This is a genomic window from Paenibacillus piscarius (assembly GCF_022234545.1).
Classification (GTDB): domain Bacteria; phylum Bacillota; class Bacilli; order Paenibacillales; family Paenibacillaceae; genus Paenibacillus_AQ; species Paenibacillus_AQ piscarius.
The window spans coordinates 1-56900 of sequence record NZ_JAIEUI010000018.1; the positions used below are offsets into that span (position 1 = coordinate 1).

At 46.6% G+C, this 56900-nt stretch carries 61 protein-coding genes (1 of these 61 running past the window's edge); 16 read left to right on the forward strand and 45 right to left on the reverse strand.

The window, feature by feature from the left end; all coding sequences use genetic code 11:
* Positions 1 to 354: 354 nt before the first annotated feature.
* The 8 genes from K1558_RS23650 to K1558_RS23685 form a co-directional block, all read right to left on the reverse strand.
* On the reverse strand, positions 355 to 1845 hold the full coding sequence (locus tag K1558_RS23650; RefSeq protein WP_238654314.1) for an aldehyde dehydrogenase family protein: 1491 nt from the start codon (positions 1843 to 1845) through the stop codon (positions 355 to 357).
* Between the two features lie 18 nt (positions 1846 to 1863).
* Positions 1864 to 2961, reverse strand: coding sequence for a 5-methyltetrahydropteroyltriglutamate--homocysteine S-methyltransferase (locus K1558_RS23655; RefSeq protein WP_238654316.1), 1098 nt, complete (start codon positions 2959 to 2961; stop codon positions 1864 to 1866).
* A 103-nt stretch (positions 2962 to 3064) separates the two neighbouring features.
* Positions 3065 to 3601: a Type 1 glutamine amidotransferase-like domain-containing protein gene (locus K1558_RS23660; RefSeq protein ID WP_338019727.1), complete on the reverse strand. Its 537-nt coding sequence runs from the start codon at positions 3599 to 3601 to the stop codon at positions 3065 to 3067.
* A 134-nt stretch (positions 3602 to 3735) separates the two neighbouring features.
* On the reverse strand, positions 3736 to 4596 hold the full coding sequence (locus K1558_RS23665; RefSeq protein WP_238654320.1) for a DUF2785 domain-containing protein: 861 nt from the start codon (positions 4594 to 4596) through the stop codon (positions 3736 to 3738).
* Between the two features lie 74 nt (positions 4597 to 4670).
* Positions 4671 to 5591: a helix-turn-helix transcriptional regulator gene (locus K1558_RS23670; RefSeq protein ID WP_238654322.1), complete on the reverse strand. Its 921-nt coding sequence runs from the start codon at positions 5589 to 5591 to the stop codon at positions 4671 to 4673.
* Between the two features lie 14 nt (positions 5592 to 5605).
* Complete coding sequence (locus tag K1558_RS23675; protein ID WP_238654324.1) at positions 5606 to 6562, reverse strand: alpha/beta fold hydrolase; 957 nt, start codon at positions 6560 to 6562, stop codon at positions 5606 to 5608.
* Between the two features lie 99 nt (positions 6563 to 6661).
* On the reverse strand, positions 6662 to 7438 hold the full coding sequence (locus K1558_RS23680) for a TetR/AcrR family transcriptional regulator (protein ID WP_238654326.1): 777 nt from the start codon (positions 7436 to 7438) through the stop codon (positions 6662 to 6664).
* Positions 7439 to 7536: 98 nt separating this feature from the next.
* Positions 7537 to 8052 (reverse strand): endonuclease V, encoded by a 516-nt coding sequence (locus K1558_RS23685; protein WP_238654328.1) that lies wholly within the window; start codon positions 8050 to 8052, stop codon positions 7537 to 7539.
* A 278-nt stretch (positions 8053 to 8330) separates the two neighbouring features.
* On the opposite strand from K1558_RS23685, the gene K1558_RS23690 reads away from it, so the two are divergent.
* Entirely contained in the window at positions 8331 to 8549 is a 219-nt protein-coding gene (locus tag K1558_RS23690) for a hypothetical protein (protein ID WP_238654330.1), read from the forward strand.
* 341 nt (positions 8550 to 8890) lie between these two features.
* Here K1558_RS23690 and K1558_RS23695 read toward each other — a convergent pair whose 3' ends face one another.
* Positions 8891 to 10555 carry an RNA-binding domain-containing protein gene (locus K1558_RS23695; RefSeq protein WP_238654332.1) on the reverse strand — a complete coding sequence of 555 codons (1665 nt, stop codon included), beginning with the start codon at positions 10553 to 10555 and terminating at the stop codon, positions 8891 to 8893.
* A gap of 259 nt (positions 10556 to 10814) precedes the next feature.
* Complete coding sequence (locus K1558_RS23700; RefSeq protein ID WP_238654334.1) at positions 10815 to 11909, reverse strand: major royal jelly family protein; 1095 nt, start codon at positions 11907 to 11909, stop codon at positions 10815 to 10817.
* A gap of 131 nt (positions 11910 to 12040) precedes the next feature.
* Here K1558_RS23700 and K1558_RS23705 point away from each other — a divergent pair, with 131 nt between their 5' ends.
* From K1558_RS23705 to K1558_RS23725, 5 genes are read left to right on the forward strand one after another with little or no spacing between them, the layout of a single operon-like run.
* On the forward strand, positions 12041 to 12283 hold the full coding sequence (locus K1558_RS23705; protein ID WP_211721642.1) for a spore gernimation protein GerQ: 243 nt from the start codon (positions 12041 to 12043) through the stop codon (positions 12281 to 12283).
* A 12-nt stretch (positions 12284 to 12295) separates the two neighbouring features.
* On the forward strand, positions 12296 to 12682 hold the full coding sequence (locus tag K1558_RS23710; protein WP_238654336.1) for a spore coat protein: 387 nt from the start codon (positions 12296 to 12298) through the stop codon (positions 12680 to 12682).
* Complete coding sequence (locus K1558_RS23715) at positions 12679 to 13815, forward strand: zinc-dependent alcohol dehydrogenase (protein ID WP_238654338.1); 1137 nt, start codon at positions 12679 to 12681, stop codon at positions 13813 to 13815. The genes K1558_RS23710 and K1558_RS23715 overlap by 4 nt, the downstream gene beginning before the upstream one ends.
* Positions 13816 to 13846: 31 nt before the next feature.
* On the forward strand, positions 13847 to 14047 hold the full coding sequence (locus K1558_RS23720) for a hypothetical protein (RefSeq protein ID WP_238654340.1): 201 nt from the start codon (positions 13847 to 13849) through the stop codon (positions 14045 to 14047).
* An 11-nt stretch (positions 14048 to 14058) separates the two neighbouring features.
* Entirely contained in the window at positions 14059 to 14355 is a 297-nt protein-coding gene (locus K1558_RS23725) for a spore coat protein (protein ID WP_238654342.1), read from the forward strand.
* Between the two features lie 70 nt (positions 14356 to 14425).
* Here K1558_RS23725 and K1558_RS23730 read toward each other — a convergent pair whose 3' ends face one another.
* The 5 genes from K1558_RS23730 to K1558_RS23750 all read right to left on the reverse strand — a co-directional run bounded on the left by K1558_RS23730 (position 14426) and on the right by K1558_RS23750 (position 17726).
* Positions 14426 to 15193 carry an ABC transporter permease gene (locus tag K1558_RS23730; RefSeq protein ID WP_238654344.1) on the reverse strand — a complete coding sequence of 256 codons (768 nt, stop codon included), beginning with the start codon at positions 15191 to 15193 and terminating at the stop codon, positions 14426 to 14428.
* The gene (locus tag K1558_RS23735; RefSeq protein WP_420800466.1) at positions 15194 to 15964 is read right to left on the reverse strand and encodes an ABC transporter ATP-binding protein; all 771 of its coding nucleotides are present in this window, start codon (positions 15962 to 15964) and stop codon (positions 15194 to 15196) included. It lies immediately after the preceding gene.
* A gap of 79 nt (positions 15965 to 16043) precedes the next feature.
* A complete protein-coding gene (locus K1558_RS23740; protein ID WP_238654346.1) occupies positions 16044 to 16709 on the reverse strand; it encodes a TetR/AcrR family transcriptional regulator in 666 nt (221 codons plus the stop codon).
* A gap of 106 nt (positions 16710 to 16815) precedes the next feature.
* Positions 16816 to 17148 (reverse strand): chaperone CsaA, encoded by a 333-nt coding sequence (gene csaA / locus K1558_RS23745; protein WP_238654349.1) that lies wholly within the window; start codon positions 17146 to 17148, stop codon positions 16816 to 16818.
* 89 nt (positions 17149 to 17237) lie between these two features.
* Positions 17238 to 17726: an NUDIX hydrolase gene (locus tag K1558_RS23750; RefSeq protein WP_238654351.1), complete on the reverse strand. Its 489-nt coding sequence runs from the start codon at positions 17724 to 17726 to the stop codon at positions 17238 to 17240.
* A gap of 85 nt (positions 17727 to 17811) precedes the next feature.
* Between K1558_RS23750 and K1558_RS23755 the strand changes: the two genes are divergently transcribed.
* Both K1558_RS23755 and K1558_RS23760 read left to right on the forward strand, forming a co-directional pair.
* Entirely contained in the window at positions 17812 to 18411 is a 600-nt protein-coding gene (locus K1558_RS23755; RefSeq protein ID WP_238654353.1) for a carbon-nitrogen hydrolase family protein, read from the forward strand.
* A 12-nt stretch (positions 18412 to 18423) separates the two neighbouring features.
* Positions 18424 to 18744: a hypothetical protein gene (locus tag K1558_RS23760; RefSeq protein WP_238654355.1), complete on the forward strand. Its 321-nt coding sequence runs from the start codon at positions 18424 to 18426 to the stop codon at positions 18742 to 18744.
* Positions 18745 to 18787: 43 nt separating this feature from the next.
* On the opposite strand, the gene K1558_RS23765 is transcribed toward K1558_RS23760, so the two are convergent.
* The gene (locus K1558_RS23765; protein ID WP_238654357.1) at positions 18788 to 19150 is read right to left on the reverse strand and encodes a MerR family transcriptional regulator; all 363 of its coding nucleotides are present in this window, start codon (positions 19148 to 19150) and stop codon (positions 18788 to 18790) included.
* Positions 19151 to 19288: 138 nt separating this feature from the next.
* On the opposite strand from K1558_RS23765, the gene K1558_RS23770 reads away from it, so the two are divergent.
* A complete protein-coding gene (locus K1558_RS23770; protein WP_238654358.1) occupies positions 19289 to 19927 on the forward strand; it encodes a nitroreductase family protein in 639 nt (212 codons plus the stop codon).
* 16 nt (positions 19928 to 19943) lie between these two features.
* Here K1558_RS23770 and K1558_RS23775 read toward each other — a convergent pair whose 3' ends face one another.
* On the reverse strand, positions 19944 to 20279 hold the full coding sequence (locus K1558_RS23775; RefSeq protein WP_238654360.1) for a winged helix-turn-helix transcriptional regulator: 336 nt from the start codon (positions 20277 to 20279) through the stop codon (positions 19944 to 19946).
* 105 nt (positions 20280 to 20384) lie between these two features.
* Here K1558_RS23775 and K1558_RS23780 point away from each other — a divergent pair, with 105 nt between their 5' ends.
* Entirely contained in the window at positions 20385 to 20765 is a 381-nt protein-coding gene (locus K1558_RS23780) for a RidA family protein (RefSeq protein WP_238654362.1), read from the forward strand.
* Between the two features lie 340 nt (positions 20766 to 21105).
* Here K1558_RS23780 and K1558_RS23785 read toward each other — a convergent pair whose 3' ends face one another.
* From K1558_RS23785 to K1558_RS23800, 4 genes are read right to left on the reverse strand one after another with little or no spacing between them, the layout of a single operon-like run.
* Positions 21106 to 21669 (reverse strand): helix-turn-helix domain-containing protein, encoded by a 564-nt coding sequence (locus K1558_RS23785; protein WP_238654364.1) that lies wholly within the window; start codon positions 21667 to 21669, stop codon positions 21106 to 21108.
* Between the two features lie 50 nt (positions 21670 to 21719).
* Positions 21720 to 22424 (reverse strand): transglutaminase-like domain-containing protein, encoded by a 705-nt coding sequence (locus tag K1558_RS23790; RefSeq protein ID WP_238654365.1) that lies wholly within the window; start codon positions 22422 to 22424, stop codon positions 21720 to 21722.
* A gap of 29 nt (positions 22425 to 22453) precedes the next feature.
* On the reverse strand, positions 22454 to 23218 hold the full coding sequence (locus tag K1558_RS23795) for an AraC family transcriptional regulator (protein ID WP_238654366.1): 765 nt from the start codon (positions 23216 to 23218) through the stop codon (positions 22454 to 22456).
* 34 nt (positions 23219 to 23252) lie between these two features.
* Positions 23253 to 23882 carry a nitroreductase family protein gene (locus K1558_RS23800; RefSeq protein ID WP_238654367.1) on the reverse strand — a complete coding sequence of 210 codons (630 nt, stop codon included), beginning with the start codon at positions 23880 to 23882 and terminating at the stop codon, positions 23253 to 23255.
* 110 nt (positions 23883 to 23992) lie between these two features.
* Here K1558_RS23800 and K1558_RS23805 point away from each other — a divergent pair, with 110 nt between their 5' ends.
* Positions 23993 to 24355, forward strand: coding sequence for a winged helix-turn-helix transcriptional regulator (locus tag K1558_RS23805; RefSeq protein WP_238654368.1), 363 nt, complete (start codon positions 23993 to 23995; stop codon positions 24353 to 24355).
* Positions 24356 to 24369: 14 nt separating this feature from the next.
* On the opposite strand, the gene K1558_RS23810 is transcribed toward K1558_RS23805, so the two are convergent.
* The 4 genes from K1558_RS23810 to K1558_RS23825 form a co-directional block, all read right to left on the reverse strand.
* Complete coding sequence (locus K1558_RS23810; RefSeq protein ID WP_238654369.1) at positions 24370 to 25131, reverse strand: DUF3600 domain-containing protein; 762 nt, start codon at positions 25129 to 25131, stop codon at positions 24370 to 24372.
* Positions 25121 to 25705 (reverse strand): sigma-70 family RNA polymerase sigma factor, encoded by a 585-nt coding sequence (locus tag K1558_RS23815; RefSeq protein ID WP_238654370.1) that lies wholly within the window; start codon positions 25703 to 25705, stop codon positions 25121 to 25123. The genes K1558_RS23810 and K1558_RS23815 overlap by 11 nt, the downstream gene beginning before the upstream one ends.
* 244 nt (positions 25706 to 25949) lie before the next feature.
* Complete coding sequence (locus tag K1558_RS23820) at positions 25950 to 26390, reverse strand: hypothetical protein (protein WP_238654372.1); 441 nt, start codon at positions 26388 to 26390, stop codon at positions 25950 to 25952.
* Positions 26391 to 26496: 106 nt separating this feature from the next.
* Positions 26497 to 32055, reverse strand: coding sequence for a DUF8202 domain-containing protein (locus tag K1558_RS23825; protein WP_238654374.1), 5559 nt, complete (start codon positions 32053 to 32055; stop codon positions 26497 to 26499).
* 355 nt (positions 32056 to 32410) lie between these two features.
* Between K1558_RS23825 and K1558_RS23830 the strand changes: the two genes are divergently transcribed.
* Positions 32411 to 33325 carry an AraC family transcriptional regulator gene (locus tag K1558_RS23830; RefSeq protein ID WP_238654375.1) on the forward strand — a complete coding sequence of 305 codons (915 nt, stop codon included), beginning with the start codon at positions 32411 to 32413 and terminating at the stop codon, positions 33323 to 33325.
* A gap of 341 nt (positions 33326 to 33666) precedes the next feature.
* Here K1558_RS23830 and K1558_RS23835 read toward each other — a convergent pair whose 3' ends face one another.
* From K1558_RS23835 to K1558_RS23900, 14 genes are all read right to left on the reverse strand, one after another.
* Complete coding sequence (locus tag K1558_RS23835; RefSeq protein WP_238654377.1) at positions 33667 to 34662, reverse strand: helix-turn-helix transcriptional regulator; 996 nt, start codon at positions 34660 to 34662, stop codon at positions 33667 to 33669.
* Positions 34663 to 34706: 44 nt separating this feature from the next.
* Positions 34707 to 35204: a DinB family protein gene (locus K1558_RS23840; RefSeq protein WP_238654378.1), complete on the reverse strand. Its 498-nt coding sequence runs from the start codon at positions 35202 to 35204 to the stop codon at positions 34707 to 34709.
* A gap of 97 nt (positions 35205 to 35301) precedes the next feature.
* A complete protein-coding gene (locus tag K1558_RS23845) occupies positions 35302 to 35625 on the reverse strand; it encodes a DUF2834 domain-containing protein (protein ID WP_238654380.1) in 324 nt (107 codons plus the stop codon).
* Between the two features lie 34 nt (positions 35626 to 35659).
* Positions 35660 to 36100, reverse strand: coding sequence for a hypothetical protein (locus K1558_RS23850; RefSeq protein WP_238654382.1), 441 nt, complete (start codon positions 36098 to 36100; stop codon positions 35660 to 35662).
* A gap of 28 nt (positions 36101 to 36128) precedes the next feature.
* Positions 36129 to 38720: an ABC transporter permease gene (locus K1558_RS23855; protein ID WP_238654384.1), complete on the reverse strand. Its 2592-nt coding sequence runs from the start codon at positions 38718 to 38720 to the stop codon at positions 36129 to 36131.
* Positions 38717 to 39400, reverse strand: coding sequence for an ABC transporter ATP-binding protein (locus tag K1558_RS23860; RefSeq protein ID WP_238654386.1), 684 nt, complete (start codon positions 39398 to 39400; stop codon positions 38717 to 38719). The genes K1558_RS23855 and K1558_RS23860 overlap by 4 nt, the downstream gene beginning before the upstream one ends.
* A gap of 24 nt (positions 39401 to 39424) precedes the next feature.
* Positions 39425 to 40363 carry a VanZ family protein gene (locus K1558_RS23865; RefSeq protein WP_238654388.1) on the reverse strand — a complete coding sequence of 313 codons (939 nt, stop codon included), beginning with the start codon at positions 40361 to 40363 and terminating at the stop codon, positions 39425 to 39427.
* A 101-nt stretch (positions 40364 to 40464) separates the two neighbouring features.
* Positions 40465 to 41466, reverse strand: a complete 1002-nt coding sequence (locus K1558_RS23870; RefSeq protein WP_238654390.1) for a sensor histidine kinase — start codon at positions 41464 to 41466, stop codon at positions 40465 to 40467.
* Positions 41467 to 42150: a response regulator transcription factor gene (locus K1558_RS23875; protein WP_238654392.1), complete on the reverse strand. Its 684-nt coding sequence runs from the start codon at positions 42148 to 42150 to the stop codon at positions 41467 to 41469.
* A gap of 273 nt (positions 42151 to 42423) precedes the next feature.
* Positions 42424 to 43173 (reverse strand): class I SAM-dependent methyltransferase, encoded by a 750-nt coding sequence (locus K1558_RS23880; RefSeq protein WP_238654394.1) that lies wholly within the window; start codon positions 43171 to 43173, stop codon positions 42424 to 42426.
* Between the two features lie 58 nt (positions 43174 to 43231).
* Positions 43232 to 45475 carry a U32 family peptidase gene (locus K1558_RS23885; protein ID WP_238654396.1) on the reverse strand — a complete coding sequence of 748 codons (2244 nt, stop codon included), beginning with the start codon at positions 45473 to 45475 and terminating at the stop codon, positions 43232 to 43234.
* 130 nt (positions 45476 to 45605) lie between these two features.
* Entirely contained in the window at positions 45606 to 46238 is a 633-nt protein-coding gene (locus tag K1558_RS23890; RefSeq protein ID WP_238654398.1) for a DsbA family oxidoreductase, read from the reverse strand.
* Positions 46239 to 46260: 22 nt separating this feature from the next.
* Positions 46261 to 46905: an NAD(P)-dependent oxidoreductase gene (locus tag K1558_RS23895; protein ID WP_238654400.1), complete on the reverse strand. Its 645-nt coding sequence runs from the start codon at positions 46903 to 46905 to the stop codon at positions 46261 to 46263.
* Entirely contained in the window at positions 46902 to 47567 is a 666-nt protein-coding gene (locus K1558_RS23900; RefSeq protein WP_238654402.1) for an SDR family NAD(P)-dependent oxidoreductase, read from the reverse strand. Before K1558_RS23900 ends, K1558_RS23895 begins: the two co-directional genes overlap by 4 nt.
* Positions 47568 to 47763: 196 nt before the next feature.
* Between K1558_RS23900 and K1558_RS23905 the strand changes: the two genes are divergently transcribed.
* Positions 47764 to 48357, forward strand: coding sequence for a TetR/AcrR family transcriptional regulator (locus tag K1558_RS23905; RefSeq protein WP_238654404.1), 594 nt, complete (start codon positions 47764 to 47766; stop codon positions 48355 to 48357).
* 2 nt (positions 48358 to 48359) lie between these two features.
* Here K1558_RS23905 and K1558_RS23910 read toward each other — a convergent pair whose 3' ends face one another.
* The 3 genes from K1558_RS23910 to K1558_RS23920 all read right to left on the reverse strand — a co-directional run bounded on the left by K1558_RS23910 (position 48360) and on the right by K1558_RS23920 (position 49981).
* A complete protein-coding gene (locus tag K1558_RS23910) occupies positions 48360 to 48929 on the reverse strand; it encodes a YdeI/OmpD-associated family protein (protein ID WP_238654406.1) in 570 nt (189 codons plus the stop codon).
* A 28-nt stretch (positions 48930 to 48957) separates the two neighbouring features.
* Complete coding sequence (locus K1558_RS23915; protein ID WP_238654408.1) at positions 48958 to 49422, reverse strand: VOC family protein; 465 nt, start codon at positions 49420 to 49422, stop codon at positions 48958 to 48960.
* A gap of 76 nt (positions 49423 to 49498) precedes the next feature.
* On the reverse strand, positions 49499 to 49981 hold the full coding sequence (locus K1558_RS23920) for an EVE domain-containing protein (RefSeq protein WP_238654410.1): 483 nt from the start codon (positions 49979 to 49981) through the stop codon (positions 49499 to 49501).
* 190 nt (positions 49982 to 50171) lie between these two features.
* On the opposite strand from K1558_RS23920, the gene K1558_RS23925 reads away from it, so the two are divergent.
* Positions 50172 to 51014, forward strand: a complete 843-nt coding sequence (locus tag K1558_RS23925; RefSeq protein ID WP_238654411.1) for a sialate O-acetylesterase — start codon at positions 50172 to 50174, stop codon at positions 51012 to 51014.
* Positions 51015 to 51326: 312 nt separating this feature from the next.
* Here K1558_RS23925 and K1558_RS23930 read toward each other — a convergent pair whose 3' ends face one another.
* Positions 51327 to 52670 (reverse strand): AAA family ATPase, encoded by a 1344-nt coding sequence (locus tag K1558_RS23930; RefSeq protein ID WP_238654413.1) that lies wholly within the window; start codon positions 52668 to 52670, stop codon positions 51327 to 51329.
* A gap of 455 nt (positions 52671 to 53125) precedes the next feature.
* Between K1558_RS23930 and K1558_RS23935 the strand changes: the two genes are divergently transcribed.
* Both K1558_RS23935 and K1558_RS23940 read left to right on the forward strand, forming a co-directional pair.
* On the forward strand, positions 53126 to 54901 hold the full coding sequence (locus K1558_RS23935; protein WP_238654415.1) for an RNA polymerase sigma factor: 1776 nt from the start codon (positions 53126 to 53128) through the stop codon (positions 54899 to 54901).
* Positions 54898 to 56031, forward strand: a complete 1134-nt coding sequence (locus K1558_RS23940) for an extracellular solute-binding protein (RefSeq protein WP_238654416.1) — start codon at positions 54898 to 54900, stop codon at positions 56029 to 56031. Before K1558_RS23935 ends, K1558_RS23940 begins: the two co-directional genes overlap by 4 nt.
* Positions 56032 to 56072: 41 nt before the next feature.
* On the opposite strand, the gene K1558_RS23945 is transcribed toward K1558_RS23940, so the two are convergent.
* On the reverse strand, positions 56073 to 56759 hold the full coding sequence (locus tag K1558_RS23945) for a CD3324 family protein (RefSeq protein WP_238654418.1): 687 nt from the start codon (positions 56757 to 56759) through the stop codon (positions 56073 to 56075).
* A gap of 11 nt (positions 56760 to 56770) precedes the next feature.
* Positions 56771 to 56900 carry the final stretch of a hypothetical protein gene (locus K1558_RS23950; protein ID WP_238654419.1) on the reverse strand. It continues 575 nt past the right edge of the window, so the window shows 130 of its 705 coding nt (coding positions 576–705); its start codon lies beyond the right edge, outside the window — the gene reads right to left on this strand; it ends in the stop codon at positions 56771 to 56773.

The following is a 56900-nucleotide window of genomic DNA, read 5'->3' on the forward strand; positions in this document are numbered from 1 at the left end:
AAGAGCAAGGTTACGGCAAGTACCGATTGTATACGGAGGACTCCGGGATAAGGGGGTCGCACCGATGCCTTATCTCACCGGCCACTTGTATAGAGAATTGTTGCATTATTTGCAGGATTCCTCCATACCTATTACTGTCTGAAGTACATTGTTGCATTATTTGCATAAATTTCGGTGGTTAGAGCAAGTTTTCGCTGGATTTGTTGCATTTCGTGCAGGATTTCAGCATAAACCACTTATATTGGGCAGCATTGTTGCACTTTCTGCAGGATTTTATCCACATCAGATGGAAACTATAATTTCCTAAACAATAAAAAACCGTCAAGGGAACAACCCCTGACGGTTTTTCTAATTTCACTCCGGAATATAAGGAAGATCCAGCGTCGCCGGAACATTGATCACATGCGTTTCTGTATACGTACGGATGCCCTCCGCGCCGTATTCACGGCCGATCCCGGACTGCTTGAAGCCGCCGAACGGGAAGCGGACATCAAGCCCCTGTACAGCAGCAGTGTTGATCATGGTTGTTCCTGCTTCGAGCTGGCGTGCGACGGAGATGGCATCCTCTTCCCGCCCCCAGACCGAGCTGGTCAATCCATAGATGCTCTCATTGTGCAGACGAATCACCTGCTCTACATCGTCGAATGGCAGAATCGGAACCGTAGGACCGAACTGCTCCTCCACCACAATCGGATCATGATAATCACAATTCAGAACAAGCGTCGGCTGCAGGTAGTATCCTTGGTCAAACCGCTGCTCATCGAGAATCTGGCCGAGTGGAATGACCTTAGCCCCGCGCTTGCGTGCATCCTCAATCAGACTCTGCACGTAATTCTTCTGCTTCAGGTTATTCACCGGACCTACTGTCGTATTGGCATCAAAAGGATCACCAATGCGAATCCAGCGGTTGGCCGCCTCGATATATTTTTCAACAAAAGCATCATAAATAGAACGGTGTACATATACACGCTTGGCGATCATACAGATCTGGCCCGTGGTCAGGAAGTTGGAAATGACAATCCGGCGCATGGCCCGCTCATCCTGAACATCGAAGCTATCCAGGAAGATCGCCGCATCATTGCCGCCGAGCTCCAGTGTCATATCCTTGACCGTATCCGCAGCCGCTTTGATAATATGCTTGGCCGTAGCGGTTCCGCCTGTAAAAGCGATTTTGGCAACAAGCGGATTACTGGTCAGCTCAACGCCCACATCGGCATCCCCATGAACGACATTGATGACACCCGCCGGGAACTCACCTGCGATCAGCTTTGCCACCTTCGCTGCTGCCAGCGGCGCAAATGGACTCGGTTTGAGCACGATCGTATTGCCCGCAAGCAAGGCAGGCGCGATTTTAATCGTAGACAGAGCAATTGGATAGTTCCATGGACTGATCGCTGCCACCACACCCATTGGATCGTAGGACAGGATAGTTTTACCGTAGTCATGCTCCTGCACCTCTTCCTGTAAGACCGATGCAGCTTCATTACAAGCGTACTCCATCCACATTAACGAGACATAAATCTCACCATGGGCATCATACAGGGGCTTGCCATGCTCTCTGGACAGCAGATGGACAATTTCGTTCTCAGCGGCTCTAATCTTCTCAATCGCTTTGCGCATCCGAAGGATACGTTCGTCAATCGGGGTCTTCTTCCATAGTTTAAAAGCCTCCGCCGCCGATTCAATCGCTTCCACCGCTTGCTCCTTCGTAGTGACCGGGAAATAGCCTACGATTTCAGCCGGACTCGCCGGATTCTCTTTGGGTGACTGCGAAAGGGATGGTACATGATGGCCATTAATAAATGCCTCCACGATAACGGTCTCTTGGTCTGCTTGAATTGTCATGATTTATCCCCTCCTCGATCAGATGGATTCCTTCCACACTTCGTCCGCAATCTCCTTCACATAACGAAGCTTACGCCATTGCTGTTCTTCCGTAAGGATATTACCTTCCTCTGTGGAGGAGAAGCCGCATTGCGGGCTCAAGCAGAGCTGCTCAAGGGGCACATAGGTTGCCGCTTCGGCAATCCGGGCTTTAATCTGTTCTTTATCTTCCAATTCTCCTGTTTTGGATGTAAGTAAGCCAAGCACGATTTTCAAATCCGGCCGGTTCACATATTTCAAGGGCTCGAAGCTGCCTGAACGCTCATCGTCAAATTCCAGGAATAAGCCGTCCACATCCAAGCCGCCAAAAATGACCTCAGAAGCGTAATCATAACCGCCGGTTGAGAAATAGTTAGATTTATAGTTCCCCCGGCAAATGTGCATCGTTACCACTAGGTCTGCCGGTTTATGGGCCAAGGTTTCGTTAATCATGCGCTGCATCGTTTTCAGCTCTTCCGCCGGTTCCATACCTTTCGCGCGCAGCTTATCATGCCCCGCTTCGGAGAACAGGTCTGCCCAAGCTGTATCATCGAGTTGGAGGTACCGGCATCCGGCATTGTAGAACGCTTGAATGGCTTTTTGATAGGCCGCAATCGTATCTTGCAGGAACTGTTCCCGGTCGTTATAACTATTAGCACCCGGCTCCAGCCGGTAGATCAGCATATTGGGACTTGGGATGGTCTGCTTCGCTACAGCGTCACCTGCGTGCTTCTTCACAAATTCAAAATGCTCCACAAAGGGGTGGCTGGAGAAATCCACCTTACCCGTCACACGGATGCCGCCCTTGCGGGTCTGCATATTATGGAACTTGGGCCCGTCAATCTCCTCATACAGTTCAACGCCGTCCAGGCCGCCCAGAAAGTCAAAATGCCACCAGCTTCTGCGGAATTCACCATCCGTTACAGCAAGCACGCCGTTCTCCTTTTGCTTCTCAATGACCCGGATAATCTCCTGATCTTCCACCGCTCTTAATGCATCATATGTGATGGTGCCTGCTCTATATTGTTCACGGGCCTGGCTTAGGTTTGCCGGACGCAGGAAGCTGCCTACATGATCATTCCGAAAAGGTATCGTCATCGCTATTTCTCCTTACAATTCTATAGTGTACTGAGTATAGCATGATCGCAAGGAATGCAGGTTATATGTAAAAGGCATGGTTAGTCATAGCTTTTAGTGATAGCTAAGGCATGAGCGTCTCAACCCGTTTCTGAATCTTGGAGCGCGAGATTAAATAGACAGGACCTAATGTTTCTATGATGCCGCCCTTAACACGTATAGCGCTCTCTTGTTCTGCTGCATACACATCCATCTGCTCGGACAAGGGGAACAGGTAACCCTGAACAAACGAAGCATAGTCACGTTTCGAATGAGATTCATAGGCAAAAGGATCAAAGCCCAGACCCTCATATACAGAGTCTATTTCAACGTGATGGCCTACTTCTTGTGAAGTAACCCACTTAGCAGACATGTTCAATGACCCGGCACTAGCCCCCAGGATAACGGCTTTGCTATTCTTAATGACATCTGCCAATTCATATTCCGCCATCAGGTCGCTCTGCTGAACAGGATCTCCGCCACACATGAACAGGACAGAAGCGTTCTGAATGAGCCGCTGCGCCTCCTCCTTTTGCATCCGGTAGTCAATGAAGTGACATTCATCAAAAAGAAAGTTAGCCTGATTCAGCCATGTCCATTCTGTGACCTCCTCAAAGTTCATCCGCTCTCCTTCATAGTCAGACGGTTGAGCGCTAATCATCACAAGCGATTGCCTGTCCTGTATATCCTCCTGCAGCCACCCGACCAGTCTGTCCGGTAGGCAATGATTAAACCAGCTGAGGTAGTAGTGAGTGTTCAACAGTTATAACCTCCAGTATTAAAGCTGTTTAATCTAGCTTCAGCCGTCATCATAGCGCTGATAAGAATAAGATTATTCCCTTCATTGCCGGCCTTTGTTCTAAAATACAGGCAGCGTACGAAATTTTTCCCGTTCACTCTGGCGACTCTCTGCGCGCGCGTATCCGGCCATTCCGTACACTGTGACAAGCTGATTAGCCAGTCGGCAATTTCCTGCTGCGGGAGCAGTGATTCGCTAATCATCGTGGCCACAATGCTGGCCATACGCTCATCTTCCTCCTCGCCGAAAATCTGGACACCGTTATGCAGCATCCCTGTCACTGCCTTAAGCACTTCACGCTGCACCGCAAGATCGCTCCCGGGACAGCGGACCAGCTCCTCCAGGGCATCTGCCCCGTGGGCCGCAGCATGAGCCCAGCCCTCGCCTGTCAGGTAACCGCGCAGGTCCTTCTCCTCCCGGTAATAGTGGAGCAGCGCCTGCTTCAGATGCTGGAACTCATCCGGGTTCAAGAAAGGATGGGTCCTGTGCCGCTGCAGAATAAGAGCGATCGGCAGAACCGCAAACGCTCTGGTGAGTACGCTAAGGTCCCCGTCCGCTCCAATCCGGTAGAACAGATGCTGATCATCCGTCAGGATAGTTACAAGCTGCCGCATGTCCTCATCTGAGAACCGGTTATCGCGCTTCAGCCATATGTAAAAGGTTGCATAGATCTGCTCACGAAGCTCCGGCTCCGGGTCGCCAATATGCCGCAGCATCAGCCCGGTGAAATCCTGCATACGTTCCCCTTCACGCAGAAGGTAGGCTTCTTCCTCCAACCGCTTGAGCTTCTGTATCAGTTCTGTTCGCGTATCTTTCATCTAGTCATTTCACTCCTAACCAAGTTATAGCGGCGTTACCCCCACTATAAAACACAATGACTGACACCAGGGCGTCAGTCATTGTAGGATAGAAGCATATTGCGCATATATTGCTGCAGCTCCAGGCGTAATTCACGAGGCTCCAGCAGCTCGCACTCCTTGCCGAAGCCTAGAATGAATTTCAGCAGGCCCTCCTCATACGGAAACAGATCGGAAACGAGATAGAAGCCATCTTCCCCCCGGCTAATCTTCTCTTGGTGGAAATATTCCGTAAGCTGAGCGCCAATCCGCGGAGTAAATCTTAACACAACCGGTATTTCCCGCTGCGAATAGCTGTGGTCAATGGCCTCGGCGATAAGGTCATCCGGCAGCTCTCTTTTTACATAAGAAGGCCCCTGCCTCAATTGCTTGATCCGCACCAGCTTGAATCTGCGGTAGCCGTTCCTGACCCGGCAGAAGCCGATCACATACCAGTGGCCGTGGCGATAATCAATCCAGCTTGGCTCTACCATCCGCTCCAGATATTCCATATCCCGGTTAATATAATCGAACACCAGCAGTCTGCTCTCTGTAATCGCCTGGCTGATGATCCCCATGTACTCCTTCACTTCCTCATCCATGCTGAAATGGGATAAGTCCAGTGTCAGCTTGTCCTGATCCGGCTCCCGCTTATACGTATGTTCAACCTTTAACAGGATGTCATTAAAAGCCTCATTCTTGCCAAACCAGCCGCGCAAATTCTTCATCACAGCTACAAATGTATGAGCCTCATCCCGGTTTAGAAAAAGGCTGCTTAAGTTATAGCTGTCCATAATATAATACCCTCCGCCCTTGCCGCTGGACGCTGCGACCGGTATGCCGGCTTCGCTGATTTTCTCAATATCCCGGTAGATGGTCCGCAAGGATACCTCGAAATGCTCGGCAAGCTCCTTGCCCGTCACCGTGCCTTTCCCGGAGATGATCAGCAGCATGGAGAGTAATCGGTCAACTCGCATGATTGTATGTGACGCTAGGGAACGTCTTCTCCTTCTTTGGATGTTTTCATGAGTGTATCTACGGCCTTGATTACCTCTTCCGGCTGATGATGCGGAATCATATGCGCCGCTGCGGGCAGCACCTTAAGCTCAGCATGAGGTAATATTCGGTTAAGCTTAAAGCTATGCTCCTTCGTCGGGAACGGATCCCGTTCACCAACCAGTATAACCGTCGGGAGCTGCAAAAGGGAGTACCGATGCTCCATATATTCTGCCCCCGGGACAAATTGCAGCACATCCTCCCGGTTCGCTCTGAATTGCGCCGGTCTCAGCCATAAGGCGTACACCTCTTCTTCATAATTCTCCGGAACGGGCTCCGGCCCAAAAGTGGCCTTCATTATGCTCCTTACCATGATTTTGCCCACTAGGGGGAACAAAATGTTCATTACCAGATGACCGACAACAGGCATCATCACCAACCTTGAGAGGGGATCTCCCTTTTCTGCCGGATATCCTTCCTTATACATCCCCCCCGCCACCGTGACCACCCCTGCCACTTGACCGGGATATAAGGACGCATACGTCAGCACCAAGAGCGCACTCCAGGAATGTCCGACCAGGACCGGCTTCTCTACACCTATTTCCTTAAAGGCCATATGGAGCCATTGTGCCTGATCTATAAGGGTAAATTGAGCTTTCCCCTTCTGCGGGCGCTGGCTATAACCGTATCCGGGGCGATCCAAAGCCAGCGTGCGGTATCCGTTGGATGCCCCAAGCTTCATTACCTTGCAAAAGTCGTTGCCGCGAAGAACACCCCCATGCAAGAAAACAATCGGCCTCCCTTCGCCCTCTTCCAGGTAATGCACTGGAAGTCCATTGACCGTGACAAACTTTCCCGCCGGGGGGAACCGGCTCTCCCTTTTCTTGTAGCTATAGCGGTTGTATAGATATACAACAACTAGCAGTACCAATGCAATAATAACGATCAGCACAACAATCAGCCTCCTACTAATTGTGATGTTAGCGAACTCATGAGTACGTATCGGCTATAACATAGGGCTTCAATCTTCTCACAGATGAAGCCCCAATCCTTACGCTATAGTCAAGCTGCTCCAGAGCAATTTTGCGATATCCTGCGCTATTTCCTCTATCTCTCTCTCTTTAGGCTCCATAAGCAAAGGAAGCACAAGGCCGCTAAGAACGGTTTGCACGTATACAGCCAATGAATGCGGCGGCAAATCTTTTCGGATCATCCCCTGCTCTTGGAGACTTTGGAACAAACGGATGACGGTCTTGTTAAATTCCTCAAATAACCGGCTGATCTTCTCCCGGGTCTCAGGTTCGCGGCTCAAGGTATACACATCAAAGAACAATAAGGACCGCCGCGGCAGCAAAATAGACTCCTCCATATGCCCCCGCAGCCATGCGGATAAGGCTTGTACCCTGTCCTCTGACTGGACAATCTCTTGAATCAGCATTGGAAGGGCCACCGCTTGCTGTTTCAGATTCCGCTCACATACAGCCAGGTATAAATCATCTTTGTTGGTGAAATGCCAGTAGACCACGCTCTTCGTCTGCCCCGCTTCAAGGGCGACCTGGTCCAGGGTTGCGCCGGAATATCCATGCATAGCAAACACCCTAATCGCTGCGTCCATCACCCGGGTTCGCGTATCGGAATGCAGCTTCCCCTGTTGCTCCTGCCAGCGGGACAGCAGCTCCTGCAGTTCTTCTTTGCTGCCCAACTGTCTTCGCACAGTTGTCCAATGGACATCTGCTCTTTTGGCGATACTGGAGTAGCTGATCTGATCCAGGGGATACTGGGCAGCAAGCTCCTCAACAGCCCGCATAATTTTGTCATAACTGCTCATGGCGCACCTGTCCCTTTAGCTACAGATATAATAACTACATACCGTTAAGTATGTTTTTATTATATTTACTGCAGGCCTTTATGTCAATTTAGGGTTGGTTAACGCCGGGTTTCCTTCGTATGCTTATCCAGCAATTTCAGCAGATAGGGGAACCGGTATTCTCCGTGCATACTCTGGATGTGCCGGGCAGCGGTGTCTAACTCCATACCAATAGAGGTGATATAGAGAGGCTTAGCGCTTGTGCCCCTGTAAATCTTTTTAACCAACGCCTCATTGTCGTTGTCGTGAAAGGTATTCTTGGCAACACCGATCACTGGGATTCTCCCTGAAAAATTGGTGTACACATAATGTCCGAGCCCCGGCTTCCTCTCCTGGTCTAAGTACACGTATCCGTCAACCACAATGGTGTGTATTTGGCTCATATCCGCAAGCTTCAGCAGCTCCCGTATGCAGGGGAGCTCCCGTTTGTAGAAAGAACCAGGTTCGTATGCCTGAGGGTTGTCTGTATAAGACACGATGATATCCAGCGGTGTAGCGTCTTCCCAGTCTTGAAAGATCACCCCCACCGATTTTGCCTGATTTTCTTCGTAATACACATCGACTGCAATAATCATGAGTAGTAATCACAGCCCTTTCCTTTAAGACTGATCCAATATAGTATAAATAATAGAAAATTATTGAAAACAGTACAAGATGATCGGCAAATTTAGAAAAAGCTTCAGGAGGATGGAAATGAAAGTCATCAAGGAAACTGCAATTACCTGCCAAATTCAAGGAAATTGATCAATATACTAATCAAGGAGGATTTCGCGGGGAAGACGCACGCTATACTATTTTTAAAACGAATGAAAAACAATTGTCTTCAATATTACAGCCAACCAGCGGAAGAAGGTTGATTGAACAATATTCCGGTGATGCTCTTCAGGATGATGAAAGAAATATTAAAGAATATGTGGAGGACACATTGCTGCGTTTAGATGTTCCTGAAGATAAAGCGCCGGATTTTAATGGAGTTTACCAGTGGCAAGAATTTAATTATGAATCTGACCGATTAATTGTCTTATATTTTCCCAATAAGAAAATCTGTTATTTTGTGGAGGATTTAAGATAAAGATATGGGCGAAGCAAAGTGCACCCGATAGGGGTGCACTGGGTCTGCGACAACCCACAGGGGTTCTAAAATCCATCTGCAGGATCAATAATTCAATAATCAAGAGGCGATCGATGCCTGGATAAGTAATTAAATTATCTGAAAAATATCTATAAACTGAAGCATTTATATATTCCGTCTTAAGCTTATTTTTACAACTTAATTTGCTACTTAAGTTGGCACCATTTATTATATCGCCGATTGATCAAACCCGCGTTGAGCAAGGGTATTACTTCTTTTTTTCGTGATTCATATTCGCTTTACAACTTATTTTACAACTTATTTGGTACTTAAAAATCTGCTTAAGTTAGAATCCATTTGGGTCGTTTCGAAGATCCTGCATTCACAATGGATTCATCTTTCTTCGACATCTCAAATAACAAATTGTTGATTTTCTTTCTCTTTTGAGTCTCATCCAGAGTATCCGAGAGCTTATCCATTAACAAATTATCGATTTCTTGCCTACTAGCCGATTTGTATTGTTCGAGAAATTTGATAATTAAGCTTTTATAAAACTCTTTATCAAATGCTCGATTCTTGATGTACGCGGACTTATTACCTGTTAGAGCAGCAATCTGAGCAGCAACGTACAATGTAGGATATTTTCCTTCAATTAGTCTTTGTGATCTCAATTTCTTAGCTTCTTCAGGCTTTATTCTTTCCCTTTTCTGAACCTTATCAAGCAACATTACTGTAATTAGATCCAACTCAGTGTAATTTATCAACATTCGAGTATAATTCTCATCTAATATTTTACCGATAATGCGTACATACACTTTGCTAGGATCGCTTAAGTCGTAGTCAGGCATCGGAAAATAACGATTTTTTTGGGTAACAAACATTCGTTTTATCCCTGACCCAATCGTATCAATCATGTTTAAATTAACCATTGCATCAGCAAGAAAGCGATTGCGATAATACTCAGGCGGAGAGTCATTTTCTATAACTGCTTCTATGCTATGAGGAATAAAGCTTCCTAAGTTTGTAAATATAAGTTCATCAGTTTTTTCAACGATATTTATTCTACCTTGTTTTTCATAATCCTGATGGGCTATGCAGTTATGAAGGGCTTCCCTAATCACATAAGCATCATATTGATTTACTTCAATTGGAAATAGGCTATTATCAGGCATATATCGATATTTCAGATTACGGACTTTAGCAAACAGTAATTCTGTGTTAAGAATAAAGGGAGGACCAAAGTGTTCGTAATCTTGTTCAATGTTGTCTTTATCTTTCAGTACCCAGGTCATCTTTACTACAGAAGGCTGGATTAAGTGTTCCGACTCAGGTTTTCCTAAAAGGATTATAGCAGCATTGGTTATTTTACCTTGTATAGTAACCCTGGCTTTATTCAAAAAGGTGAGATCATCCCAAGCATCTACTTCCTCAGCAAGCCGAGAATATTTCTTTTTATACTCCACTCTTGCTTTTTGTATTGCTTCTGTATCAAGGTCAGTGACCGTCGCATGTTGGCAAATCTCAGCAGACCAATCTTTCCCAACGCCTTGATTCCGAATTTGTTCAATCTCCTGCAGGTTTAATGCGACAAGAGAACTTCCATTGCGACCATAATAATGTCCATCCCATGCTGTTGGAATACCCATAGGGGCAGCAGGAATTTGAAACATTATAACCCTTCCACTCTCTAACAAAACTTCATGTATCTCAATAAATGTCAGACCACCAGATGTTTTTATAGCTACCTCATGCTTTAGATTATCTAACTCTGCTTGATCATTCCTATAATTCGTGCCAACGATTCTCCGATCATCATCCTTAACCCCAAAGATTAACCATCCATAGAGCCTACCCTTGAGATTTGATTCATTGCTGATAGCAGAAAAATATTTACCAAGTTTACTGAAATCATAACCCGTTTTGGCTTCCTTAAATTCTAGCCACTCTGTTTCAGAAGGTAAACTACGAAGCTCTTCGAGCAGTTGTGCTAGTTCACGTCTTTCCATTTAATACCCTCCTCTCCTTACTAGTATCTTCCAAGAAACTTTTATTATTCAGTGATTACTACTAGCTATATTCTATATCGTAGTCAAGATCATCGCCAGTATTATGTAAGTTTCAACGGTGCATCGTGCAGTCTACAATGGCAACTGCTCAACTTCGCTAACCGTTATCGCTCCAAGCACTCTCGTTGATCCCAATCCAAAATAAAGAGCAGCCCCTAACAGCCTTTCCACGGCTTCAGGGGCTGCTCTCTTTTTTTATTCAAAAGGCAGGAGCAGGCAGCTCAGCTATATTCATCCGCAGCAAGCTATAAGGCTTCTGCCGCAGATCCTTGCCGTAATGAAATCTGGGCTGCCGGTTTAACTGGTTCACGATGAAATATAAGCACTGATCCGGACCGATAGAGAACGTATCCGGCCATAAAATTGTCGGGTCATGTGCGATCGTTTCCATGATTCCGTTCGGCAATATTTTGCGGATACTATTGTTTTCATAGTCTCCCGCGTACACATTTCCTTTGGCGTCGGTGATCATTCCGTCTGAAGCGCCTTTTTCTCCCCAGTACATCACATAAGCCTGTAAATTCATATCCGGTATGGTGAGGTCTCTTAGGGCTTCCGTTGGAATCGAGTATAGATCACGGCTGGAGAGTGGGCAGTAATACAACATCCGGCCGTCCGGGGAGATCGCTACACCATCGGAGGCCAATTGGAAGGGGGAGGTAGATCCGTCCGGGCTGCGGTTGATCAGGATTGTACCTTCAACCTTCGGTAAGAAATAGGGATCGGGTGAAGTGGACATTGCCCCGTTTAACCTTCTCCAGGCCTGACCGGTTTCCAAATCAACGACAATAATCGCTCCGGGTCCCCGGGAAGACGAATCTGTGATATACGCATAACCTGCCCTACCCGCACGGAAATCAAACCGGACATCATTCAGATAAGTCGTCGGCAGTACCACCTCTTTTGTAAATGTAATTACGCTTCTGATGGCATTTGTATTTAAATCTACAGCGACTAACTTCGCTCCTCCGATGATAGGCTCTGAGAAATTAGGAGCTCCCGTATCCAGTACCCACAGCGTTCCCCTTCCATCCGCAACAACACTTTGAACACTGATAAAGGACGTAGTGATGTCTGATTGGCTTACCACATTAGCCTCTAAGCTGGGATAAGGCTGTAATGCACCGTTAACGATCTCAGCCACCGTACATTGAACGTCATCCCCCCATTTTGGAAAGCAAATGAAAATACGCCCGGTTTCAGAAACAGTAACACCAGTAGGCATAGCCCCGTTAAATAAAAAAACTGCTTCAAACTCACCGAAAAAACGTTCACTCGGCAGCTTTACCTGCATGATATCCTCCTTAAAAGTCCGAACTGCTATCACCCATATATATGCCAGAACGTACTGTCCCAGTCTAGAATAGAAATCCAACACGCAGGAAAGTCTAACTCCGATGAAAGAAAGGAAGGGATAACTACTCAATGAATATGCCAACGCTAGCGCCACATGAATCGATGGAACTGCATGAAGCATTAAACTTCAAAACGCTCTGCCTCGCCAAGTCAAAGCTGATGCAAGGCCTGGTCTTTGACCAGGAGCTGAAAGCGTTAATGCAGAAGGACGTCCTATTATCCACGCAACAAATCGCAGAGCTCCAGGCCATCTACGCAAGAGCCCCATTCCAGGCGCCTGTTCCGAATAGCCCGACACCTATCACTCATTAAAGGGGAACGCCGATGAATACCGATTATTTAGACCCGATTAATTCGCTCAACATGCCGGAGATGGCAGATATGACCTTTGCCATGGACTTCCTTATTCGTGCCAAGGAAGGGGTGCGTAATTTGTCCATCGCCCTGACGGAGACGGCTTCTCCCGATGTAAGAGCGCTGCTGCGCAATCACCTGATGCAGGGGATTGCCCTGCACCAAGAAATCACAGAGCTGATGATCCGCAAAAAGTGGTTCCATCCTTATGAGCTCAACGAGCAGTACCAGCTCGACCAGTTATCTGCGAAGAACACGGTAATGATCGGACAAATGAATTTGTTCCCGGAGGATACGTCGCGTAAAGGGATGTTTGACCGGACCCCAGATGAACATATTGGAGGACACTACGCATGAAAGCGGTAACGTATCAAGGGATTAAGAATGTCGTGGTCAAAGAGGTGCCGGACCCCAAAATAGAGAAGCCGGACGATATGATCGTAAAAATCACCAGCTCCGCCATTTGCGGCTCGGACCTTCACCTGATTCACGGGATGATCCCTAATCTTCAGGAGAACTATGTCATCGGCCATGAACCCATGGGGATTGTTGAAGAAGTAGGCCCTGATGTGACCAAGGTTAAGAAAGGCGACAGGGTGATCATCCCTTTTAACATCGCTTGCGGCGAATGCTTCTATTGTAAGAATCATCTGGAGAGCCAATGCGACAATTCTAACGAACATGGCGATATGGGTGCCTATTTCGGCTACTCCGGAACAACCGGCGGATATCCTGGCGGACAAGCCGAGTATTTACGGGTTCCCTATGCCAACTTCACGCACTTCAAGATTCCTGAGGACTGCGAGCATCCTGACGAAAAGCTAAGCTTAATCGCCGATGCCATGACGACCGCGTTCTGGAGTGTAGATAACGCCGGCGTCAAGAATGGAGATACGGTCATCGTACTGGGCTGCGGTCCGGTCGGACTGCTGGCCCAGAAATTCTGCTGGCTGAAGGGAGCCAAGCGGGTGATCGCCGTTGACTATGTGGATTACCGCTTACAGCATGCGAAGCGCACCAACAATGTGGAGATCGTAAACTTTGAACAGGATAAGAATATTGGCAACACACTCAAGGAGATGACCAAAGGCGGGGCCGATGTCGTGATTGATGCGGTCGGAATGGACGGCAAGATGAGCGATCTTGAATTTCTGGCCAGCGGGATGAAGCTGCAAGGCGGCACCATGAGTGCTTTTGTCATTGCATCGCAGGCTGTCCGCAAAGGCGGAACCATTCAAATCACCGGGGTATACGGCGGACGCTATAACGGATTCCCTCTCGGCGACATCATGCAACGCAACGTGAATATCCGCTCGGGACAAGCCCCGGTTATTCACTACATGCCGTATATGTATGAATTGGTCACCTCCGGCAAGGTAGACCCTGGAGACATTGTTACTCACGTTATTCCGCTCAGCGAGGCCAAGCGGGGTTATGAGGTGTTCGATACCAAAACGGATGATTGCATCAAAGTCATCTTAAAGCCTTGAATATGGACAGATACACGGGAGGACAACCTGAATGAATTCTAATTATGCTTTGCATGAGCTGCTTGAGGTCCGTGAAATAGCTGCATTTAAGACGGTGTGCCTAACGAAAGCCCAGACCATGCAGGCTCTGGTAACCGACCCGGAGCTCACGCAAATTCTGCAGCAGGATGCCGCATTATCACAACAGCAGCTTCAGGAACTCCGTGGAGTTCTATCTAAAGTAACGATATAGGAGATAAAACAATGAACCCAATAGTAGAACACATGACCGGTCTGAATACGCTGACCGATGAGGTAATTGCAATGGACCTGTTGATCAACGCTAAGAGCGGCGTCAGAAACTACGCCATGGCTGTGACGGAATGTGCCACCCCCGAGGTCAGGGAAATTCTAATGAAACAACTCGGCGAGGCAATAGATTCTCATGAAAAGATCACAGACTACATGATGCAAAGGGGCCTCTATCACCCCTACCATACCCAAGAGCAGATCCAGCTTGATCTGAACAATATTCAGACCGCTACGAGCATTCCGTCCTGACCCATACTCACCCAAAAAACGCGCTAAACCATTATGGTTCAGGCGCGTTTTTTGATTTTAGCGGACCTCTTTACCCCTGCCTTCTATACGCCCTCATTGCGAAGATATAAGCTACGAGCATAATTCCAAGGCACCAGGCAAGCGCGATCCATATATCATTGCCCACCGGCTGACCCGACAGCAGTGCGCGGATGGCTTCAACGATCGAGGTAACCGGCTGGTTATCGGCAAAAGCGCGGACGACCTTCGGCATCGAATCGGTCGGTACAAAGGCGGAGCTGATAAACGGCAGGAAGATTAGCGGATAGGAGAACGCGCTTGCTCCTTCTACCGATTTGGCGGACAGGCCGGCAATCGCTGCGACCCAGGTTAGTGCAAGTGTGAACAGCACGAGTATACCGGCTACAGCTAGCCACGGCAGAACGCCTGCCGACGAGCGGAAGCCCATAATGAGCGCTACGATAATGATGACGGCAAGAGAGATAACGTTGGAGATCACCGAGGTCAGTACATGCCCCCACAGTACGGTGGAACGTGAAATTGGCATGGTGTGGAACCGCTCAATAATGCCCCGTTGCTTATCCAAGAACAACCGGTACGCTGTATATGCCACTCCGCTTGCAATCGCAATCAGCAGGATACCGGGCAGCAGATAGTTCACATAGTTATCCGTACCGGTGTTGATTGCGCCGCCAAACACATAGACGAACAGCAGCAGCATCGCAATCGGAGTGATGCAGACCGTGACGATGGTATCCATGCTGCGGAGAATATGGCGCATAGAACGTCCTAGCATAACCCCCATATCGCTGAAAAAGTGTTTCTTTACGGTTTCCATTTACATTGCCTCCTTTTTGCTGATGATGGCGAGGAATATTTCTTCTAGTGTCGGCTGTTTCTCAACATACTCCACCTTTGCGGATGGGAACAGCTTCTTGAGCTCCTGGAGCGTGCCGCTGGCGATAATCTTGCCCTCGTGCAGAATAGCAATTTGGTCGGCAAGCTGCTCAGCTTCCTCTAAATATTGCGTGGTCAGGAATACCGTTGTGCCGCCTTCTGCCAGCTCCTCAACAATTTTCCAGACTTCAATACGGGCCTCAGGGTCAAGCCCGGTAGTCGGCTCGTCAAGGAAAATGATCTGCGGTTGCCCCACCAGGCTCAAGGCGATGTCCAGTCTGCGGCGCATACCGCCCGAATACGTAGCTGCCTTCCGGTCTGCTGCATCCGTCAAGCCGAAGCGTTTAAGCATATCATCCGCAACCTGACGCGGATTTGGGAGATGACGCAGCCTGGCAAGCATGATCAGATTCTCCCGGCCGGTCAGAACCTCATCCACCGCAGCGAATTGCCCGGTCAAGCTGATCGACTGCCGCACATGCTCCGGCTTGGAGGTAACATCGAAGCCGTTAACCGTAACACTTCCGCTGTCCGGCTTGAGCAGCGTGGTGAGGATTTTGACAGTCGTTGTCTTGCCTGCTCCGTTCGAGCCCAGAAGGGCGAAGATACTGCCCTGTTCCACCTCGAAATCTACGCCCTTTAGGACATGAAGCTGCTTGTAGGTTTTTTGCAGTCCCTTTACTTGAATGGACTTGGTTTGCATGGTTTTCATTAGGTAACCTCCTGTTTTGTAGTCGTACATACCTACCGTTGGTATGAATAAGGGGAAAAATAAGCTGCCTTGCGGCAGTTTATTTTTCTATCCTGTCTTCCCTGGCTGACAAACGAAGCAGCTCCTCGAATCGTTGAATGATTTGCTCATCGAACAGGTCAAGCCCCAGCCCTTTTAACATTTCATCAAAAAGCTTTAACTTCCGCAGCAATACCTCGGGCGTAGATGGGATGACCGCCGGGTTGAGCCAAATGTTGGAGAGCACCATCAAAGCCTCGCTAAGCTCCTTTGGATAGTCGGTTTGAATCGAGCCGTCCCGCACACCCTCTTCGATAATGGGCTGGATATATACGGGCACGGCTTTTTCGATAATATTCTCGATCTGTGCCGCCAGCAGCTTCGGATTACGCAGAAGGTTGGGTGCTGCTGTTGCCAAGTCATTCTGGGCGGGATTGTCGAGAGAGACACGGGAAATCTTGCGGAGCTTCTCCAGGCCGTTCAGCCTCTGATCGTCCCGGACACCGGACAGCATCTTGTCAACATCTTTGAACAAATGGTCGGTGACCGCCTGCAGGATCTCCTCTTTCGACTTAAAGTGATGGTATATTGCCCCTTTGGTCAGCCCGCCCAGCTCGTTGATGATATCCTGAATGGAGGTCTGCTCATAGCCTTTTTGCATGAACAGGTTATGAGCCACCGTTAGTATTTGGTTGATGGTTTCTTCAGGGTATTTATTTCGTGCCATTCCCTCTCCTCTTTCATACATACGGTTGGTATGTAAAGAATATATCCGATTCCCCTGTTGTTGTCAACCACAACAGAAGGAATAGGCAGGTGCAAATCCAGCGATTTTACGCAATAGGCGTACCATTAGGGAGTTCAGTATCCGGCTTCAGCAGAACAACATCTCCTTTTTCCGGGACTCCGCCCAGGACCAGCACCTCCGATTTGAATCCCGCAATGCGCCGGGGAGGGAAATTGACGATGGCTATAATTTGCTTCCCCACAATCTCATCAGCCTTGTAACGCTTAGTGATTTGGGCACTTGAGGATTTCATCCCGATCTCCGGTCCAAAATCAATCTTAAGCTTGATCGCCGGGATCTTTGCTTCTGCAAACAACTCCGCTTCCGTAATCGTTCCGATACGAATATCCAGTGCTGCGAAATCATCAATCGTTGCCAATGTGTGGCCTCCTCCACTAAAGTCTTTGTTTTACTGTGCAGGGCGGAACGGCTGCAGGAGCCGGATACACCTGAACTGTGAGAAGGGCTTCATACCTCTCTTTGCAGCTTGACACTGCATTCGGACGTTGTTGTGGTGGCGTACTCTATGAAGTTCACAGAGCCGTTAAAGTTCAAATAAGCTTCGTAGCGTAGGCGGATGGCGGGTAGGCTAATGAAATCCAGAACGTTCTCCTTGGCCACCCATCTGCAATCACTGGTTTCATCAGAGGTTGCTAACTCTCCCCCCACAGCTTTGCACACGAAATCAAACATTACCTTCGTAGGAACATCAGTTACACCATCATACCATTTATGAACCGCTGTATTTGAAATGACATTGACTAAATGACTGACAGTGGCGTCTATTCCGCTTTCCTCTTTGATTTCACGTATCACCCCATCGATAAGGTTCTCTCCAATTTCAGTTATCCCTCCAGGATACACCCAGCCATCATCATGAGCTTTTACTAATAGGATATTTCCCTTCCCATCTTCAACAATTCCACCTGCCGACACGATATGCGTGGGAAACGCCATTTTACTACCTCCATTTTGAAGTGATTATGTGTTTCAGAAAATGATATAATTCTTGTATTATGCTGGATACGACTGGAGTGACGAAATGAAAATCCTAATTACGCAACCCCGGTTAGAGCAAACTATCAGTCAACTTGAGCATGAATTACAGAGCAACAACTCTGCGGATATAGTGATATTTCCAGAGGGGTACTTGAATGAAAATGTTGAAGCAGCATGTGCTTTGGCCAAACAATTCAATATCATCCTGATCGGTGGATATCGGAGAATGAACGATAGACCGAAGGATAGAGCCATTATTATCGATCGTTCAGGGACGGTTATACTGGATAGAATAAAGTATAGCCCAACATCCTTTGTCGAAGTTGAAGGACTAACGCTGGGTCACATTCTGTGTGATGAATTAATTGTACAAGGAATTAAGAACGAAAACGAAGTTAATATAGATTTAGTGGTACATCCGATTGGTGTAGGAATGTTTAGTGAAGAACAATTTCAGGAGTGGATCGATCAAGCCCGGAAAATTGCAATCACTTATCAAACGATGATCATTGGTACGAGTCACGCAGACGGCTCCTATGGCGATACTGGCATATCCATACCCATATCCTATTGCTTCGATAAGAATGGAGATGAGATTTTTATCGCTAAAAATGACGTTCGATCCCGGCTATTGAATATTTGAAAGGAAATGAATATGAAAATAATAACTTTATGCGGCTCTACAAAGTTCAAAGAACAATTCGAACAGGCGAATGCATTCCTTACCCTTCAAGGAAATATTGTAATCGGCCTCGCCTTTTTCGAGCAAAGTGAAGGGTTTGAAATCACTGAGCAACAAGCTGAACTGCTTGGCAATCTACATTTTAGAAAAATCGATATTTCTGATGAAATATTCGTGATAGATGTGAATGGTTACATTGGAAGCAGCACAAAAAGAGAGATTGAATACGCCAAAGAAAAAGGAAAAGCCATTCGTTACTACTCTAATGGTGAAATTCCTGCAAATGTATTCTGAACCATAAAATCATGGCGGTTTAAGTGATACAGCTGAAAAGCGACTATGAATGAGATTTACAATCGGTCTGAAACTGCGCTCTGCCTTCTAGCACATCACTCAAAAACTTCTGGGAGGCATTTAACTTAGCTTCTATTTCCTGAATTTCTTTGATTTTCACCCTCACTAATGCTTCCTTCTTCGTATACGAGCTCTCATTGATTAGTACAACTAAATCCTGAATCGTTAAACCCAGAGTGAGCAGCATTCTCACGTCCTTCAAATAGGTAACCACACCTTCATCGTATACACGGTAATTATTCTCATCCCTTGATATGAACTGCTCAGGAATCAACTGTTTGCGTTCATAGAAGCGCAAAGTGGATATGGGTAAACCCGTCAGCCTGGAGACCTCATTCGCTTTCATATTCTCCCCCCTTCTATTTCAATCCTTAATTTATACTTGCTATAAACCAAGGTTCATAGTTCAAAATAAAAATATGATAACCCGGGACAGCGCTGCTGTCAAAATAATGGGTTACCTCAGAAGGAGTGGAGTGTATTTATGCTGGAACATATTCAAAATAACGACTTTGTCAACATTCTGACTGGCCGCCGTTCCATACGGCAGTACGATGAGAACGTCAAAATACCGGAGGAAGAAATGCACGCTATAATTCAGGAGGCAAGCTTGGCGCCTTCTTCTGCGAATATGCAGCCATGGCGGGTAATCGTGGTTCAATCTCATGAAGGGAAAGACAAGCTTCGCCCTCTGGTCCAGTTCAATACCCGGCAAAATGATACCTCTGCGGCGATGCTCATCATTCTGGGAGATACACAGAGCGAATTATACGTAGAGAAAATTTATGATAATGCTGTGGAGCAAGGGAAAATGCCCAAAGACATCCGCGACAAGCAGGTTGCGCAAATTCTGGGCATGTATCCGCAGATCCCTAGAGAATTAAAGGTTGAAATTGCCAAAATTGACGCAAGCTTATTCGCAATGCAGCTGATGCTGGTCGCCCGTGCGCATGGGTATGACACCAATCCGATGGCAGGCTTTGAACGCGATCAGGTTGTAAGCGCCTTTGATTTGGACGACCAGCGGTATGTTCCGGTCATGATCCTATCCATCGGCAAAGCCAAAGATGAGGGCCATGAATCCGTGCGGCTGGGCAGCGGGGAAATTACCTTTTGGCGCTAATGTGAATGGGTGGACCTCACCGGTTCTGTGCTCCCCACTCGCACAGCTGCTCCAACACTGGCAGCAGTGTCTGCCCTTTCGGTGTCAGCGAGTACTCCACTTTGGGCGGAATCTGCGGATACTCCACGCGCTTCACCAGCCCGTCAGCCTCCAGCTCCTTAAGCTGCGCGCTGAGAACCTTGTACGTCACCGCTCCGAGTTGTCTCTGCATTTCGTTGAAGCGAATCGACGGTTTGGCGGACAGCAGATACAGAATCGCCATCTTCCACTTCCCGCCGATCACCGACAGCGTATAACCGAACGGCGTGTCTTGGACCACCGTCTCCTTGCCCTTCAGATCCGAAATGCCCATGTTCACACTATCCTTTCGGATAGTAGCCCACTTCTTTGTGCGTACTATCCCTTTGTTTTTGCTCAGTCTATAATAGCTTTACTTTGAAGTAAAGGGGCTAGAGCAATGACAACGATTCGAACGTACAACCATAATCTCTGGGATCATGGAATCTCGCAGGGGTACCTTGTGGACAACACGCTGTATATCTCGGGACAGTTCTCCCATGATACGGAGGGCAGCTTCGTCGGAGCAGGCGATATTCAGGCACAGATGACGCAGACGCTGAAGAATTTGGATACCGTGTTACAAGAGTTCGGAGCAACCAAGGATAATCTGGCTTACGTGGAGCTGTATCTGACGAATGCGCAGGAGCACGGGGAAACCGCGATCGGACTGTTCAAAAGCTATGTCGGAGAGCACCGGCCGGCAGGGAGCATGATCGGGGTGACTTACCTGGCATTTCCGGAACAGTGGGTAGAGGTGCGGGCTGTGGCGCATTTATGAATCTGTGCACCTGGATAACGAGGAATACATGTGAATTAATTTCTCATATAAAAATAGGAGAGTCAGACCTGTCACAGGTCTGACTCTCACCTCTCCGCTTTATCACTAACGATTCAGGTAAACACTGCTCCTCAAACCTTCTATGGCAGCAACCCCATATACATAAGCTCGGACGGATTCGCAGGGTTGTGGCCCAAGCCGACCCGGTCTCCAGCACGCGGAATTTGGATTTTCGATACGAGCGTTTCTAGTGTCTTCTGATACGTGCTCCCATCGCTCTCTGTCACATTCAACACGAGGACAAGGATCGGATCGAAATTAATGAGCTTTCCCGTATCCGTCACAGAGTCCCCGGTTCCACAAGCGCGATTAGGCGGTTCACATCATCCAGCACGTTGTAATAAAGGCTTTTGGAGCGGAAATACTGGATTTTATATAGCAGAAGCGCTTTTTTTAAGGGTAATGGCAGACCGACTTCGTCAGGCTTTCCGTACTTCTCCAAATAATGATTCAGGTAGGATTGATGCAAGTAGTCGTAAGCGGTCTGATCGTTGATCTGCTGATAATAAACGGCTTTCATAAGGGCCGTCGTTAACTCTACAACGAGCGCATCATCCCGATCGTCCAGAGCATCCACATAGCTTTCGGATACCGCCCCCCCGGACATGGTCTGGAAAATGTGCTCCGCCCGCTTCAGCGCCTGCTCATCCGTAGTGGCTGCGGCGGTCAAATAACTGACGGGGACGCCTAGACGGCCCGCAATATGCTCCGCCAAATCGTCGGCCAACGGATACCTGCCTGCTAATATATTGGCAAAATGAGCCTGAGTAACAAGTCCCTCCACGAGGTCTTTCCTCGATATTTGCTTTTTCTTGCACAGAAGCTCGATACGTTCCTTGAGCATAAGACTCCCCTCTGCCTTCTTAAACCTATATATCACTCCATTTTATCAAATTATCCTTCCTCCCGCCTGATGTGATCCACATTCCGGTTCATCAGATGCCGGACCACCCTGCTGTAAATTATTTTCTTGAACGCGCTGAGTCCTTGCGGATGAGCCGTGAAGAAGGCATCGGGGCTGTCGTAAATACCGAAATCCTGAACGATGCCTTCTTTTTGCACGTAGGTATCATTTTCGTTCCAATAGATATCCGGCTTTTGAAAATTATTGGTCGCAACACCATACCCGCAAAATGAACCCGTACACTGCTCAAATTTTTGCTGCAGCTTGGTCAAATAGGGGACATCCAGTATAAATCCCTCAATATTTAGCCACTTGCCTTCATATAGCACTTCTACCCAGCTATGAATGATCTCCCGGGGGGACAATTGGTAATACCACCCCTTTATGGCCCCCTTTTGCAGCTTCTTATCAATGGTAAATCCATGCATACGGCAGGGCACGCCCACAGCTCTTAGCAGCGCCATAAACAGCACACCCTTTGTATTACACTGGCCGTAGCCATCTTGCAAGACTTCCGAGGCCGGAATATCATCCGCCCGGTTATAGCCGAACCGGATTTCGTCACGGACATAGTTATAGATGCCGAGAATCTGGTCCTTCCTGGACATCGAATCCCACCGGCGGCTGTGAACAATTTGCTGGATCAGCGGGTGAGAATAGTTCAGCAAATCAGTTTCTTTCAAATATGCACTCATGGAACACACCTCCTGCACCCATTGTACGGTTAATGCAGGCTGGAAACTTTTAAAAAGACGCTATCTTTACGGATATCCTTCGCCGTCATGCCCAGCAACTGCTTGCTGGTGGCAGCTAAGTGGGACGGACTGTCAAAGCCTGCGGCCATCGCCGCATCCGTAATGCTGTGCCCGGCAAAAATGAAATAGGTCGCCTTCTGCAGCTTGTGCAGCACCATGTAGCCGCTTAGTGAAATACCTGTATTCTCTTTGAAGAGATGCGACAATCTGCTGTTGGACAAACCTAACTGCCGGGCATATTGACTTACGGAGTGTTCGGAGTCGGTGCAATCTTTGATGAGCCGAATGAACTCTCTTATTCTCGGATCAACAATAGCGGTGTTCACCTGCTGTACGCCCAATAGCCTCATGAGCTGTCCCAGAAAAGAACGATAGCTGTCCGGGTCCTGAACGCCGGCATACTCTTGTTGCACAAATTTGCGAATGCTCTTCATCATTCCTGGCGGAAACACATAATACCGCTGCCCCTCCAGAACCCGCTTAAAGCTTGCAGCCAGCTCAGAGGTGCTGTCGATCAGAAGGAGCATCAACGGGTGTCCCGCCTCTTTTAACCGGTGAACGACATTCGAGTTGATAATCATGCCTGGACAACGCAAGCTTAGCCCCTCTACCTCAATGTCAAATTCACCCGTCAATGAGAACGTCACCTGCACAAAAGAATGCCGGTGCTCTTCCGCATCAATCGAATCGGACACCACCATCAAATGATGCTCCGCTCCATATAAATTCATCATGTTCTAATCACTCCAGGCTTATTTCCTTATAAAATCACGAAGGTATCCGATCTATAAACGTTATATCCTCAACATCATGTCTTACAGTAGAGTGACCCGCTTGAATCCCTCTGCCCACACTTAATAACATAATGTCTTCATAGTGCCGGGGAATATTGAGCTCTGCAAAAAGGGCAGCTTTATCATAACCTGACATCGTGATGGTCTGGTACCCTTTTTCGTTCAAAATAAGGACTAAGCTCATTGCAGCCAAACTACCATCGCGGACCAGCTCTTTTATATAATCCTGATTAGACATGTTTCGATAATATCCAATCGCTGCATTGGTTAAATATGTTTTCGTCTCTTGAGTGAAATAGCCTTTCTCCAAAGCCTGCTCTTGAATAGCTTGGATATTCTCAGCATGAAAAGCACGGTAATCTCCCAGGATCAAAATCAAATAACTTGAGGTTACAACCTGCTCCTGGTGATATGCAATGGGTTTAACTTTAGCGCGCAGCTCCTTATCTTCGATGATTAAATAGCGTGTACTCTGAATGTTATTTCCGTTTGGTGATTTGGCTGCCAGTTCAATCGCATCAAGTATTTCCTTTCTCTCAATCGTATAGTTAGGATCATAATGTCTGACTGATTTCCTGTGTAAAATAATATCCTGTACACTCATTTTAACGCCCCCATAGCTTAGATTTGCTATAATCATCTTATCTGGAGCGTCTGGAATTGAAAATACTGCACTTTATAGTCACTAGGTTACTTCCAAGTAAGGAGGATATCATGAATAAAATAAATACAGGATTTGATGTGGTACAAAATATCATTAGCGGCAAGTGGAAAAGCATTATCCTGTATCAACTGGGATATGAGCCAAAGCGCACAAAAGACTTGCTCAAGATTTGTGAAGGCGTCTCGCATAAAGTTTTAAACGAACAATTAAAGCAACTGCAACAGGACGGATTAGTTCATCGGGCGGTCTATGCAGACGAGGTTCCCATTAGAGTAGAATACACCATAACAGACTATGGCCGGACACTGCTTCCGTTATTGCAAGAAATGTGTGATGCGGGCGATAACCATCTTAAAAGAGAGGGAACCCCCGCAGGTAATCATGCAGTCTGCGAACATTCTAAATCCCAGTGATCGAAACAGGAATGCTAAGAGCCTGATTTTATCATTAAGTCTAGCTTATCAACATAAGGGGTGAGCGCCTTCAATAACTCTTCTTGATTCTGTATCTCTTTAGTGGAAAGCCGGTCCATATGGACACTTCCATCGGAATCAGTTACCTTGGCACTATAGCCTTGAAGCTCAACTATTATTGGTTTAATCTCCCTAAACTCCTGTTTAGTAAGCCTCTGCTCAGCTTTTTCAAGCAAGCTATCCCAGAAGGCAACCCGATCTGCATCAGATGCCCTTGCCTTAGGGGCTTCCATTTCGTTCAATTTATTGAAATAGGGTTCAAGCTCCGTCTGTAATTTCTTGTATGCCTTCTGTTCTTCCGGATCAAGCTGTTCCAAGTGAAAAACGCCTGCGGCATCTGTCGCTAACAGATTGTAACTGCCCAATTCCTTCAGCAATGACATCACGCTGGTCATTTCTTTCTCGCTAAAAACGTGCTTCATACTTTGCAGTTTAGTCTCGAACTCCTCATATTTTTGCCCGGTCACCCCAATGGTAGCTGCTGCTTCTTTAGAACCATATACACCATCTGCCAAATAATGATAGCCAGCAAACGCTCCAGTTGGAATGATTAATGTAGCTGCCAGAACAACTGCCACGAGCCACTTCCTTTTCATTCGTCTTCCCACTTGTACGGTTATGGTCTGATTTAGTATTTTTTCCCTCAGCTCCGGTGGGGCCTTTATATTTCTTGCCTCTTCCTGCAGGACTATTCGTAACTTTTCATTAAAATTCATGCAGATCCTCCACCTTTCCCTTATAAAGGGATTGATTCTCTGGCTTGTGACGTAACTTGCGCAGTGCAGCATGAATCCGGGATTTCACGGTACCGAGAGGGATACCCAGGATCGCGGCGCTTTCTTCCTGTGATAATTCATTTAAGTAATGCAGAATGATCACCTGCTTCAGCTTATAGGGGAGGTTTTCTACACTGGCAAGTAAGGATTTATGAGAAATCCTATCCACAACCTCACTTGTAAATTCAGGTTCCATTCCCAAATTGACCTGCTCTGCCTTTTTGAGAATTCTGAGCTGCGTCCATCTCTTTCTTCGATAGGCATGGATTTGCCGCATTGCTACTCCCATAAGCCACGGTCTAAAGGGACGGCTGACATCAAATTGTTCAAGGGATCTGCGCATTTGAATATAAATCTCCTGAACAATATCATCCACCTCAGATTTTTGGCGAACGAGGAAATGCACGGTTTGATATACATCCTTGATCGTAGCCTCATATAGCTCATTGAATGCTTCACTACTGCCGGCTAGCGTAAGTATAATGAGCTGAGAATAATCTTTTGGATGATCCATCCTTCCCCCTCCTTCGGCCTTACACTATATATTGGTCAATAAAGAATATTTCGTTCGATTTTTTTATTAACACATACTCATGGTTATTCCTGAACATCGGCTAGTCGCGGTTAGAATGTACTTGTGTATGGTTCAGCTTAACGGATCTATTGGCGAAAAATGCACAAGGGAGCTGCCATTGGCCAGCTCCCTTGTGCTGTAATTTTGACTTATCTTATTCTCATTCAGGACAGAAACATCCTGGTTACGGAAAATCCAGCTCATCATCGACGACACGGAATATTTCCCTTGTCCGCTTCGGGTACCGTGAATCCAGCTCCTCCCATTGCCGCTTCGGTAAAATCAGAAATTCGTGCGTATCCGAAAAATACGAGGCCTCAAACAGCCGGATTTCGTATTGGTCCCGGATCAGCTCCTGAAAGCCGCGAATCGTGATATAGCGGTCTTGTCCGGTAAAGGTAAGCGGAATCGAATGCAGTTGTCCATTGTAGGTAACGTCCAGTCCTTTGTCCGTAGACGTCACCCCGACCGTTTCATCCGGCAGCCGCTTGCCGAACAACCGGACGATCTCCTCGTCCTCTTCTCTCCAATCTACAGTGACGCTGTACGTAAAAGCAAATTGCTCAAGCTGCTGCTCATCTCCCTCGGATAACAATGTCAGCTCGCTGTCGCTCGGCACTCTCATCCCAGTGTCCTCCCTGTGTTTACTCACAAAAATCCCTCTAGAGCTCATCTCTAGAGGGATAAACATAACTCTATATTATTCTTTACTACCACTCTAACCGTTTCTATTACTTATCAATCAGTTCGGTTACTTTGAGCATTCTTGCGATCAAGGCTGTGACTTCAGCACGTGCCATTTGTGCTTTTGGATCAAGGGATTTAGGTCCAGTGCCTTGGAGTATTCCCGCCTGGATCAGCTGAGCAACATCGCCTTGTGCCCAAGCCGCTACGCTTGTTCCATCCGTATAAGAGGCCAATGTAGAAGCGATCTTCTCTTGACTTGGTACATCTTCGGATTGAATTAAACGGTACGCACGGGCAATCATTGCGAATCCTTGCTCTCTCGTAATTTGCTGACTGCCTTTGAAGTTACCGTCATCATAACCACGAACGATATCAAATTCATTGGCAATCGCTACAGAGTCTTTGTACCACGCAGAAGCAGGTACATCGGAGAAATCAGCTTGCGTTACATTTTGACGCATTAAGCCTAGTCCAGTCACTACAATCTCTGCAAACTCAGAGCGGCTTACACTCCGGTTAGGCGAGAAGGTGTTATCTCCGTTGCCCTTCAGACTCAATCTTGCTGCAATGTTGTTGACATCCGCTTTGCCCCAATGGGTTCTTACATCAGCGAAATCCTGAGGATTCCAGATCACCGAGTAAGTACCACTGCTGCGCAGATCATTAATAAGCGCAAAATACCGGTTATTGATCTTCGTAACCACCGTTGGCACATGGAATACAGTGCCGTCCGGGTTGACGATAACGCCTGTTGTAATCCGATTCGGGTCAATGCCTTCCGGAAGAGCAATGCTTTTCGGCGCATAACCTTTCAATAATCCTGCTCTATCTGTTTTCCCGTCATGCATAAAGCTCAAATCGAGATCAACGGGATGTACAAGTAATTCATAGCCGGTCAGAGCTGCCTTCTCGCGGGCAAGCTTCGTCACATCGTCTGCAGAACGTTTGATCTTGATGTTCACGGCGATATTGCTAATTGGCGCGTTGCCGAACTGTCCGCTAATCGCGTTCACATCAAGCTGTCCTGCAGGAACCGGGTAAATCGCCAGCACGTCTTCAATGTCCAGGCTGGACCCGCTATCAGCAATCTTCTTCAGATCTTCCAGCGTCAGACCTTGAACTTCGACATCACCATTACCCGGTACGCGGATGCCGAGTTTATGTCCCGTACCGTCTGCAATAAAGCTGGCAAGTTTATTCGGATCGATAGTAACCGTCGCTTGGTCTCCATTTGGTGTTACCATGCCCGTGGCAAACGATTCATTCGAACCGTTGACGGTAGTTATAATGCTCGTATTGTCCGTCGTCGGAGGGGTAGGTGGAGTTGGTGGAATGTAGGTTCCCGAATTGCCTCCACTGCCGTCGCTGCCACCGCCATTATCGCCGCCGGAGTTGTCGCTACCAGGAGCTTTCTCTCGCACGATGATATAGATGTATTCATTGATCAGCTCACCGGCTGTATTATAGACACCGACTCTGATCTCATTCTCACCTTCATTAAGCGGAAGCTTATTCCACTCGTCAGAAGGATACCCTACCTTGTTCACCGTGATTTTCACCTGAGTGTCGTCTGGATATTTTGCGACTGGATTCAGGCTGATACCGTAAACATCATTGGTTACTGTGCCCTTATAGTTCTTGTTCTGATTTGGATCGAATTCAGGCGTTAATGGGATATCTTTACTGCCGTCATTCGTTAAACCAACCAGGTTTATTTCTTGCAGCTCTCCATTCGTTACAATGAGATCATCCAGTGACTTTTGTAGCTCAGCCAGCGCCTGATCTACCTGAACCTGCGTAGCTGCTGGATCGTTCAGCACATCATTGGCTGCGGTCAGCTCGAGCTCCAGCTTCGACCAGCTTTCTGCCGTGTACTCTTTCTCGTTGAGTGCGCCCGCCTCAGTTACCTTACCTTCCAGAGCCGTCTTATCGACCTTGATCTTCTCCAGTTGGCCGATCGCGTCGGTCAACTTGGTCACTGCTGCATCTACTTGTTCCTGCGTAGCATTCGGATTGTTCAGCACGGTGTTGGCTTCTGTAAGCTCAAGCTCCAGGTTCAACCAGCTTTCTGCCGTGTACTCTTTCTCGTTGAGTGCGCCCGCCTCAGTTACCTTACCTTCCAGAGCCGTCTTATCGACCTTAATCTTCTCCAGTTGGTCGATCGCGTCGGTCAACTTTGCCACCGCTACATCTACTTGTTCCTGCGTAGCATTCGGATTGTTCAGCACGACGTTGGCTTCCGCAAGCTCAAGCTCCAGGTTCGACCAGCTTTCTGCCGTGTATTCTTTCTTATCCAGCTTGCCTGCTTCGCTTACTTTACCTTCAAGAACGGTTTTGTCGACCTTAATCTTCTCCAGTTGGCCGATCGCTTCGGTCAACTTTGCCACCGCTGCATCTACTTGTTCCTGCGTAGCATTCGGATTGTTCAGCACGGTGTTGGCTTCTGTAAGCTCAAGCTCCAGGTTCAACCAGCTTTCTGCCGTGTACTCTTTCTTATCGAGCTTGCCTGCTTCGCTTACTTTACCTTCAAGAGCGGTTTTGTCGACCTTAATCGTCTCCAGTTGGTCGATCGCTTCGGTCAACTTGGTCACCGCTGCATCTACTTGTTCCTGCGTAGCATTCGGATTGTTCAGCACGGTGTTGGCTTCTGTAAGCTCAAGCTCCAGGTTCAACCAGCTTTCTGCCGTGTACTCTTTCTTATCGAGCTTGCCTGCTTCGCTTACTTTACCTTCAAGAGCGGTTTTGTCGACCTTAATCGTCTCCAGTTGGTCGATCGCTTCGGTCAACTTGGTCACCGCTGCATCTACTTGTTCCTGCGTAGCATTCGGATTGTTCAGCACGGTGTTGGCTTCTGTAAGCTCAAGCTCCAGGTTCAACCAGCTTTCTGCCGTGTACTCTTTCTCGTTGAGTGCGCCCGCCTCAGTTACCTTACCTTCCAGAGCCGTCTTATCGACCTTGATCTTCTCCAGTTGGCCGATCGCGTCGGTCAACTTGGTCACTGCTGCATCTACTTGTTCCTGCGTAGCATTCGGATTGTTCAGCACGGTGTTGGCTTCTGTAAGCTCAAGCTCCAGGTTCGACCAGCTTTCTGCCGTGTACTCTTTCTCGTTGAGTGCGCCCGCCTCAGTTACCTTACCTTCCAGAGCCGTCTTATCGACCTTGATCTTCTCCAGTTGGTCGATCGCGTCGGTCAACTTGGTCACCGCTGCATCTACTTGTTCCTGCGTAGCATTTGGATCGTTCAGCACGGTGTTGGCTTCGGCAAGCTCGGTCTCTAGATTCGCCCAGCTCTCAGCAGTGTACTCTTTCTTATCGAGCTTGCCTGCTTCCGTTAATTTACCTTCAAGAGCGGTTTTGTCGACCTTGATCTTCTCCAGTTGGCCGATCGCGTCGGTCAACTTGGTCACCGCTGCATCTACTTGTTCCTGTGTAGCATTTGGATCGTTCAGCACATCGTTGGCTTCTGTAAGCTCAAGCTCCAGGTTCGCCCAGCTTTCTGGGGTGTACTCTTTCTCGTTCAGCGTACCCGCTTCATTCACCTTGTTTCCAAGAGCGGTCTTATCGACCTTCAATACGGTATATGGTACTGAATCTGACGCTTCTGAATCCACATAAGCATCATTGTCCGATTTCGCATTTACCGTTACCTCATAGCTGCCGGGTTGCAGTCCCAATGTCGACAAATCGAGTTCTGTTCCATATACGGCTTGGGTTACACTGGTGCCGTCACTTAACTTCACCGTTACTTCATAATTGTCTGCATGATCTACTGGACCCCAGGATAGCATGTCCTTATCCAATTGAGCATTAGGCTTCGCAAGCTTTGATATATCCTTGTCAAAAGCATCTACAGGAACTCCGTTACTTCCCTTCAGGTTGCCTTTTCCGTTATAGGACACAGTTACCGTCTTGCCGGCAATGTCTGTTCCGGATGGTAATGTAACAATCAGTTTTGTGTGGTCAGCCGGATCAACCTTAATACTAACCTGCGCAATCGGTACCTCTGTACCATCGATTTCAATTGAGAAACCAGTTGAATCAGTTAACACCACATTTTGATCAAAAGTGAAGACAATTTGCTTATTATTTGCTGTAGCTTGATCAAGCATCGCACTTATCAGCTTAGGGGCTGGCGCTGCAATCGTGAAGTATGATCCATTATTCAAATCTTCACTGCTAAGCGTTGCTTTACCGTCAACTAACTCATAGAACTTGTCCTGATCATTGAATTGATCATCTGCACTGACAACTAAATATAAAGGCCATTGTTCAGCTGTTTCTACTCTATCTACTTGGAATGTAATCTGAGCAGGTAACTCTGTTGCTGAATCTTGGTCTGCCCAGTTGGTCTTCTCCACTTTGTAAATGCGTGCAGTATGCTTTAGACTTTCATTGTCTTTATCGATTGGGTTAATGAACTCGGTGCCAGCCCCATTATCGCTAAAAACAAAAAATGATTTGTCATTAGCAATCTCTTTGGTATTCTCTTCATTAGAATTAGCTACCGTAGCTCCTAATGCAATCGTTACGTTGGCGTCGGTATCTTGAGATTTCGATTGTTTCTGGTCCAATGCCCCTTTATCGTCACGCCCGATTCCGGTGATCCGGTTGCCATAGCCCTGATTATTAGCTGCAGTCCACATTGTAGAGGATTGCCCTGAATCGTTACTACTAGTGACATAATCGATCAGTTGGCCATTTGCACCTTTCAAGGATAGACCATACTTCAAAGCGAGGTAACTGTTCACCTTATGGCGCTCAGTCTCACTTAATTTTTTGTTGAATACAATAACTTCGGAGATGGAGCCGTTAAACCGGCTATAGTGACCTGCACCGATGTATACTTTATTACCAGCGGCAAAAGTAAAATCAACTTTATGTTGATCTCCGGTACCGTTAATCGGACTTAACTGTTTCCCATCCAAAGAGAAAGACCATTGATCTTTGTTGAGATTCCCAGAGTCTTTTGCACTCCATATATTCATAACCCGTGTTTTCTTCAAGTCGTAGCCTGTAACATCAATGTCTTTGTAAGAATCTGTTCCAAAATAGGTGCGAATCAGCTTCCCCGATGTACTTCCATAGATAGATTTGATATCATTTACATATTTACCGCCTAAATCCCAAGGAAATCCACCAAAATCGTTGCTTGCTTGAACCGAGAACACTTCACGTTCTGTGTCCTGTATAGTACCTACAGAAGGTTTTTTGAAATAGGTAGTAGCCGAAGTCACCTGAATAGCAGGATTATAGTTCACAGCATTAGCGCTATATGGAATAATTCGGTTGGTTTCATTTCGGTCCCATACTCCATTAGTGCCCCCTTCATTAATAGCCAAATCTTGCAGCTTGGTGACCTGTCCATTCTCAGGCTCAGCGCTCTTGCCTACATCTACCCAAGAGATCAATCCATCATTTACTCCCACCCCGCCAGGAGCAGGTGGGGTTGCCGCTGTACTGTCATCTCCATCACCTGCTACAAAATCCGAAGCATCAGCGTAGCTCACTGAAGTTCCGAAGCTTAATCCCATGCCTGTGAAAACAAGAGTAAAAATTAGAAAAATAATTCCAATTTTCCGCAAATTCATGTTGTTGCTTACCATTTAGTTCATCCCTTTCTGAAACCATTTTGGTATGTAGTAGCACTCTAAATGCAAATGCGCCGAATCTTATGACATACCTCACAATTGTAAAATAGGGACCTATACAATTTCTAAACAATTGTCGAAATTTGTGAAGGTGGTGCTCCGCACTCATTTCTACATTAAAAAGCAAAAGAAACCCAAGGTCTTTGAATGACCTGGGTTTCTTGTTTGAGCTTCCGGATACACTTGCAAATACGATGGCGCGGGGCTGAGTCGTCAGGTCCTCAGTATTGGATTGTCCAATAAGAGCAGAATCCGTCAAGTTCGCTCTTCTGTACCTGTGCTATGCTTGAAGGCAAGGAGGTGCATCCATATGCACGCATGGGAAGCCATTCAAAAAACATTGGATTATATGGAAGAACGCATCAGCGAAAACCTGGAGATCGATGATTTGGCCGCTATTGCTGCTTTATCCCCATTTTATTATCAAAGGTTATTCTCTCGTCTAGTGAAGAGACCTGTCCGGGAGTACATCCGCTACCGGCGTCTTGCAAATGCCTGTGAACCGCTGAGCTGCAAGGAAAATCGTATTCTGGACGTAGCTTTGGAGTGGGGATTCGGCAGCCATGAGGGCTTCACCCGAGCTTTCAAAGAGACCTACGGCATGACGCCGGAGCAATACCGGAACCATCCGGTAAGGCTGAACCAGCTTGTCAAACCGGATTTGAGTCTGAACAACACGATGATCGATGAAGGAGTGCCGTTGATCAGCGATGGTCTGATTCTGGAGATTAACCGGAGAACGTTGGAGCAACCTATCATGTTTATTGGTTTGAGCGACTATGTTCCCATTGATAGCCAGATACCTCCTGGAGAAGCTACCGGGGTGGACGTGCCTGGAGAGGTGTGGAGACAATTTCACGAGCGTAAGGGCAGCATAAACCGGCTTCCTGCAGGCCGAGAGCTGGGAGTAGCCTTTATGGGGGATGCTCCCAGCGGCAGTTTCACCTATTTTGCCGGAGCAGAGGCGTTACCGGATGCAGACTCCGGGGAGTTCAAGATATGGCAGTTGCCTGACCGGGAATATGTGGTTTTTGGCTTCGAGGCGGAGAATTTCGAGGAATTGGTAACTTCCGCTCTCTACAAGGCGCTCAACTATAGCGACCTGTGGCTAAAAAAGCACCGCATGGTCAACATGCTCTATGTACCTGAGCTATATTACAAAAGTACCCCGGAAGTAAGCTATATGGAATTGTGGATTCCCGCAGACAAGCAGCAAGAAGGTTAGGAGGTTAGGAATCCATCTCCGGCATGTTGATGTCCAGCAGGATAAGATCCGGTTGCTGTTCAACCTGCCGGAACACCTCTTGGCTATTTTGGCGGTCATGACCTCATAGCCTGCGCTGTCTGTAACAGCAGGTTTTGGGCTCAATTCGGGCTCTTTATACGTCTAACCCCTTGCCGCCAACGGGACGGAGCCGAACCGGTTCTGCGCCTGCGATCAAAGGACGTGCGCGTTGAATGACGGCAAGTACTTCTTCGTTCTTGAGCGAGCCGGCATGAGCTTCTGCATCGCTCCACAGCTCCGTGACCCAGATCGTATCAGGGTCATCTTTTCATATCCACTTTTCATCCCTTTTTATCCGCTGATTTTATTTGCATCGCTTCGTAGTGTTTATACATTTCGAGGCTGACCTCAGCCATTCGATCGATTAGTATTTGCGGCTCAAGTATCTTGAGAGACCTCCCGTACGAAAGAAGAAAGTACGGAACATATGTCCGCAGCGACAGTTCCCCTAGCTTAAAAAGAGCTTCGCCAGGCTGCCTGCGTTCGATCAGCGCATGACCAAACAGCCAATGCTTGCACAGATCGTTAAGCGCGTGTTCATGTCCCTGAAGCCTTACGATGACTAGCGTCTCGGCTTCGAGCGAACCTGGAAGTAAAGAATGCAAGAGGAAATCCCTCGCAGAAAAGGCAGCCGGACGTTCGAAGCAGGTATCCGCCGCCTCCAAACGGACGATGCGGTCCACCCGGAAGCTTCGGATCTCTTGCCGCAGCCGGCAAAACCCTATAGCGTACCATATCCCTTTCCAATGCACGATACCGTAGGGGTCGAGGACCCGATGGCTTGGAGTAAGCTCCGCTCCTTTGGCATAGTCCATGTTCAGCGACTCTCCCCGGGCTGCGGCCTCCTCTAACCTCTTCAGCAATTCGAGCTCTCTCGCGTCCGTGGGTGTCTGGATGACGGTAAGCCCGCTGCTATGTCTATTCATCCGCTCAAGCTGCTCTTCATTCGTGTATCGCTTCAGCTTATCGACCGCCCGGGAGAGCGCATCCGTGAACGGATAACCCGCTTCCCGTGCGAAGACCGATGCATGTACGAGCGCCTTCTGCTCTTCGGAATCGAAGAGCAGCGGAGAGTCGACGAATTCACCGAGAAGCCGGTAACCGCCGTTCGGGCCAGCATCGGCAATAATCGGGGCACCGCTCGCGCACAGTGAATCAATGCACCGGTATACGGTGCGGACATGAATCTCCAAATCGTCCGCAAGCTGTTGCGCCGTCACCCGCTTTTCTGAACGAAGCAACCATAGGATGGACAGCATATTATCCGCTTTTGACAAACCGTTATTCACTCCCTAGACCATTTGTTTCATTGTAAAGCAACTTAGATTAAAGGTGCTATCCCTTTCTCGACCCAAGTATCGTAAGTCGGACCGTAAACATCAGGTGTTCGAAGTCCGGCCTGGCGCATGAGCACGGTCATCTGTCCGCGATGATGCGCTTGGTGCATGATCGTATAACGAAGGGAACCTCCGCTCTGCCAAGCTTCTTCTTGAATCATGACCGACTCGCGCAAAGATTCGTCACTCCACTGCGTTCGAACCGCGTTCAGCAGATTCTTGCTGATCCGCCGATACTCCGAAGCTATAAATGCAGCAGAATCCGGAGCTTCTTCGCCTCCCGAGGGACCTTCGAACGTGAGCCCCAAAGCCGCCATGTAGTGCAGCGATTGAACCAGATGCCAAGCAATTTGTCCAAGCGTTCGCCGGCCTTCGATAACCTCCTGTCCAAGAGAATTATCCGTAAGTGCATCCAGCACAGTAGCGGTTAATTCCGCCTCGCTAGTCCATTCCGCAGCAAAGTCTTCAATTTTTGCGAACATTTTTGTTCCTCCAGTCCATTATTGGCTAACACACGACAAGCATACAAAAAAAACACTGACAGTTACGGTCAGTGTTTTTGAATCAATCTGAAAAAATTTATTGGGAGGCATGTTTCTCCAAGTGTAATTGCCGAGGAAACAAAAACAAGGGAAGACCCAGTGAAGGACCTACCAGTAACGTACCTGCAACCGGCAGCCATAAATATTTCATTCTCTTTCGGGTACCCTCTACCACAATGAATCCTATAAGCACGATCGCGGTCACTAAAACATCCATCCATGCAAAAGCCCCGATACGATTAGTGGTTATGGCTTCAAAGAGGAGAGGCACATCGAGGCCGTTGCGCACGACCCAGGGAATGAATTGCGAATAGGGCAGAACGAGTCCAAGCAAAGATAATACTCCGTAAAAGTACTTCAATTATGACCCTCCACTATTTTATGATTTGGGAAAGTTACGGAAAATCCAGCTCCTCATCGATGACACGGAATATTTCCCTGCTCCGCACCGGATACCGGGCATCCAGTTTTTCCCACTGCCGCTTCGGTAAAATCAAAAATTCGTGCGTGTCTGAAAAATAGGAGGCCTCAAACAGCCGGATTTCGTATTTGTCCCGGATCAGCTCCTGAAAGCCGCGAATCGTGATGTAGCGGTCTTTGCCAGTAAAGGTAAGAGCAATTGAATGCAGTTGTCCATTGTAGGTAACATCCAGCCCTTTGTCCGTTGAGGTCACCTCAACCGTTTCATCTGGAAGCCGTTTACCGAACAACCGGACGATCTCCTCGTCCTCTTCTCTCCAATCTACAATGACGCTGTACGCAAAAGTAAATTGCTCAAGCTGTTGCTCATCTCCCTCAAATAGCACTGTCAGTTCGCTGTCGCTTGGCATCTTCATCCCGGTATCCTCCTTTTATGTTAGGTAATCATATATTCTCTTGCTTTAATGCATCAATAATATCCTCCTTTTTTATTTTCGCTCCGGAATACACAACCGCAGAGCTGACAATGACAAATACACACACAATGACAGACAGAATGCTCATCCAGGGCAGGGTGAACCCGTAGCTGAATTTGTTCGCAAATGCTTTATAGATCAGAACCATCACGGCGAAACTGACAGGAAGCCCATATAAGAGCGACTTGACCCCATAATATACACTCTCATAGTTCAGCATTTTTGCAAACCCCTTTGGCGTCACGCCTACGGATTTCAGCATCGCAAATTCCCGTTTGCGAAGAGCCAGCCCTGTTGAGATCGTATTAAAGATGTTCGCAACGGAAATCACAGAGATTAATACGATAAAACCGTAAGAAAAGACGTTCATCAGCAGAATCTTTTGTTCTTCTCTTATTCTGAATTGATATACATTGTAGACATTCAGATGGGTCTCATTCATCGCTTCAATTTCTTGCTGCGTTTTCACCGGTTCCGTGCTTTTCAAATGGAGGTACATCGAAGCGTTAGCCAGCTCCCCGCTGTCTGCCAGCCGCTTCATGACGTGTTCCGACACGATCATATTTAACCCGCCTAAGCCTACCGGGCTCATCCCCATCGGTGCCTTATCCGTCAATGCAGCAATGATCACTTGATTTGTCTTCGCTTCTTCCCCGCCCGCTTTAAAAAAACTCGTTAGCTCAATAGGTTGTCCGATATTCGCATATATGGACTTCGTCTGAATATATTTCCCCGTATCTATATCTTTGTAATGAATCGTATCCATCACGATTGCGGCGGGATGATCCATATCCGTAAGCTGCTCGTAATCTGCGTGAACCTCGCTGGCATAGGCTTGCAGGCTCGAATCATTCAGTGCATAGAGCTTAATTTCGTAAGGGTATTTCCCGTCTTGCAGCATACTCCTATCCTGCTTAACCTTCTCCTGCAATTCGTCGGCGATGCTTGCTGCATCGACCCAAGCGCTCCTGACGAACTCATGACTCACGTTGTATTCCGTGACGCCATCCAGAGATACAAGCGATTGTACCAACCGGTCATCTAGTCTTTCGCCATTACTGGACGACAATTCAATATCGTAATTGACGCCTTCCAGCGACAATGCCAGAGATTGTGTCAGGCCAGCCGTGAAAAACGATATCGTCAAAAACAAAACGATGCTGATGACAAGCGAAAAAAGAATAACATGATGTCTTCGTTTGTTCCTTTTTAAGTTTTTCAGCCCGATTTCTGCTTCAATTCCGAAGAGCTTACGAATGATCTTCGGCGTCTTCACTGCTTTGACCGTAAGCTTTACGTCCGTGGTTTGGCGAATCGCGTCCATGGGAGATACCCTGGAGGCTTTAACCGCCGGGAGATACGCCGAAACGAAAATCGTCAGCATCGAAACAAGACAAGTCATCAAGAGCATTAAAGGCGTGACGATAAGCCTCAGCTTTTCACTGGTCCATAATGCCCCTTCAATCATTGTGTACAGGAACGAAAAGGTGATTCCGATTCCGGCAAGACCGCATAAGATGCCAATGGGAATGCTGATCAAACCAATGACGATCCCTTCAAAGAATACGGAATTTCGCTTCTGCCTCTTCGTCGCCCCCACGCTCGCGAGCATCCCTAAATAGCGGGAACGTTCCGAGACGGATATCGCAAAGGCGTTATAGATGAGTCCAACCGAGCCAATGATAATGATCCCCAGAATGATTGCCGATAATGAGAACATCATGCCGGATGAGGCTCCGCTGCTGGACAAGCCATAATAATGAAGCAAATCATTATTATATTGGATAGTCTTAATTTGGTTCTTCTCAGCCAGCTTCTCCGCATGTGCGAACAAGAACGGATTGACCTGCTGCAAGACCACCGACGCATCGACCCGATCGTCCCCCCCGATGATTTGATCATCGACATAGCTAATGATCGTATAAGCCGGGGCCCAAGCCTTTTCCGACAACGGAGGTTTAATGAAACCTACCACCGTATAATCCCTAATTACGCTATGCTGTAATGTCTCCGTCAATGTGCCGTCTTTCCTGCGCAGCGGTGCCGTCTGATCCAGGGGATGATCGCCCCCTTGTTCAAACCGGTCGCCGACGCGAAGCGTCAGACGGTCGCCGATTTCGTACTTCACCTTGCCACTTGCTGCAACAGACTCAGAGATCACAACCTCCTTGTCCGTGTGCGGAAGACGTCCCTTGCTTAATTCAATCTGAAATTGTGTGAACCCATGCTTATCATATTCCTGGATGAACAAGTACGGCTTATTGGAATTTTGTCCCCCTTCTAATGGGGCATATCCAAGGTCTCTTGTGACGGCAACCGTCTTGGTTGCATCATCGCCCTGTATCGCTGCAAGCTGTTTCTTGGTTATATCCTGATACTGAATATGCCACTCCCCTGTATCTGAGATCGTTTGTCTGATCATTAAATCCGCAAAGGAAAAAATAAGCGTAATGACAGCGGTCATCATGGATACCGAAATAATTACGCCAAAAATAGTCACAAGTGTTCGTCTCTTGTTCTGCTTCAGATGCCGGATGGTTAATGTGTTGACAATATTCATCGCCTGATCACCTCGTTTTTGGCAATCCTCCCATCTTCAATCGAAATGATTCGGTCGGCTTGCAGGGCAATCCGTTCGTCATGCGTGATTACGATCAGGGTCTGATGATAGGTCTTATTCAGCATTTTTAATAAAACGATGATCTCGCTGCTATTCCTGCTGTCCAGATTCCCGGTGGGTTCGTCGGCCAGCATGATCGCAGGATTGCCGATGATCGCCCTGCCAATCGAGACACGCTGCTGCTGTCCACCGGATAGCTGATTCGGCAGATGGTTTAACCGATGCTGCAAATTTAGCGTATTCACAAGATCAGCCAATTGCTTTGGATCTACCTTTTGTTGATCCAGCAAGAGCGGCAGCGTAATATTCTCTTCCACCGTCAGGACGGGAATCAGATTGAAAAACTGGTAGATCAGCCCGATTTGCCTGCGTCTGAAGATGGCCAGCTGCGTTTCGTCCAAGGTATACATATCCGTATCCTGAACATACACTTTCCCGCCAGTCGGCCGATCCACACCGCCCAGCATATGAAGGAGCGTCGATTTCCCCGATCCGGAAGGTCCGATAATTGCGACGAATTCACCTTTTTGGACCGAAAAGGAAACATCATCAAGCGCCTTCACCGCCGATTCGCCTGTGCCGTATACTTTGGACAAATTCTCAATGGTTAAAATCTCCATTCCCGTCCCTCCTTCCCCAGATGCTCAATCCCAGGAATAGACCATCTCTCTATATCCAACATCCCACAGGGTTTCATTCCCCTCAATGGTTATCTTAAGCTCATTAGCCCCGGTGAGATAAAGAATCCTATTATCCGGCTCATGGAGCTGATCTCCTGCAGATACAGACAGGAGCTCATTCCCGTCAACGGTAACCTTAAGGCTGCCCTGAAAATCCTTATGATCAGGAATTCCATAATTCAAGCTAAAATACAGCTCCCCCTTATTGCCTAGCGAATACGTATAGGTTTCCTTCTTTTTACCTTCCATGCCATACACATTGTACTCGGGTGTCACGTCTTGACCGCCAATCTTAAAACTGCCATGTTTGGTTCCCGTTATTCGATTTCCGGTACTATCTTCCCATTCGTTTATCGCTACAAAGGGGCCCAATTCTTTGGTGAACACTTGATCCACTACTCCGAAGACCCCCCACACGCCGAGCATTAATACAGCACTGGCAATTCCCGTAGCAGTGATATTTCTCCAGTAGTTTTGTGTACGGAAGCCAATCTTGTAGCCCCCGAATCCAATAGCAGCGCCAACTGAGTTTGTTATGACGTCATTCATGTCAAAGCTGCCGAGGAATGTTAGGGCCTGGATGGTCTCCAGCACGAGAATGGACAGGATAAACCCTGTCATGAAGCGGACAAAGCTGGTGCGGTATAACAACGGAAACAGTATGCCAAAAGGTATGAAGGCTGCAAAGTTTCCAATACCTACCAAGTCCATCACGGTCGGATGTAGAAGATCGGACAGACCCGGCACCCTAAAAAAATCGTCCGGCACAAAAATAAAGGTGTACTGATTGGAATAATCTACAGTATCCGCTCTGCCGAACGCAAAAAACATAAAATAAAGAATAATCATTGTGTAGCCTATCGTGATCATAAAAGTAATCTTGCGCTGCTGCTTCATTTGCATGGTTGTACCTCCATCGTTCATCTGATGAATATCATTTTACCTGTCCAAAATGACTTTACAGTGACGGTGGAGGTGACAGTTCAGTCACATACGGAGTGCTGTTAAATCACATGCTTATAAAATTTGATCCGAAACTCTGTACCCCTCCCGCTGTCGCTCGCTACATCAATCACACCGTTCTGGCTTGCAATGATGCTGTGAGCCATCGCCAGCCCTATACCGATGCTTCCTTCATTAGCATTCTTTCCTTTATAAAAACGTTTGAATACATAAGGCAAATCCTCTTTCGGAATGCCCTCTCCGTTGTCAGCAATAACGAGTTCCGTAAATAGCACGTTGTCGGAGAATGTGATGGTCATCGCACCGCCCTCAGGGGTATGCTCTACCCCATTCTTCAAAATATTGATAACCGCTTCAGCAGTCCAATGGAAATCGCCCTCAAAAGAGACGTTGTCATCCCCTGTGATGGAAACGGTCTGTCCCTTAATATCCATAGGAATCATAACCGGCTCCAGTGCCTTTTGGATTAGGGTTTTCATGTGTATTCGATCTTTTTTGAACGGGATCGTTCCCGTATCCATTTTCGCCAGCTTTAATAAGGACGAAACAAGCCAGTCGAGCCGTTCAAGCTGAATGCGGATATGATGGGTGAACTCCGTTCTTTTGAATGGAGGCAGATCAGGGGCGCTTAACAGATCTGCCATGACTGTCATAGAGGTGATCGGTGTTTTGAGTTGATGTGAAATATCGGAGATGGCATCGGTCAGTTGAAGCTTATCCTGCTGCAATAACGAACGATGCTCGGAGAGCATGCGTGTCACCTTGTATATATCATTCTTTAAGATGCTAAGCTCACCTTCCTGATTATCGCGGGGGTCAAGGGAGGCCTGTCCGCTGCTAATCTTCCGCAAATAGACGGACAGCTTCTCCAGCTCGTAATATCTTCGTTGAGTGAATAATAGAGCTGTGCCGGTAAGCAGCACGGATACCATAATAACCAGGGCTGCGGCGGCAGACGAAATGAAAGCAGCGATGACGATCGCCGATAAGCTGATCGAGCCCATGACGAGCAATAATATTAGATTTTCCCGATTGCGCAGCATCTAATCACCAACCTTATAGCCTAATCCGCGTACCGTTTTGATCAGAGCCGGCTGCTCCGGATGATCCTCCAGCTTCTCCCTCAGCCTTTTGATATAGACCGTTAACGTGTTGTCATTCACGAAGTCGCCGGCCACGTCCCAGATTTGCTCCAAGAGCTGATTCCTGGTGAGAACCTGTCCAACGTGGTTGCCAAAGATCAGCAATAAGCGGTATTCCAAGGCGGTTAGCGAAATTTCGTCACCGTTCTTATATACTTTGCCTTCCAGCGTATGGATGCGCACATTGTCAATGTCGATGACCGCTCCGGGTTGGGACAGCTTCTGGTATCTCCGCAAGACGGATTTGATCCTGGAGAGAAGCTCGCGGACCCGAAAAGGCTTGGTAATGTAATCATCGGCTCCCATATCGAGCCCCATCACGACATTGACCTCGTCATCAATCACCGTTAAGAAAATGACCGGAATATCCCGCCGTTCCTTCACCATCTTGCATAATTCGTAGCCTGTTCCGTCTGGAAGCTGTAAATCGAACAGACACAAGGTGAACTGATCGATGTCTTCGGCGAGCACCTTTCGGGCTGAAGCGGCATTATGGCAGAGAACCGTCCCATATCCCTCTTGCTGCAGTGAATATTCCAGTCCCGACGCGATCGTCTTATCATCTTCAACTAATAATATTTTCATCTGAAGGTCATCCTTATGATTGATTTTAGAATATTTAATGAATGAAAACATCCTCTTTGACCTCTTCCATGCTCCTGTACAATCGGTACACTGGTTGAGTAGAGCATTTCAGTTTTAGAGCGATATTTCTGGCTGTCAGTATCTCAAATCCCTCTTGTCTAGTCAACTCAAACGCTGCATTGGAAACCTGTTCTTTAGTGACCTCTGCTTTTGGAGGCATTTTTTTACGTACAACAAAGGGCCATCCCTCGGGGGATAGCCCTTGACGTTAGCTTATTTCTTTATACATTTGATGATAATTGTTGGAGGACTTAAACGTGCCTTCATCCCCGAATACCATTGAGCCGGTGAACTATCATCTGTCTCAGGAACCCGTGATTCTTCAATTACCCGTTCTATAAAAAAGCCGGCATTTGCAAGTTCATTTAATAATGTGCTGACTTTTCGATGGTGCATAATCACGGGTACTCTCCGCCAAGTTACCTGATAAGGTCCTTCGGAATGATAGGATTGAGCATAGGTTATTTTTCCATCATCATATATCAGCCTGCTTTGCATTGGATGTTCCCAACTAAATACAAATATCCCGCCGTTTTTTAATTTTTTGTAAATGTTAGATAGTGTCCGTGCTATATCGACTGTCCAGCCTAACGCATAAACCGAGAAGACGATATCAAAATATTCACTGGGCAAGTCATCTATGTTTTCCATAGACATTTGTTTTATATTCCCGGTCGTTCTATTTTCCTGGAGCAGCTCCTTAGCATAATTAACCTGAGTAGTCGATAAATCGATTCCCCAGACATCCCCTGCACCTCTGCTTGCCATGTATAAGAGCGAGTGTCCACTGCCACAACCAATCTCAAGTACTGTCTTGCCAGCAACATCACCTAGAAGATTTATTTCATCCTCTGTAGGTGCATATGGCCCATATTCCGGCAAAGCATGTATTCCGAAATATTGATCGGCTACTTCATCCCATCCTGCTTTGTTGATCTCAAGCATTCCTTTTCGATCTAGCATGACTTCCCTCCTATTGGTCTTCTTTAGTACATCTATTGTTACTACCTCCTTTGGCTGCCTACACAATCTCTTTATTAAAATGTCCTCTTGTGTCGGTTTCCGGATTAAAGACAGCATGATTCATTGAGCCATCTAATTTGCCTGAGGCCATATGAATGACCTCTACAACCTGCTCTTTAGATTCAACGGTGAAGTTTAACCGGAGCGCCTCGATTCCTTTGAGGTTTGGCAGCTCATCCAGCAGATTAAGCGTCTTCCCATTAAGAATAGTCGCTGTACAATCCTCATGGGAAAGGATCGGGAACGTTGCTTGCTCATCTTTTAACTCATAGCTCTTCGTTCTGCATACTCTGCATTGATTCATTTTTCGCATCGGACAATATTTGGTGAACATCAAAGGAGCCTTGCCATATACGATCATTTCCAGTGCAGGATAGCCGTCATTTGCTTCAACATAAGCGTTCATTAAATCTTCAATTTGGCTCTTATTCATTTCATAAGATAAAGTGACCCGCTTGGCACCTAATTTATATAGTTCATAGCAGCTAGTAGCATTAATAACATTTAGAGAATAGTCCGTAACGAACGGATTGGTTCCTCGGTAGTGATGAATTCCGCCATATCCTCCGATTAGCAGCTGCCCTTCTTTTTCCTGATAATCATTCTGATTTCTTCTAACCACATTGTCAAAATAGATTTCCATAATTCCACAGCTCACGCAAGCATCATACTGTTCCTGATTCGTTACGGTGGCCGTAAGATAGGGTTGTACAGGGGCGAAGCTTATTTTTTCTTTGACGGTCACAGCTTTGGTTCTTTTCTGCTGGCTGTTAAGCTTCAAGTCATATAAGCCTTGTACAATCTCTCTTCTTGCTGAATTTAACAGTTTCGCTGGAATAAAAGCATTGCCTTCCTCATAATCGATCTGATTCAGTTCGAAGATCGTATCATTTAGTCTGGAGAATTGCTTGATGACCTGCTCTTTGGTGGTTGGATTATTAATGGCTTCGCCTAGTATTTCCTCACTTTCATAGGAATAAGTAAAGCCCAAGCCCTCCGCTTCAATGAACAGCTTGGAAGCTGGATAAGCATATACTTTAAGGTCCAGGGTAAACCGCTTAAATTCCTTTTCCAGGGATGCTTCTAGTTCCTTGTGGTAGAAATAATCTTTCGTTTTACATACGACATCGCCTATAGACATCTGTTCTTTGATTTTGATATAGCAGACATCATTAGCTGTGTTGATTAAGTCACCGTCTTTATCGTACAGCTTGGCAACCGTCAAATTAATATCTTCATTGTTATGGCTTATCCGGATGGTATCGTTTTGATTTAAAGTACGTGTAAGTGTGATTTCATACCTGTCCTTCTCAATCCTGCTAATGGTTCCAATCTCATAACCAAAGTGATTAGGTCTTGCGGTGTTTGTAATATTCCTCCGGTCCTCATGGAACAAATATCCTTTGGTAAAGGTGCGATTGAATGTCTTTTTCAGATTTTCTTTGTCTTCTGCGGTGATTTTATGATCTAAGGCCATTCGATATTTGGATACCACATTAGCCACATACGTTGGCACTTTCATCCGGCCTTCTATTTTTAAAGAATCAATTTCTTTTAGATCATGAATGTAATCGATGGTGTTCAAGTCCTTAGTGGATAAAATATAGCTTTTGCCTAAAGATGTACCTGTTGTCTGATCCATCAGATCGTATTCCTTACGGCAGGAACCCACACATCTTCCGCGGTTTGCGCACCGAAAGCCGCTTAATCCTGACATTAGGCAGTTTCCTGAATAAGCTACACATAACGCACCGTGAACGAAAATCTCCAGAGGGATGTCAGCTACTCTTTTGATCTCTTTGACTGTTTCAATCTTAACCTCACGGGACAGAACCACTCTTTTCGCACCAAGTTCTTTGAATAATAAAGTTCCGTCCACATCGTCAATTCCCATTTGAGTGGAGCAATGCGCCTCCAGATCAAGATAGTTCTGCACGATATAATCGAAGGCAGCCAGGTCCTGGACGATAATGCCGTCCACACCGATTTCATTTAATTGGTCGATCTGCTCTTTCATCTCTTCCACTTCGTTCTCGAACACGATGGTATTCATGGCAACATAGATTTTAACGTCCCTCAGGTGCGCATACGTAACAGCCTCTTTTAACGTTTCCAAGTCAAAATTAGAGGAGTATGCGCGTGCACCAAATTTTTGCATGCCTAAGTATACTGCATCACAACCATTAGATATTGCAGCTTTCAAAGCTTCCATATTGCCTGCTGGCGCTAATAATTCTGTCATAAATGATCCTTACCTCCTGCTTCAATAACCGCTCAAATTCAGCACCATTAATCATAAATTAAGAGCTGCAGCTTAAGCTACGGCAAAAAGCACAAGCGGGTGGCTTGTGCATGATTCTTGCGGGGCTTATTTATTGAGCTGCCTGGTTAAGGGCGCTTAAGAATATCTCAACGGGTTGTGCGCCGGAAACTGCATATTTTCTGTCAATGACAAAGAAAGGGGCTCCTGTAATTCCCAGCTGTTTGGCTGTAGCTTCATCTGATCGCACTTCGTTAGCATATTTGGAGGAATCCTGGAGAACTGCCATTGATTCCTCCCTGTTCATTCCAACGGATTCTGCAATATCTGCTAATGTAGCATGATCGCTGATCAGCTTACCTTCCGTGTAATAGGAATAGAACATCCGCTCGGATAATTCCTTATCTTTTCCAACCGATTTGGCATATTGGGTTAGACGATGAGCATCAAACGTATTGGTGGGCTTCATTTCGTCAAAATTATACACCAGACCCATCTTGTCTGCCTGTTGTCCAAGCTTAGCATTTCCCTCTTTCGCTTGCTCGATACTCATACCATGTTTCTCAGAGGCCATTTGATGCATATTTTTACCTGAGTACAATGATGCTTGCGGATTTAGTTCAAAGCTTCTATATTCAATCACCACTTCATCCTGATGAGCGAATTGCTCCAGTGCAGATTCTAACCGCCGTTTACCAATATAACAGAATGGACAAACATAATCTGACCATATCTCGATTTTCATTTCCAGGCCTCCTTTCTGGGGCTTATTTGTTATAGACGATAGGCATTTTTCTAATCATATGGTTGTCACGGGTGGCAGCGTACATGATTTTAGCAACATTTTCTCTGGAAACCGATAACTTAGCCGATTTATCTCCGAATGAATAGTCATAAGATTGCCCTTTGTCTTTAACATTGGGGTTAATAATTCGGACAACTGTCCAATCCAGGTTCGATCGTTTAATAACTTCTTCCATTTTCTTCATTTCCGCATGACCGTTTGGAAGTAAGACTTTAGCCAATACACCTGGAAGTATCGTCGAAATGTTTTTCTTATCGTCATCTGATTGCAAAGCCGGCGTCGCAAGGGTAATTAACCTTTTTTTGTTATGCTTCTTCATAGCCCTAATTATCAGTTCGTGTCCGTCCGCAATCGGCGTGCCTTTAAGCTTTCGTGACATATCGGATGCTGGTCCTAGTGTGCTGATTACGACATCTGATCCAGCAACTGCCTGCTCGATGGTTGAAGCATTCGAAAGCTCCCCTTGTATAAAGCTCAAATTAGGATGTTTGAGACTGATTTTGTGGGGGGGCCTAACATATGCCGTAACGAAATCTCCGTGATCCAGAGCTAATTGTGTTAGCAGCTGTCCGATTGCACCACTTGCACCAAAAATGGTGATATTCATATTGACACGCGGTCTTCAGTTATAAATTCTTCTACTCTGTCTCTTTTGATGTACATGTCGTACCATATATCAGCGATTTTGTCTTGAACTCCTGAGTTCGGCTGCATCCAGACTCCGATCGAAAGGTGACCCGCATACACACCTTTGTCCGCTAATTCGCTGTTCAAATTAAAGATATAATTACGAAGCCCTGAAATGGAAATTCCAACATTCCCCATCATCGGCACCGGGTGGATTGCAGCACCTCCAGTAGTAAATAATAAGGCACCGCTTTGCTTATCCAGCATGTCAGGCAGCACTTGCCGGACACTGGATAACGCACCTACCACATTAAATTGAAATTGGTATAACGCATTTTCTTCTGTGACCTCCAGTGTTGGCGCTACTGTGTTGATGCTCGGTGTTGGGCTGTATTCAAGAACATCAATAAATCCGTACTTCTCTTTAATAGCGGCGAAGGCCCTCCCGATTTCTTCTTTATTTAATATGTCCGCTTGAAATGGAGCAGCTTCGATTCCCAATGGTTCTAATTCACTAACCAGCTGGTTCAGCTTATCTTCATTTCGGGCAATAAGAGCTACGCGAAAGCCGTTTTGTCCGAATTTCTTCGCAATGGACATTCCTAAACCTGCTCCTGCTCCAACAATAGCTATAGTTTTCATTTCAGATCTCCCTTTCAATTAGAATTAGTGGTCAATGCGATAAATAATAGTCAAGATGTTGTATATTTATCTTGTGTTTATTATGATTAATAAAAGGTCAGCATTCAATATTTAATATTTCTGATTTTGAGAGATAACATGCACTTTCAGCTCAAATGTCGTATATCTACCAAAAAAATTAAGGGAATGAGTCCTAATGAACAAAAAAACCGATTTGCGTATCATTCGCTCCAAACATTCCATCAAAAAGGCGTTTATAGAGCTTCTTACGGAAAAGGGATACGAAGGAATAACGATTCAAGATATTGCCGATAAGGCGATGATTAACCGGAATACCTTTTACCTTCATTATCAGAACAAACCCGATTTGTTAAATGCATCGATGGACGAATTAATCGAAGAACTAAAGAGCACACTCAAGCAATGCTCAAGCAGCAAAACACCGATAAGCGGCTCTATGCTCGAACAACTAATGCAAACCATCCTGGAGAAAATCCAGGACAATATCCCCTTTTACAAAGCATTGTTACTGGATGAGAATAGAATTTATGGTTTCCAGTCAAAAATGGAGGAAATTATAAAAAACACAGTGGAGGATGGCTTGGATAATGCTCCATTGAAGATTTCAAAGGAATTATTACTCCAATATACTGCATCTACTTTTATGGGCATTGTCGTGTGGTGGGTTAAAAATGATTTTTCCTATACCCCAAAGGAACTCGCATCTCAATTTGGTAAAATTTTAACTCAAGGGCATTTAAAAGCCGCAGGTATTGCAAACAATGATTGAAGTTAATAATCTAGTAGCCGTCCGTTATCATTCCATTGACCGTACATTTTGTTATCTCTCGTGTTGGTGATGAATTTGTCTAATCTGCTCTTAAATAATTCTGGCTGATGCTTATAGCTTTGTATCGTGTCAATCCGGACTCTTTTATAAAGATCTGGAAATGCCATGAAATTTTCGTATACTTTTCTTTCCTCATTTAGCCTTTCCTCTATAACCCGGTCTATTCTGAAAGAATCACAATTCATATCAGGAAGAACGTTTCTTCCCTCGTCTGTCATCAATCCCAGCTTTTCGAGACGGCGGACACGTTCTTTATTCAATTCAGTCCATGAGCTTTTTGGGCTTCGGGGAGACAGTCTCTGAGCCAGCTCCGTTTCAGAACTCTTCTTCTTGACCCCATCGATCCATCCAAAGCACAGAGCTTCCTCGACCGCGTCTAAATATAAGAGTGTATCCGGTTGGGACGCCATACTGACCAAGATCCAGCAAGATTTTTCAGTCCTATTATTTTCCTGCAGCCAGAGCCTCAATTCTTCTCTCGATTTTACCGGAATTAAATTATCCATTTTCATATTTAAAAAGAATTTCCTTTAGAATAAGTTACTGTTTGTTCGATATTACGTTATCCAGAAATTGATTTGCGTCGCTATTAAACTTCCAGTTCACACCGAATTTATCAATTAGCGTTCCAAAACACGAAGACCAGGGATAATTGGATAACGGCATGGTGACTTGCCCGCCAAGGGACAAAGCATTAAAGTATTGCTCCAGTTTTTGCTTATCCTCGATGACTAGACTGATCAGAATATTATTCCCTTTCACCAGCTCACCTGTCACCGCCTTCATGGAAGGCAAAATGTCAGACATCATCATTTTCCCGCCTGCGAATTCGATAGAAGACTCCATGATCATATTTAACTCATTTTCTGGCATGGGGTAGTTTGGATTCTGCGGGATATCCCCGAATCTCACTTTTTTCACTTCAGTTGCGCTTAAAGCCTCCGAATAAAATTCAATTACCTGTTCTGTATTTCCATCAAAGTTCAAATATGCAATAGCTGACATAAAACATAACCTCCTTCTTGTTATACATGCAGTATAGTTCATAAGAGGTGACGGCTGTATGTCACCGTTTCATATTTTATTGAAGGTCCGCATGCATCGCTCCCGCGATAGTAAAGAAATCTTCTTGGTTGATCTCAAAGTGGCCGGTACGGAACGGGTAGCCCCAATTCCGCTTGCCGCGGGTGAAGGACAGCCGGTCAAGCAAGCCTTCGATTCTTGCATCTTGGCAGGGAACATATTCGATATTCCGCCGGTAAGGTACGAACGTCGCAGACATCGCATATTCGTACACATGGTCGTCCACAACCCGGCCAATGGCGGTGAACGCCTGCAACGGCTTGCCGTCTCTTATCTCCGTTCGAGGAGAATAGTATACAAGCCAATCCCCAGGTTGCATTCTGCGTAAGGGTGCAGATTTACCGTGACACATTTGGGCGAAGCCGCCACTAACCCCGCGTTGTACATGCGATGCCGAGACGACGCCTATCCAATAGGATGGCGGATGGAGAACCGTATTTCGGACAAGTTGTTCAAGACACAACGTTTCTTTCGTATTCATTACTGGACCCAGCTCCTTTTTCTTACGCTGAATCCAGCATACAACAACGCTACTGACAGCGGTCTGTCAGTAGCGTTCGGGCATCACTAACCCAATACCAGGCATAGTGATCATTAATTGATTTTAGTCTAATCAGACAATATAATGATTCAATTAGACTATATTCGTTAAGTAAAGGAATGAAGCTTAAATGATAAAATCATTTTTAATGCTGGGTCAATCTAATATGGCAGGCCGTGGATTCTTGCATGAAGTCGACCCTATATATAATGAAAAAATAAAAATGCTGCGGAATGGACAGTGGCAGATGATGACAGAGCCGATTAATTATGACCGTCCGGTCTCTGGTGTAAGCCTGGCGGCGTCTTTCGCCGATGCCTGGTCGAAAGCCAATCCTGATGAAGAAATGGGTTTGATTCCTTGTGCAGAAGGTGGAAGCTCGTTGAAGGATTGGCATCCAGAGGGCATCCTTTTTCAGCATGCTTTGTCTGAAGCCCGCTTCGCCTTGCGGTCCAGTCAAATCTGCGGAATTCTGTGGCACCAGGGTGAGAGCGACAGCTATCAATCGCTGCATGAAACGTATTACGAGAAATTAAGCCTGATCATCGAGACCCTAAGAAACGAATTGAAGCTTGATGAGGTGCCGTTGATCATTGGCGGACTTGGTGATTTCCTTGGGAAGACTGGTTTTGGACAGCAAGCGACAGAGTATATACAGATCAATGAACAACTGCAGCGCTTCGCTAACGAACAGCCAAATTGTTATTTTGTAACGGCAGCAGAGTTGACCGCGAATCCTGATGGCATTCATATAAATGCGGTTTCGCAACGCAAATTCGGCTACCGCTATTTTGAAGCTTATTCGAACAAGTGTCATGTCCTGGAGCCCCTCCCGGGGGAGGAGCAGTCACTGAAGGTGGAGCGCGACTATTCAAAAACAGAACAGATCTACCTGCACAGCATGGATTTGGCTTTGGGTAAAATCACTTACGCCGAATTCGAGGCGCAGATGGCGAAGGTTATGCAGCCTTGATCCGTTTAGCTTGACGGATTTATCGGCGAAAACAAAGGGCGGCCTGGAAGGCCGCCACTGTTGTTTATACTATGAATAGATTTGTGTCACGATTCCGTTGAAAGCTATACGATGCTATAACCTAAGAGATATTTAATCTGTTTTCCCCTGATACTGTTAGCATACTTCAATGGATTCTTTTCTACCTTGCTTCTTATCGATACTTTAATATTAGCTGAGGGATCAGCATCTAGATTAGCATTAATTTCATCTTCAAGCCAATCTAAATACCATTTCTCAGTTTCACCTTCTACGGTATAAAAGTACTGCTTATTATCCCTCCGATTCGCTACCATCTTCGACTAGCTCACCTCTGCTCTCCAACAGATTTTCAAAAACAGAGGTAAAGTCGATATCCTTAATCGCTCCGTACTGGTTAACGAAATAATTCTTCATATATTCACTGCCGTTCCTCACTCCGTTCCTACCGGAAGTACCGAAGTCAGACAGCGAGTAGTGAGTGCTGCAGAAGGATTCATCATCACGTTCTACAAACTTGATCTCATCCCTCCTAAACAAATTCGAGTTGAGGAATATTGGGTTATGGGTGTTAAAGATCAGCTGTGATTTTTTCTTATTCACCTCATCATTATGAAATATGTTTACAATACTCATCAAAGCCATCGGATGCAGGGAAGCATCAAACTCATCAATAACCAGAGTGCCACCATTGACCAATGCACTCATAACGACGGGAAACAAATTGACGAAGCGAATTGTCCCATATGACTCAAATACTTCTGCCTGTACGGGCATATTTCCATCTTGGCCACCTACAAGGGAAACCAGTTTAGGTTCAGAATCATCATCATTCGCAAGATATCCTAAAGCATTGGAGTTGATCCCGAAAATACGAGCTGCTTCATTAATCGTTGAGTTGATATAGATTGTTGCCTTCTTAGAGCTTAAAGGCAGAGACTGAAGAGAATCTGCTCGGCAAAAGACCATAAACTTATCTTCAAGCCAGTTTTTAATAATATCTGAAAGCTTCGAACTAAACATGATCTTAAAACCATTCATCAGGAACAACTCTGATGGATTTAAATTATTCTTTGCCAAGTTAAACAGGCTTTTCTCATTTCCCTCAAACCCAACAATGACGTACTTCTTAATAACATTCAAATCCCCAAACTCTAACGAAGGATTTCTCGAAAAGACTAGTTTTTCATTAATACTGAGTGTCTCGGATATGACCTTACGCTTGTAATCCTCATCAAGAAAACTACCCAGATCAAGAGACAACTTATATTCAAACATTAAATCATTTGCAATGAATTTAATTTCAAAATCAACTGGTGCTTTCATTTGTAATGAACGGTTAGGAATCAACTCTAACTGACCCGCGGCAGGGTTCGCTTTTGACTTACTGTCCCCATTACGAATATGCCCTCTTAAAATAATGTTTTTAAGGACATCCATTGCACCAATAATGTTGGTCTTTCCTGAAGCGTTTGGACCGTAAATAACTGCTGAGCTTAAACCCTTATATACCTTCGAACCAATTTTTTCCTTTAAAATACTGTAATCCAGACCTTTTTGCTTAGGTGCTGGAGTCATTGAGAATACTAGTTCGTCTTTAAAGGATTTAAAGTTTTTGGTTCTAAACTCAAGGAGCATAACACCACCTCCATTTTGCATTTTTTTTGCAAAATAACATCTATAATATATGCTCTAAGTTAGCCAAAAGTCAATTATTCTATACCATTTTGCAACAAAAACGAAAAATAAATTTCGAATACTTTCATGTCAGTTCCTTCATAATCCTGGGTAAAAGCTTCGTAGACAATCGTTAGAGATATGATATCTGACTCAGAAAAGAATGATATCATGATATCATGGGTAACATTCGAAGTGCTCCTCAAGTGATCAATCTGGGCAGCTGGAACTTTTCACTTTTTTAAAATATCTGTTAAGAGAACATCTCCCTGTGGCATCTCCTTTAATGGAAGGCTTATATTTTTTGAGCATGCAGGTCCACCGGAGGACGTGATGCAGTGCCACACCACCGGGCTGGGAGCTCAGCGGAACGACGTACGGTATAGAAGTGTCGCACGGTCAGGAGGGAAAGCGTTATGGATCGCTTGGAGTTAGGGGTAACGAGTGCAATACGGGAGGATCAGGAAAACAATCGTGACAAGGAATTGGCGGAACGGGCGAAAATGGGCGATACCGAAGCGTTCGGCGAGCTGATTCAGACGCACCGGGACCGGGCGAAGCGATGGGCGGAACGGATGACGCAAGATTCGCATATGGCTGACGATATCGTGCAGGATGCGCTTGTCCGCGCATTCTTGCATGTCGGAACGCTCGCGGACACAAGCCGTTTCCTGCCGTGGTTACACAGGATCGTGCAAAATCAGGCAAATATGCGGCTGCGTCGGGGAGGCCCTTACAAGCGGGAGCAGCCTGTCGGCGGATGGCAGGAGAACGAATACGGCGGATTGGACCCCATCCAATGGGATAACCTTGACAGCCTGCTTCGCCACCTGACCCGGATGAGCGCAATGTCGGCGGCACAGAAGACGGACCCCGCAGAGCAATTGCTGCGCAAGGAGCTGTTCGAGACGATCCATGTGCTGCTGCGCGCGCTCAATCGCAGGGAAAGAGGTATCTTCGAGTCTTATTTTTTCCGGCAGCTGTCCCCCGATGAGATCGCACAGATGTACCATACGACTACCGGCTCCGTACATACGTATCTGCACCGTGCCCGGCGCAAGCTCCGTCAGGCTCATGTCCGGGTTATGCTCGGCCTTCCTCCAGAGAAGGGAGGAGTAGATATGAATCAAGCGCGTATTGTGAAGCTGGCAGAGTGGCCCCAGACTTCCTCGACACTAACAACGTTCGTAGACCGGATCGGGCATATGCTGGCATCGATTGGTGATCAACGGGGTACGCAGGACCTGATGGGGGAGTCCGGATTTGCTTTCCGGATGAAGATCTCCAACAAAACGACATTTGCGGACGGAATTTATGTTTTCGATTGGCGGCAGACACTGAAGACGATGATGAAAGAGTTGGGATATGAGATCAGCATCCTCTGCGGACAGCTATCGGAAAAGCCTGTGCCGCTGCTTGCCGCATCGGAGCGTTTTCCCGTTGTGCTCCCGATCGAGGAAGCGATTCTGCCGTTTATTCGCAGGTATATTAACATGGGTAAACCGGTTCTGTATTTCGACACGATGGCGTCTTCGCCTCATGTTCACGAATGGTCACTCATCTACGGCTATGACGATGCTAAGCGGGAGGTATACGTTACCGACCTAATGCTGCCGGAGGGGAAAACGCTGAATTATGATGATTTGGCAGAAAATCCGTTAAGGTTTCTGGCAGGGATTGACGGGAAAACAGCAGGATCCGTCTCAGGTATACGATCTGCCGAGGATCGTGCGATTGAAGCGATACAGTTCGCGATCCACTATGGGCGATTAGGGTGCAACTACTGGCCGATGACCGATTATTTGTCATATACATCGGGGTTAATGGCTTATGATAGGTGGATCCATTACATGACGGACTCCGGAATCCTGCCAAACAGATACGGTATGGGGCAGCTGGCCGCGGTGTATTCGGAGACCAGGAAACATGCGGCGCTGTACCTCAAATCAGTCCCGCTCAAAGGTGAGGCAATGCGTCTTGTGCTGCTGGCATCGGAGGCATATGTACAAGCTTCGGAGGAGTTGCAGCGTGTAAGCACGCTTGTGCCGTTTATCCGCAGCTCATCCCTGCTCACCACGGAAGTCCGGACGGAATGTGCTTCATTGCTGCAGCAGGCCAAAGTCTTCGAAGCAGCTGCGATTGGTTATTTGGAGAATGCCATGAGCTTATTATTCGGGAGGGAAGAAAGATGAGTCACATTCAATTAAAATTATTGACCCAGCTTGAGCAAATCGGAGAAATCATGGCTTCGAAGGCGTCATTCGAAGCCGCCAATCCCGGTGTCGAGATCATCCTTATTCAAGCGGCTGACAATTATGAGTCGTTACAGGCATTCCACTCGGAAGAGCCGGATTTAATGGATAGCGGGGGCTGGTGGCTGTTCAACCAGAAGGGACTCTTCATCGATCTGCTTCCGTTTGTGAGAGCGACACCGGGGCTGGAGGAGGATTTGAATCCCGGCATTATGAGAGTGGCTACGAAGGATGGGACGCTTCCCGGCCTTCCTGACGGCGTATCTATTCCTTTGATTATGTACAAAAAAGCGATGCTGGACGCGTCAGGACTGCCATACCCGACGGATGACTGGACATGGGCCGAGATGATGGAGATGGCCCGCAAGCTGACGATTCGGGACGAGAATGGTGTGGCGACCCAATTTGGTTTTGCGACAGGACCGGATATTGAGTATTACGAGCCATTTATCATGCGCAATGGTGGAAGTTATTTATCTCCAGACGGGTCGATGGCCCACGGATTTATCGACAGCGAAGCGACGATCGAAGCGTTCCAACTCGTAATTGACATGTACCGTGAATTCCATGTGTGCCGCAAGCCTGACGAACCGTCCAAAGCAGGCGAGCTGCATCAAGGCTTTGCGTTAATCAGTGCGTTTACATGGTTTGTCGGTGCGGTTGAAGGCGGAGGTATCAGTGATGCATTCGACGTAGTCGGATTGCCCCAGATGCCCGGAGGCGTACAAGCGAATATGGTCTATATGGGGGCGACCGGGATCACGACGAAGTGCAAGCATCCTGAACTGGCCTGGGCATTCCTCAAGCACCATGTATTCGAGCGGCCGGAGCGTTTCAGCCGTCCCTGGACGCTGCCGATTACCCGATCGGTTGCAGAACAGAGTGGGATGACCTCGCACCGACTCTGGTCCCGTTATATACAAGAAATGGATGTCGTCCTCCCGAGCGCTTTCTATTTGAACGAAAAGTGGAATTCATCGAGACAGCTGATTAACGAGGATATCGTTAAAATGATCGTCGATGGCGCCGATGTGCGCCAGACGCTGAAGTCGTGGACCCGGTTTGCGTAGTTATTTAGGGCCATCCCTGGCGGGATGGCCCATTCCATGCTTTATTTGACGAAAAATAATACAGTTCCGAAATGATTCGTAAACCTCTTATAATCGGTAGCCTCCCGCAACACGATAATGGTCGGGTACGAATTAACCTTGCATTGGATCAGTCCCGCCAATATCTCCTTCTGTTCGGTACAGTAAAACTTCCCTTGATGATACTCAATGATAAGAGGCGGTAGAGCGGAATGATCTTTGGTTACATTCACATGGGAGTTACCGGTATCGAATTCATCCCTTTGAATAAGACGCAAGGGAAACTTGACGACCCCAAAATAGATTCGGTCTGCAATGGAATTTTCCGTATGGACAGATGCGTTTTTGGAAAGCTGCCAGTAGCAGTACATCCACTCTTCAAGTATCCCGCCGTTCGCATATTCCACGGCTGACTCAATAGTCGGTGCATATGCTGCGTAGTCAGCCTGTTTTTTCGAGTATAGGATTTTTTTAATTGAATCCAAAGACAAGCAGTATTCGTCAGCAAGCTCCGACACGGTACGTCCATGGGCGTACTTGTTGCGAATCATACGATTTCTTCTCTGTAACTGCTCCCGGTAACCGGAGGCTGCACCCCAAGCTTTCTTTTCCTCTCCAGCGGGGATGTAAATAAGTTTACCTGAGGCGTACTTTTGAACTTCTCTCAATAGTTCCTCTGGAAGGATGTCACTGCCATTCTCATAGTTCATGTTACCACCGTCTATATAGCGTAAATTCGATCTTTTAGTTCGCTGATAGATTTCATCATGGATGTACACGATTCGGTATCGTCAATCGATGCGTGCCAGCGTAGTCCGTCGATCCCTTTATAATACGCCATACATAAGAAT

Excerpts from the sequence above, each read along its gene's own strand:
- K1558_RS23830 (WP_238654375.1), top strand. The coding sequence starts at position 32,411 with ATGCACGCATGGGAAGCCATTCAAAAAACATTGGATTATATGGAAGAA.
- K1558_RS23730 (WP_238654344.1), bottom strand. The coding sequence starts at position 15,193 with ATGGAAACCGTAAAGAAACACTTTTTCAGCGATATGGGGGTTATGCTA.
- K1558_RS23930 (WP_238654413.1), bottom strand. The coding sequence starts at position 52,670 with ATGCTCCTTGAGTTTAGAACCAAAAACTTTAAATCCTTTAAAGACGAA.
- K1558_RS23945 (WP_238654418.1), bottom strand. The coding sequence starts at position 56,759 with ATGAACTATGAGAATGGCAGTGACATCCTTCCAGAGGAACTATTGAGA.
- K1558_RS23760 (WP_238654355.1), top strand. The coding sequence starts at position 18,424 with ATGAAAATAATAACTTTATGCGGCTCTACAAAGTTCAAAGAACAATTC.
- K1558_RS23805 (WP_238654368.1), top strand. The coding sequence starts at position 23,993 with ATGAATAAAATAAATACAGGATTTGATGTGGTACAAAATATCATTAGC.
- K1558_RS23880 (WP_238654394.1), bottom strand. The coding sequence starts at position 43,173 with ATGCTAGATCGAAAAGGAATGCTTGAGATCAACAAAGCAGGATGGGAT.
- K1558_RS23775 (WP_238654360.1), bottom strand. The coding sequence starts at position 20,279 with ATGGGCATTTCGGATCTGAAGGGCAAGGAGACGGTGGTCCAAGACACG.
- K1558_RS23650 (WP_238654314.1), bottom strand. The coding sequence starts at position 1,845 with ATGACAATTCAAGCAGACCAAGAGACCGTTATCGTGGAGGCATTTATT.
- K1558_RS23940 (WP_238654416.1), top strand. The coding sequence starts at position 54,898 with ATGAGTCACATTCAATTAAAATTATTGACCCAGCTTGAGCAAATCGGA.
- K1558_RS23815 (WP_238654370.1), bottom strand. The coding sequence starts at position 25,705 with ATGGATCATCCAAAAGATTATTCTCAGCTCATTATACTTACGCTAGCC.
- K1558_RS23750 (WP_238654351.1), bottom strand. The coding sequence starts at position 17,726 with ATGGCGTTTCCCACGCATATCGTGTCGGCAGGTGGAATTGTTGAAGAT.
- K1558_RS23685 (WP_238654328.1), bottom strand. The coding sequence starts at position 8,052 with ATGATTATTGCAGTCGATGTGTATTACGAAGAAAATCAGGCAAAATCG.
- K1558_RS23700 (WP_238654334.1), bottom strand. The coding sequence starts at position 11,909 with ATGCAGGTAAAGCTGCCGAGTGAACGTTTTTTCGGTGAGTTTGAAGCA.
- K1558_RS23890 (WP_238654398.1), bottom strand. The coding sequence starts at position 46,238 with ATGAAAATCGAGATATGGTCAGATTATGTTTGTCCATTCTGTTATATT.
- K1558_RS23810 (WP_238654369.1), bottom strand. The coding sequence starts at position 25,131 with ATGAATTTTAATGAAAAGTTACGAATAGTCCTGCAGGAAGAGGCAAGA.
- K1558_RS23840 (WP_238654378.1), bottom strand. The coding sequence starts at position 35,204 with ATGTTCGCAAAAATTGAAGACTTTGCTGCGGAATGGACTAGCGAGGCG.
- K1558_RS23875 (WP_238654392.1), bottom strand. The coding sequence starts at position 42,150 with ATGAAAATATTATTAGTTGAAGATGATAAGACGATCGCGTCGGGACTG.
- K1558_RS23800 (WP_238654367.1), bottom strand. The coding sequence starts at position 23,882 with ATGAGTGTACAGGATATTATTTTACACAGGAAATCAGTCAGACATTAT.
- K1558_RS23900 (WP_238654402.1), bottom strand. The coding sequence starts at position 47,567 with ATGAAAACTATAGCTATTGTTGGAGCAGGAGCAGGTTTAGGAATGTCC.
- K1558_RS23715 (WP_238654338.1), top strand. The coding sequence starts at position 12,679 with ATGAAAGCGGTAACGTATCAAGGGATTAAGAATGTCGTGGTCAAAGAG.
- K1558_RS23785 (WP_238654364.1), bottom strand. The coding sequence starts at position 21,669 with ATGCTCAAGGAACGTATCGAGCTTCTGTGCAAGAAAAAGCAAATATCG.
- K1558_RS23770 (WP_238654358.1), top strand. The coding sequence starts at position 19,289 with ATGCTGGAACATATTCAAAATAACGACTTTGTCAACATTCTGACTGGC.
- K1558_RS23820 (WP_238654372.1), bottom strand. The coding sequence starts at position 26,390 with ATGAGAGTGCCGAGCGACAGCGAGCTGACATTGTTATCCGAGGGAGAT.
- K1558_RS23755 (WP_238654353.1), top strand. The coding sequence starts at position 17,812 with ATGAAAATCCTAATTACGCAACCCCGGTTAGAGCAAACTATCAGTCAA.
- K1558_RS23780 (WP_238654362.1), top strand. The coding sequence starts at position 20,385 with ATGACAACGATTCGAACGTACAACCATAATCTCTGGGATCATGGAATC.
- K1558_RS23720 (WP_238654340.1), top strand. The coding sequence starts at position 13,847 with ATGAATTCTAATTATGCTTTGCATGAGCTGCTTGAGGTCCGTGAAATA.
- K1558_RS23735 (WP_420800466.1), bottom strand. The coding sequence starts at position 15,964 with ATGAAAACCATGCAAACCAAGTCCATTCAAGTAAAGGGACTGCAAAAA.
- K1558_RS23915 (WP_238654408.1), bottom strand. The coding sequence starts at position 49,422 with ATGTCAGCTATTGCATATTTGAACTTTGATGGAAATACAGAACAGGTA.
- K1558_RS23865 (WP_238654388.1), bottom strand. The coding sequence starts at position 40,363 with ATGCAAATGAAGCAGCAGCGCAAGATTACTTTTATGATCACGATAGGC.
- K1558_RS23795 (WP_238654366.1), bottom strand. The coding sequence starts at position 23,218 with ATGATGAATTTATATGGAGCGGAGCATCATTTGATGGTGGTGTCCGAT.
- K1558_RS23855 (WP_238654384.1), bottom strand. The coding sequence starts at position 38,720 with ATGAATATTGTCAACACATTAACCATCCGGCATCTGAAGCAGAACAAG.
- K1558_RS23680 (WP_238654326.1), bottom strand. The coding sequence starts at position 7,438 with ATGAGCAGTTATGACAAAATTATGCGGGCTGTTGAGGAGCTTGCTGCC.
- K1558_RS23765 (WP_238654357.1), bottom strand. The coding sequence starts at position 19,150 with ATGAAAGCGAATGAGGTCTCCAGGCTGACGGGTTTACCCATATCCACT.
- K1558_RS23825 (WP_238654374.1), bottom strand. The coding sequence starts at position 32,055 with ATGGTAAGCAACAACATGAATTTGCGGAAAATTGGAATTATTTTTCTA.
- K1558_RS23670 (WP_238654322.1), bottom strand. The coding sequence starts at position 5,591 with ATGCGAGTTGACCGATTACTCTCCATGCTGCTGATCATCTCCGGGAAA.
- K1558_RS23860 (WP_238654386.1), bottom strand. The coding sequence starts at position 39,400 with ATGGAGATTTTAACCATTGAGAATTTGTCCAAAGTATACGGCACAGGC.
- K1558_RS23885 (WP_238654396.1), bottom strand. The coding sequence starts at position 45,475 with ATGACAGAATTATTAGCGCCAGCAGGCAATATGGAAGCTTTGAAAGCT.
- K1558_RS23705 (WP_211721642.1), top strand. The coding sequence starts at position 12,041 with ATGAATATGCCAACGCTAGCGCCACATGAATCGATGGAACTGCATGAA.
- K1558_RS23660 (WP_338019727.1), bottom strand. The coding sequence starts at position 3,601 with ATGAACTTTGAGGAGGTCACAGAATGGACATGGCTGAATCAGGCTAAC.
- K1558_RS23725 (WP_238654342.1), top strand. The coding sequence starts at position 14,059 with ATGAACCCAATAGTAGAACACATGACCGGTCTGAATACGCTGACCGAT.
- K1558_RS23740 (WP_238654346.1), bottom strand. The coding sequence starts at position 16,709 with ATGGCACGAAATAAATACCCTGAAGAAACCATCAACCAAATACTAACG.
- K1558_RS23790 (WP_238654365.1), bottom strand. The coding sequence starts at position 22,424 with ATGAGTGCATATTTGAAAGAAACTGATTTGCTGAACTATTCTCACCCG.
- K1558_RS23710 (WP_238654336.1), top strand. The coding sequence starts at position 12,296 with ATGAATACCGATTATTTAGACCCGATTAATTCGCTCAACATGCCGGAG.
- K1558_RS23655 (WP_238654316.1), bottom strand. The coding sequence starts at position 2,961 with ATGACGATACCTTTTCGGAATGATCATGTAGGCAGCTTCCTGCGTCCG.
- K1558_RS23850 (WP_238654382.1), bottom strand. The coding sequence starts at position 36,100 with ATGAAGATGCCAAGCGACAGCGAACTGACAGTGCTATTTGAGGGAGAT.
- K1558_RS23870 (WP_238654390.1), bottom strand. The coding sequence starts at position 41,466 with ATGCTGCGCAATCGGGAAAATCTAATATTATTGCTCGTCATGGGCTCG.
- K1558_RS23695 (WP_238654332.1), bottom strand. The coding sequence starts at position 10,555 with ATGGAAAGACGTGAACTAGCACAACTGCTCGAAGAGCTTCGTAGTTTA.
- K1558_RS23910 (WP_238654406.1), bottom strand. The coding sequence starts at position 48,929 with ATGAAAATGGATAATTTAATTCCGGTAAAATCGAGAGAAGAATTGAGG.
- K1558_RS23665 (WP_238654320.1), bottom strand. The coding sequence starts at position 4,596 with ATGAAAGATACGCGAACAGAACTGATACAGAAGCTCAAGCGGTTGGAG.
- K1558_RS23925 (WP_238654411.1), top strand. The coding sequence starts at position 50,172 with ATGATAAAATCATTTTTAATGCTGGGTCAATCTAATATGGCAGGCCGT.
- K1558_RS23905 (WP_238654404.1), top strand. The coding sequence starts at position 47,764 with ATGAACAAAAAAACCGATTTGCGTATCATTCGCTCCAAACATTCCATC.
- K1558_RS23935 (WP_238654415.1), top strand. The coding sequence starts at position 53,126 with ATGGATCGCTTGGAGTTAGGGGTAACGAGTGCAATACGGGAGGATCAG.
- K1558_RS23895 (WP_238654400.1), bottom strand. The coding sequence starts at position 46,905 with ATGAATATCACCATTTTTGGTGCAAGTGGTGCAATCGGACAGCTGCTA.
- K1558_RS23920 (WP_238654410.1), bottom strand. The coding sequence starts at position 49,981 with ATGAATACGAAAGAAACGTTGTGTCTTGAACAACTTGTCCGAAATACG.